Raw genomic sequence first — 47,500 nt, forward strand, 5'->3', positions numbered from 1 at the left:
CGGAAAGCCGCAGTGAATAGGCCCAAGCGACTGTTTAGCAAAAACACAGGTCTCTGCGAAGCCGTAAGGCGAAGTATAGGGGCTGACACCTGCCCGGTGCTGGAAGGTTAAGGAGAGGGGTTAGCGTAAGCGAAGCTCTGAACTGAAGCCCCAGTAAACGGCGGCCGTAACTATAACGGTCCTAAGGTAGCGAAATTCCTTGTCGGGTAAGTTCCGACCCGCACGAAAGGTGTAACGATTTGGGCACTGTCTCAACCAGAGACTCGGTGAAATTATAGTACCTGTGAAGATGCAGGTTACCCGCGACAGGACGGAAAGACCCCGTGGAGCTTTACTGTAGCCTGATATTGAATTTTGGTACAGTTTGTACAGGATAGGCGGGAGCCATTGAAACCGGAGCGCTAGCTTCGGTGGAGGCGCTGGTGGGATACCGCCCTGACTGTATTGAAATTCTAACCTACGGGTCTTATCGACCCGGGAGACAGTGTCAGGTGGGCAGTTTGACTGGGGCGGTCGCCTCCTAAAGTGTAACGGAGGCGCCCAAAGGTTCCCTCAGAATGGTTGGAAATCATTCGTAGAGTGCAAAGGCATAAGGGAGCTTGACTGCGAGACCTACAAGTCGAGCAGGGACGAAAGTCGGGCTTAGTGATCCGGTGGTTCCGCATGGAAGGGCCATCGCTCAACGGATAAAAGCTACCCCGGGGATAACAGGCTTATCTCCCCCAAGAGTCCACATCGACGGGGAGGTTTGGCACCTCGATGTCGGCTCATCGCATCCTGGGGCTGTAGTCGGTCCCAAGGGTTGGGCTGTTCGCCCATTAAAGCGGTACGCGAGCTGGGTTCAGAACGTCGTGAGACAGTTCGGTCCCTATCCGTCGTGGGCGTAGGAAATTTGAGAGGAGCTGTCCTTAGTACGAGAGGACCGGGATGGACGCACCGCTGGTGTACCAGTTGTTCTGCCAAGGGCATAGCTGGGTAGCTATGTGCGGAAGGGATAAGTGCTGAAAGCATCTAAGCATGAAGCCCCCCTCAAGATGAGATTTCCCATAGCGTAAGCTAGTAAGATCCCTGAAAGATGATCAGGTTGATAGGTTCGAGGTGGAAGCATGGTGACATGTGGAGCTGACGAATACTAATAGATCGAGGACTTAACCATATAATATGTAGCAATGTTATCTAGTTTTGAAGGAATATGCCTTCATAGTTTGGTGATGATGGCAGAGAGGTCACACCCGTTCCCATACCGAACACGGAAGTTAAGCTCTCTAGCGCCGATGGTAGTTGGGACCTTGTCCCTGTGAGAGTAGGACGTCGCCAAGCAACTAAAAACACAAGTCTTTTGACTTGTGTTTTTTTGTATTGTTAAACGGTATGTAAAAGAAGTAATGATAATACAAACACGTTGCCCAAGAGTTAATCATATTATATAAGAGATTGATGTATATTTTTCTGTAAATTGTTAAGGAATAGAAGTATAAAATATGTCCATTTAAATAGGGAGGGAAGGTTATGAAATCACAAAGCGAAGTTTGCATTGTTTGTGAGACAGAAAGAAAAGAAGGTATATATGTTTATAATAATTTAATTTGTTATGAATGTGAAAAAGATATGGTGAATACGGAGACAAATGATCCGAAGTATATATATTATTTAAAACAACTTCGAAAATTAGAAGTATCATATTTTTAAATAGGCATATGCCTATTATTTTTTTTGTTCTGTATAATAGATATAGAATGAATAATAAGGAAGAGATATAGATGAATCAAAATCGTATGCCTTTGTATGAGGCGTTAATGGAATTTAAAGAAAGACGACCACTATCTTTTCATGTTCCAGGTCATAAGAATGGTTTAAACTTCCCTCAGGAAGCTACAGGAGGGTTTAAGGACATATTATCGATAGATGTAACAGAGTTAACAGGATTAGATGATTTACATAGTCCGTTTGAATGTATAGATGAAGCACAGCGATTATTAGCTGAAGTATATGGTGTGCAAAAAAGTTATTTTTTAATTAATGGTTCAACAGTTGGAAATTTAGCGATGATTTTGTCTTGCTGCGGCGAACATGATATTGTCCTCGTGCAAAGAAATTGTCATAAATCAATCATTAATGCTTTGAAATTAGCAGGGGCTAACCCAGTCTTTTTAAATCCATGGATTGATGAAGTACATAACGTACCAGTAGGTGTTCATGATGAAGCTATCAAGGAGGCAATTACAAAGTATCCGAATGCTAAAGCACTTATTTTAACACATCCTAATTACTATGGTATGGGGATTGATTTAGAGGCAAGTATTGCTTACGCACATGAACATAAAATTCCTGTTCTAGTAGATGAAGCACATGGGGCACATTTTTGTATAGGAGATCCATTTCCAAAGTCAGCATTAGCTTATGGCGCGGATATTGTGGTTCATTCCGCACATAAAACATTACCTGCAATGACAATGGGATCTTATTTACATATAAATAGCCGTTTGGTGAGTAAAGAAAAAGTGTCCTCCTATTTAAGTATGCTACAATCTAGTAGCCCATCGTATCCAATTATGGCATCCCTTGATATAGCCCGTTTTGCAATAGCGGTTATAAAGGAAAAAGGTCATGATGATATTGTTGAGTTTTTACGCCGATTTAAAGAAGAATTGCGATCAATCCCGCAAATAGCTATTTTACAATATCCGTTGCAAGATGAATTAAAGGTTACGGTGCAAACTCGCTGTCAGTTATCGGGGTATGAATTACAGTCTGTATTTGAAAAGGTCGGTATATATACGGAAATGGCAGATCCATATAACGTCCTATTTATATTACCGTTACAAGTAAATGGGGAGTATATAAAAGCTATAGAGATAATTCGAGTAGCTTTGCAGCAATATAAGGTAAAAGACAAGACAGCATCAATTCGTTATACTTATAAAGGGGAGATTTCCCCTTTACCGTATACGTATAAACAATTAGAGAGATACGAAACGAAGTTAGTATCTATAGAAGAAGCCGTTGGTATGATAGCTGCAGAAATGGTGATTCCGTATCCACCTGGAATTCCATTGATCATGTATGGAGAGAGAATTACTCAGGAACATACAAAGCAAATTACTCATTTAGAGAAAACAGGGGCTCGTTTTCAAGGTAGTACGAAATATATGAACGTGTATGATATAGAAAGTAGGTTTTAGGATGAAGGGATTATTTGTAACAATTGAAGGGCCAGAAGGTTCGGGTAAAACAACATTAATTAAAAGTTTATTACCATATTTTGAGCAAAAGGAACAAAAGGTAATGGCGACCAGGGAACCGGGTGGTATTGCAATTTCTGAAGATATTAGAACAATTTTACATAAACAAGAATATACGATGATGGAAGCACGTACAGAGGCGCTTCTGTATGCTGCTGCACGTAGACAACATTTAGTGGAAAAAGTTATGCCAGCACTTGAGGAAAACTATCTTGTACTATGTGATCGTTTTATAGATAGCTCTTTAGCGTATCAAGGATATGCAAGGGGCTTAGGTATGGATAAAGTATTTGAAATTAATCGTTTTGCAACGGAAGATTGTATGCCTAGTTTAACAATTTATTTAGACATTGAGCCAGAGGTTGGGTTAGCACGAATTGAAAAAGATGCAGGACGCGAAGTAAATCGACTAGATATGGAAGACATCGCTTTCCATAAACGCGTGCGTGAAGGGTATTTACAAGTTGCAGAGCGCTTCTCTGATCGTATTGTAGTAGTAGATGCTGATCAACCAATGGAAAAACTTATAGAAGAAGTTATTCAGATTGTAGAAGATAAATTGTTATAATAGAAGGAAAGAATGAAATAAGTGAGGTATGCATTATGATAAAGACGTGGGAGCAGCTTTCTGCTATACAGCCCATCGGTGTCAAAATGTTGATGAATAGCATTGCAAAAGAGCGTATATCCCACGCTTACTTGTTAGAGGGAGGGAAAGGGACCGGGAAGTTCGCAACAGCAATTCAAATGGCAAAAAGTTTTCTCTGCTTACAAAGAAATGGTGTAGAGCCTTGTCATGTATGTACGAATTGTCGCCGAATTGATTCAGGTAACCACCCAAACTTACATATTGTAAAACCCGATGGATTATCTATTAAAAAACAGCAAATCCAAGATTTACAAGAAGAGTTTTCAAAAACAGGATTAGAAGCAAATAAAAAAGTATATATTATTGAGCATGCAGATCGTATGACAGCAAATGCAGCGAATACACTCTTAAAGTTTTTAGAAGAACCAAGTAGTGATACAACAGCCATTTTACTTACTGAACAAAGTCATAAGATTTTAAATACAATCTTATCTCGTTGTCAAGTTGTTACATTTAGGCCGTTACCTACAGAATCCTTAATTAAGAGATTAGAGGAAGAAGGTATTACAGTTTCTTTATCTACACTGGCTGCACAGCTTACAAATAGTTTTGAAGAAGCTTTATTAATGTGTAATGATGAATGGTTTGCACAAGCGAGAGCTTTAGTGATAAAATTATGTGAAGCGCTCGAAAAAGATAAGGCCTCTATTTTTTTTGTACAAGAAAAATGGGGGAAGCACTTTGGAGAGAAAGAACAATTACAGCAAGGCTTAGATATGTTACTCCTTATTTATAAGGATTTATTATATGTTCAACTTGGAGAAGAAGATCGTCTTGTTTTTCATGAGCAGAAAGAGATGTTTGAATCCTTTTCTTATGCTCAGAAGCGCATTGTATCAGCTCTCTTTCATATATTAGAGGCAAAAAATAGAATCAACGCTAATGTAAATGCGCAGCTTGTGTTCGAACAGTTAGTGTTGCGGTTGCAGGAGGGATGACCGTTTTGTATGATGTAGTAGGTGTTCGCTTTAAGAAGGCCGGGAAGGTATATTACTTTGATCCAAATCAGTTCGATATCTCAGAAAATGAGTTCGTAATTGTAGAAACGGTAAGGGGTATTGAATACGGAAAAGTAGTTATTACCAAAAAGCAAGTTGATGAAAACGACGTTGTATTACCGCTTAAAAAGGTTATTCGTATTGCAAATGAAAATGATCGTACCATTGTTGAAGAGAATAGGCATGCTGCGAAAGAAGCATATCAAGTTTGTCAACAAAAGGTAGGAGAACATAATCTTGATATGAAGCTTGTAGATGTAGAGTATACGTTCGATCGTAATAAGATTATTTTTTACTTTACTGCGGATGGTCGGATTGATTTCCGGGAACTAGTGAAAGACTTAGCGGCAATTTTTAGGACAAGAATTGAGCTGAGACAGATCGGCGTTCGTGACGAAGCAAAAATGCTTGGTGGTATTGGTCCATGCGGTCGTATGCTTTGTTGTTCTACTTTTTTAGGAGATTTTGAACCTGTATCCATTAAAATGGCAAAGGATCAAAATTTATCATTAAATCCTGCAAAAATCTCTGGTTTATGTGGTCGCTTAATGTGTTGCTTAAAATATGAGAATGATGAATATGAGGCAGCAAAGGAACAACTTCCTGATTTAGATCAACGTATACAAACCCCGCATGGTACTGGCCGTGTTATCGGATTAAATATTTTAGAAAGATTAATTCAAGTGGAACTAGTAGACAAGGAACGGATAGTAGAATATACGTTAGATGAATTAATTAATAAAGGGGTCGTTTCGAGTCAAACCACAGATTAATGAGGTGGGTGCTTGTGGAGAAAAAGGATATTTTTGCATCAGTTTCTAGTATGGAAGAGCAAATTGGACATTTATACAAACAGTTGGGAGAATTAAAACAACATCTTGCAGAATTATTGGAAGAAAACCAACATATAAAAATGGAAAATGAAAATTTGCGACATCGTTTTGAAGAAGTGCAGAATAAGGAAAAACAAAAAACTCAAAAACGCAAAGAAATGAAGCCAAAAACAGATATCGGTGAGGGCTACGATAACTTAGCGAGACTGTATCAGGAAGGTTTTCATATTTGCAATCTACATTATGGAAGTGTACGTAAAGAGGGAGATTGTTTATTCTGTCTGTCATTTTTAAATAAAAAGTGAGATTACCTTTCCAATATAATTGGAAAGGTAATTTTTTATACATGAGAGTAGAATGAAATTTATTTTTACATTAATAGAGGATGAAATAGGGTAGGTTAAATGTAAGAAAGGGAGCAATATATGAATTTATATGAAGATGAACGTTTAGATTACTTATTAGCACAAGATATGAAGATTATACAAAGTCCATCAGTATTTAATTTCTCTTTAGATGCTGTATTACTTGCAGACTTTGCTTGGGTACCAATTCAAAAAGGTAATTTACTTGATTTGTGTACGGGGAATGCGGTTGTACCTCTTTTATTGAGTACAAGGACAAAAGGGACAATTACAGGTGTAGAGATTCAAGAGCGCCTATATGATATGGGAATAAGAAGCGTTCAATACAATAATTTAGAAGAAAGAATTCATTTAATCCATGGAGATTTGAAAGATATGCCGGAGAAACTCGGACGCCATCAATATGATGTTGTAACGTGTAATCCTCCTTATTTTCAAACACCGCAAACTTCTGAGAAAAACATGAATGAACATTTAGCGATAGCTCGTCACGAAATTATGTGTACATTAGAAGATGTTGTATATGCAAGTAGCCAGTTGGTAAAACAGGGTGGGAAAGTTGCATTTGTACATCGGCCCGGTCGTTTTCTCGATATCGTTACATTGATGCGTAAATACAAAATTGAACCGAAACGTGTGCGATTTGTTTATCCTAAGGCTGGTAAAGAAGCGAATACATTGTTAATTGAAGGAATTAAGGATGGAAATGCAGATTTGAAAATCTTGCCACCTCTTTTTGTATATGAAGAGAATAACGAATATACAGAGGAGATTCGTTCAATTTTATATGGAGACGAATAAGCATTGTTTTTATGTGGTGGAGTGTTCTGATGGAAGTTATTATGCTGGATATACAAATCATATAGAAAAGCGGATTCAGACTCATAATAATGGAAAAGGTGCTAGATATACACGTGCTAGACTTCCGGTTGTTTTAAAATATGTAGAGGATCATGAGGATAAACGAACGGCTATGCAAGCTGAATATCATTTTAAGCAGTTAACGAGGAAACAAAAAGAAGAATACATGCAAAAAGGAGAACGCTATGTGGCAGCAAAAAAGCTTTCAGCAAAATGAAAAGGGAGTTTTATATTTAGTACCAACTCCAATCGGAAATTTAGAGGATATGACATTTCGTGCAATCCGAATTTTAAAAGAGGCAGATATTATTGCTGCTGAAGATACAAGACAAACGAAGAAGCTTTGTAATTATTTTGAAATTGAAACACCAGTTATGAGTTATCACGAGCATAACAAAGAAGTAAGTGGACGAAAAATTTTAGATAAGTTAGAAGATGGTAAGACTGTAGCCATTGTGAGCGATGCCGGTATGCCGTGTATTTCTGATCCTGGTTACGATATTGTTGTAGAAGCTGTAGCAGAACAATATCATGTTATCCCGCTTCCAGGAGCAAATGCGGCTCTTACAGCATTAATTGCATCAGGACTTGAAACAAAGCAGTTTTATTTCTATGGATTTTTGCAAAGAAATAAAAAGGAAAGAAGAATGGAATTAGAGAAGCTTCGTTACGTACAAACTACAATGATGTTTTATGAAGCACCTCATCGTCTAGATGATACTTTAATCTCAATGCAAGAAGTTTTAGGAAATAGGGAAATCGCATTATGTCGCGAGCTAACGAAAAAATTTGAAGAATTTATTCGTGGAACAATTGAGGAAGCGATTGAGTGGACGAAGCAAAATGAAGTACGTGGTGAGTTTTGTATTTTAGTAGCTGGTTCAACGGAAGAACCTGCTCCAGAAGAACAATGGTGGGAATCTGTTTCAGTACATGATCATATTGAACATTATATAAATGAAAAAGGCATGAATTCAAAAGAAGCGATTAAAACAGTCGCTAAAGATCGAGATTTGCCGAAAAGGGATGTATATCAAATCTATCATGTCGATAAAAAATAAGCTTCTCATAATTGAGAAGCTTATTTTGCTGTTTCGATATAATCTTGAAGTTCGTTTAAGACTTGCTCAGCGCCTTCTTTGCTTAAGATAATTTTGCCTTCAGCTAAAGATAGGTTACCATCAGATACTTCACCAGTTACTTGGCAAGTCATGTTTGGTTTATATTTTTTTAAGATGATTTTCTCGTCATCAACGTAGATTTCAAGAGCATCCTTTTCTGCAATACCTAAAGTACGGCGTAATTCGATTGGAATTACCACACGACCTAATTCATCAACTTTACGAACGATACCAGTAGATTTCATAATTCTTTTCCTCCTAAATAAATAGTTTATAAGTTACGAGTCTATTTTTTTGATTCGTCATTTTTCGACAAAATACCCTATGGACATATGATACCAATCATTTACATTTCCGTCAATTCTTAAATTCTATATTTTTTAAAAAGATTTATAGATTTCTTACTTTTTATATATAATAGAATGTGGGTAATTACTATAATTATTTCGTTTTATTTTCTGAAAAATATATATATTCCAGAGAAGGGCTGTATAATTTTTAAAAATATGAGTAATAGATGATAAAGATATCGAGCATTAACTCGTTTTTATATGTGAGTTTTTGATATACTGTTTATAAATACATATGAGGTCATCCGGGAGGTCCAAAACAATGACAGAGGAAAATAAGTCCTTTTATATTACTACCCCAATTTATTATCCAAGTGGAAAGTTACACATTGGACATGCTTATACGACAGTAGCAGGAGATGCGATGGCACGATATAAGCGTATGCAAGGATACAATGTTCATTATTTAACAGGAACTGATGAGCATGGACAGAAGATCCAAAAGAAAGCAGAAGAACTAAATGTTACACCACAAGCATATGTGGACAACATTGTATCAGGGATTAAAGAACTTTGGGAGAAGATGGATATCTCTTATGACGATTTTATTCGTACAACTGAAGATCGTCATAAAGACGTCGTTGAGAAAATCTTCAAGCAGCTAGTAGATCAAGGTGATATTTATCTTGATGAATATGAAGGTTGGTATTCTGTACAAGATGAAACATTCTATACAGCGCATCAATTAGTAGATCCAATTATGGAGGGCGACAAAGTAGTTGGTGGAAAAAGCCCAGATAGTGGTCATAATGTAGAGCTTGTTCGCGAAGAGTCTTATTTCTTTAGAATGGGTAAATATGTAGACCGACTATTAAAGTTCTATGAAGAGAACCCTCATTTCATTCAACCAGAGTCTCGTAAAAATGAAATGATTAATAATTTTATTAAGCCAGGATTAGAAGATTTGGCTGTTTCTCGTACTTCATTTGATTGGGGAGTTCGTGTTCCAGGGAACCCAAAACACGTTATTTATGTATGGGTAGATGCTTTGTCTAATTACATTACTGCATTAGGATATGGAACAGAAAATGAAGAGAAATATAAAAAATTCTGGCCAGCAGATGTTCATTTAGTTGGAAAAGAAATCGTGCGTTTCCATACAATTTATTGGCCAATTATTTTAATGGCGTTAGATTTACCACTTCCGAAGAAAGTCTTTGCTCATGGCTGGATTTTAATGAAGGATGGAAAAATGAGTAAGTCAAAAGGAAACGTAGTAGATCCAGTTACACTAATTGATCGTTACGGATTAGATGCATTACGTTACTACTTACTTCGCGAAGTTCCATTTGGCTCTGATGGCGTATTCACACCAGAGGGATTTGTTGAACGAATTAACTTTGATTTAGCGAATGACTTAGGAAACTTATTAAATCGTACAGTAGCTATGATTGATAAATACTTTAACGGGGAAATCCCTGCATTTAAAGCGAATGTAACTGAGTTCGATGAAACGCTAGTTACATTTGCGAAGGATACATTGAAAAAAGTAGAAGAGGCAATGGAGAATATGGAGTTCTCTGTAGCACTAAGTTCTATTTGGCAGTTAGTTAGCCGTACGAATAAATATATTGATGAAACACAGCCGTGGGTATTGGCGAAGGATGAGAATGATCGCGAAAAACTTGCGTCTGTAATGTCGCACTTAGCAGAGATACTTCGTCAAACAGGTATTATGCTTATGCCATTCCTAACAGTAGCACCAAGTAAGATGTTTGCTCAACTTGGACTTACTGAAGAGGCACATAAATCTTGGGAAAGCCTATCTACAATTGGATGTATTCCAGCTGGCACAAAAGTAGAAAAAGGAAACCCAATTTTCCCTCGTTTGGAAATGGAAGTAGAGGTAGAGTATATTAAAGAACAAATGAAGGGCTCTGCGCCTAAAGTAGAAGAGAAAAAAGAAGAAGAACCGAAGGCAGAAGAAATTACAATTGATGATTTCTTTAAAGTAGAATTACGAGTAGCTGAAGTAATATCGGCTGAACCTGTGAAAAAAGCAGATAAGTTGTTAAAAATTCAGCTTGATTTAGGCACAGAAAAGCGTCAAGTTGTTTCGGGAATTGCAAAATTCTACTCACCAGAAGATCTAAAAGGTAAAAAGGTAATTTGTGTAACAAACTTAAAACCTGTAAAATTACGTGGTGAATTATCGCAAGGTATGATTTTAGCAGGTGAAGAAAATGGCGTATTGTCATTAGCAACAATCGACCAAAATTTACCGAATGGTACAAAGATCAAGTAATTGGGACAAGAAAAGAGATGTTTCACGTGTAACATGTGTGAAGCATCTTTTTTCTTTTTAAATTCCCCTTTTTTGCATTAAAATTGTAGTATTGTTATCGTTAAGTTAGAAAAGGCTTAATTTTTTCTGGGATAAAATTGATTTCAATATAAAAGGAGTTATTTATTATGTTGTTTGATACACATTCACATTTAAATGCAGAGCAGTTTGAAGAAGATTTACAAGAAGTTATTGCAAGGATGAAAGAAGCGGGAGTTACATATACAGTTGTTGTTGGATTCGATGAAGTAACAATAAAAAAAGCGATTGAATTAGCTGAAGCCTATGATTTTATTTATGCTGCAGTTGGGTGGCATCCCGTTGATGCTATCGACATGACAGAAGAACATTTAGTTTGGTTAGAAGAATTAGCTGTCCACCCTAAAGTAGTTGCTCTTGGAGAAATGGGACTAGATTATCACTGGGATAAGTCTCCAAAAGAAATACAGAAGGAAGTATTCCGTAAACAAATTACATTAGCTAAAAAGGTAAAATTACCGATTATTATACATAACCGCGATGCAACTCAAGATATTGTTGATATCCTAGAGGAAGAGAATGCAGCTGAGGTGGGAGGCATTATGCATTGCTTTAGCGGTAGTGTAGAAGTAGCACAGCGATGTGTTGATATGAACTTTTTAATTTCATTAGGTGGGCCTGTTACATTTAAAAATGCGAAGAAACCGAAAGAAGTTGCTATGGAGATTCCATTAGAAAAATTATTGATAGAGACAGATTGTCCATATTTAACACCACATCCATTTCGAGGGAAACGAAATGAACCTAGTTATGTAAAACTAGTGGCAGAAGAAATTGCGAATTTAAAAGGAATTTCTTATGACGAGGTAGCACAAATAACAACAAAGAATGCAAAAGCTTTATTTGGTGTCGAATAAAAAAGAGTGGGGGAGTCCCATTCTTTTTTTATTTTTTAGAAGAGAGACAGTAGAAATGCTAAGAGCCCATTATTTACCCATAACATAAGTGTAGAAATATTGCGGATAAATTAGGATGGAGATAGAAGTGTTACAATAAGAATAGTGAACAAAGATTTTTCTCTTCTACTTTTTAAAATGTACGATTGGGAAAATAATAATGGAAAAGTCGTCATTTTTTTGTTTTACTAAGTAGAGACGAAACGAGTGTGGAGGCAAGCATGAAAATTAAAGAGATTATCGTTGTAGAAGGTAAAGATGATACAGTTGCGATTAAACGTGCTGTTGATGCGGATACAATCGAAACGAACGGTTCAGCAATCGGTGATCATGTTATTGAGCAAGTTAAATTAGCGCAGCAAAAACGAGGCGTTATTATTTTCACAGATCCGGATTATCCTGGAGAGCGTATTCGAAAAATTATTTCTGACAAGGTTCCTGGATGTAAGCATGCTTTTTTACCGAAGGAAGAAGCACTTGCTAAAAGGAAAAAAGGTGTTGGTATCGAACATGCTTCTAATGAGTCGATTCGCCGTGCTTTAGAGAATATACATGAAGAAATGGAAGCTTACACAAGTGAAATTAGTTGGAGTGATCTAGTCGATGCGGGCTTAGTGGGCGGAGAAATGGCAAAGAGTCGCAGAGAAAGAATGGGTAAGCTATTAAAGATTGGTTATACAAACGCAAAACAGTTACATAAACGTTTACAAATGTTTCAAGTTTCAAAGGAATCATTTGCAGAAGCTTATAAACAAGTAATACAGGAGGAAAAGAAATGAAAGATATAGCAACACCAAATCGTACAAAAGACATTGTTGAAAAGTATGGATTTTCATTCAAAAAAAGTTTAGGACAAAATTTTTTAATTGATACAAATGTATTAAATCGTATCGTTGATCACGCAGAAATAGGTTCAGAAAGTGGTGCAATTGAAATTGGACCAGGTATCGGTGCATTAACAGAGCAATTGGCAAAGCGTGCTAAAAAAGTAGTGGCTTTTGAGATTGACCAGAGATTATTACCAATTTTAGACGAGACGTTAGCTCCATATAGCAACGTTACAGTTATAAATAAAGATGTACTAAAAGCAGATGTACATGAAGTGTTTAGTGAGCAATTCGAAGAAGGACAAGATGTAATGGTAGTAGCTAACTTGCCATACTATATTACAACGCCAATTTTATTTAAATTGCTTGAAGAAAAATTACCCGTTCGTGGATTTGTTGTTATGATGCAAAAAGAAGTTGGAGATCGTTTAGCTGCTAAACCTGGAACGAAAGAATATGGTTCTTTATCAATCGCCATTCAGTATTATACAGAGGTAGAAACAGTTATGACTGTACCGCGTACAGTGTTTGTACCACAACCAAATGTTGATTCTGCGATTATCCGTCTTCTAAAGCGTTCTAAACCAGTTGTAGAAGTGACAGATGAAACTTTCTTCTTTGAAGTAGTACGAGCGAGTTTCGCACAGCGTCGTAAAACGTTAATGAATAATTTATCAAATAATTTAAATGGTTTCCCGAAAGATAAAGAGTTGTTGGATCAAATTTTAACAGAAGTAGGAATTGATCCGAGGCGAAGAGGCGAAACGCTATCTATCGAAGAGTTTGCAACATTAAGTAATGCATTAGTTCTTCATAAATTGTCATAAGAATATGAAAGGGACAGTTCAACTTGAGCTGTCCCTTTTGTCACCTTTCCTTTCCTAAATTCATACTTTAAAAGCAGGTAAGATGGCCTAACGAGTTTGGAGGTAGGAGAATGGCTTTACATGTTGGAGAATTAGTGGAACGATATTCTCATAATAGGGATATTCTTTTTCGTATTATAGAAATAAAAGGCGAGATAGCGATATTGTTTGGGGAAGAAATTAGACTTGTGGCGGATGCGCCGCTTGAAGATTTAATTAGTATAGATCAACGAGAACATAAAAAAAGAGTGAAGCGTGAAAAAGAAACAATGGAGCGTACGTACCGTTTATTTCAACAAGATTATGTATTAATGAAACAAAGACATGAACACACTTCAACAGGTGGATATACAAGTGAAGTGAATTACTTTCAAATGCCAGGGCGTGTATTGCATATAGATGGAGATCCTTTATATTTGCGCAAGTGTTTAGATTTATATAATAAAATAGGCGTTCCTGTACAAGGTATTCATTGTAAGGAAACGGAGATGCATGAAAAGGTAGTAGACTTAATCGATCATTTTCGTCCAGATATTTTAGTCATTACAGGACATGATGCATATACAAAGTCAAAAGGAGTCATGGGAGATTTAACAGCATATAGACATTCTAGACATTTTGTACAGGCTGTTCGAGAAGTGCGAAAAAAATATCCATCATTAGATCAACTCGTTATTTTTGCTGGAGCTTGTCAATCACACTTTGAGGCGCTGATTCGAGCAGGTGCTAATTTTGCTAGTTCGCCATCCAGAATTAATATTCATGCTCTAGATCCTGTATATGTAGTTGGTAAAATTAGCTTTACTTCATTTATGGAAAGAGTCAATGTATGGGACGTTGTGCGTAATACGATTACTGGTGAAAAAGGGCTAGGCGGAATTGAAACGAGAGGGATTTTGCGCACAGGATTACCCTTTCAACATTATGAAGAATGAGCAAGGTACATATGTATCTTGCTTTTTTATGCTGGAATGATTTGAATGAATTTGGATAAAAAACTGCAAGAACGTGCAGACTATACAATGATACTTTTACAATATAGTATTTCTTCTATCTATTCGAACGCATGATGCTTTTATAATGATATTGTCTGTAAATTGCGGTTAATAATTGGGATAGATATATCGTGTTTTAAGTGTTCAATCTAAATTACAGCGAGGTGTAGCAAGGGATATGTCAAAACGTTTAGATGATATTAAAAACGAATTAGATCACCATCTTGGACAGCGACTTATGTTAAAGGCGAATAGTGGAAGAAGAAAAACTGTAGAGCAATCGGGGGTACTTGCAGAAACGTATCGTTCGGTCTTTGTTGTACAATTAGATCAGCAAGAAGACGCATTGCAACGTGTATCGTATAGTTATGCAGATGTTTTAACAGAGACAGTAGAGTTAACATTTTACGATGAACCCCATAATGAAGCATTTTATAATTAATGTGTTATTTGTTACATATATTCCCACAAATGAAAAGCTATATTATTTTGCATACTAATTATACCGTAGCAAAATAAGGAGGGACTCTGCATTGAGTAGACGAAGAGGAGTCATGTCAAATCAATTTAAAGAAGAGCTGGCAAAAGAGCTTGGCTTTTATGATGTTGTTCAGAAAGAAGGATGGGGCGGAATTCGTGCGAAAGATGCTGGTAATATGGTGAAACGTGCTATAGAAATTGCGGAACAGCAATTAATGAAACGAAACCAGTAGTTGTAAGATACTTTCTATGCTACGGTAGCCGAGGAGAGATTCCTCGGCTTTTTGCACGCTAAAAGGTGCCATCATTTGATATAAGTAGTTTCATTCTGAATGCTTTTCGTTATAATTAGGGAAGTGTCATCGTCTTACTATAAATTTATGGTAAAATAAACGATAAAAGATTGAGTACATAGAGTGGGTGAATAGATTGAAGCTACTAGTGAAAGCGCCAGCAAAGATTAATCTGTCGTTAGATGTACTGGGAAAAAGACAAGACGGATATCATGAAGTGAAAATGATTATGACAACAATTGATTTAGCAGATCGTTTAGAGCTAATGGAATTAGCAGAAGACCGTATTGAAATTTTGTCCCATAATCGGTATGTCCCAGACGACCAACGCAACTTAGCTTATCAAGCAGCGAAATTATTAAAAGAGAAGTTTAATGTAAAAAAAGGTGTATCTATTACTATTGAAAAAACGATTCCAGTAGCCGCTGGATTAGCAGGTGGAAGTAGTGATGCAGCAGCGACATTACGTGGCCTTAATAAGTTATGGAATTTAGGAATTACAATCGATGAGTTAGCAAAGCTTGGCGCAGAAATTGGGTCAGATGTGTCGTTTTGTGTATACGGCGGAACTGCGATCGCCACTGGAAGAGGAGAAAAAATTGAACACATAAAGACTCCACCTTCTTGTTGGGTTATTTTAGCAAAGCCACACATTGGTGTATCGACTGCTGACGTATATGGAAATTTAAAATTGAATTGTGTTACACATCCAAATGTAGATAAAATGGTTGAAGTCATTAATGGCGGGGACTATAAAGGAATTTGTGATACTGTTGGTAACGTTTTAGAAGATGTGACATTTGCGATGCATCCTGAAGTTGCGCGTATTAAGGCGCAGATGAAACGATTCGGTGCGGATGCCGTATTAATGAGTGGAAGTGGTCCAACTGTATTTGGTCTTGTACACCATGATTCGCGAATGCATCGTATATATAACGGATTAAAAGGATTTTGCGAACAAGTATATGCAGTACGTTTATTAGGAGAGCGAGAAACGCTTGAATAAAGACGTATAATACGTTATGATTTGTTTAGAATATTCGTGATTTGAGGTGAGAGTATGAAAATTAGACGAAGTACAAGATTGGTCGATATGACTTATTATTTGCTACAAAATCCTCGTCAGCTAGTTTCTCTCACTTTTTTTGCTGAAAGGTATCAATCGGCTAAATCATCCATTAGTGAAGATTTAGTTATTATTAAGCAAACGTTTGAACAACAAGGGGTCGGCACATTGCAAACGATACCAGGAGCAGCAGGAGGAGTGAAATATATTCCCTATATAAGTGAAGAAGAGGCAAATCTAATTATTAATGAGCTTTGTAGCTTATTTGAAAATCCAGATCGCATTTTGCCTGGCGGTTACTTATATATGACGGATCTTTTAAGTAATCCTCGCCAGATTAATGGTGCGGGTCGTTTATTTGCTTCCGTTTTTGCTAGACAACCAATTGATGCGGTTATGACCGTAGCGACAAAAGGAATTCCACTTGCTTATGCAGTGGCGAATTACTTAGATGTACCGGTGGTAATTGCGAGAAAAGATAATAAGGTAACAGAAGGACCCACTGTTAGTATTAACTATGTATCAGGTTCCTCTAAGCGAATCCAAACGATGACTTTAGCAAAGCGTAGCCTTCCAGAAGGATCTAACGTTTTAATTATTGATGATTTTATGAAAGCTGGCGGAACCATTCAAGGTATGATGAGCATGCTAGAAGAATTTAAAGCTAACGTTGTTGGAATTGGTGTATTAGTAGAATCTACGGATATCGAAGAAAGGCTTATTAATAACTTTGTATCATTAATTCGTCTGTCGGAAGTTGATGTAAAAGAAAAGGCGATTCAAGTGGAGAAGGGGAATTATTCGCTTGCGCCATTTAATGAAGGAATTGTAGGGGCTGAGTAAAAAGGGTAAAGCAGATAGCTTTATCTTTTTTTATTCTATTTATAAATTATAAAATAGGTGGACAAACTGCTTTTCGTGCACTATTTTTAAAGAGTAAAAATAAATAATAAAAGGGTGAAAAGTATGAAAGTTGTTCAAACAAGCAAAGCACCACAAGCAATCGGACCATATTCACAAGGGATTATTGTAAATAATATGTTCTATAGTTCGGGACAAATCCCGTTAACGGCAAGTGGAGAACTTGTAACGGGGGATGTAACAGTACAAACAGAGCAAGTATTTGAAAATTTACAAGCAGTATTAGCAGAAGCTGGTGCTTCATTTGATACAGTGGTAAAAACAACAGTATTCTTAAAGGATATGGATGATTTTAATGCGGTTAATGAAGTATACGGTTCTTATTTCTCTACTCATAAGCCAGCGCGTTCTTGTGTACAAGTAGCAAAATTACCGAAAGATGTTTCTGTTGAAATCGAAGTAATCGCCCTAGTTAAGTAACCCTTTGTAAGCGATAACCTCTACTAATCTCTATATTCAATTACTTTAAAAATTTTTATCTTAAAAATTTTTAAAAAATTAAAGGGAAAATAGAAATTTTGTGGAATTTATACAAATATATCGCTTATTTAGAAAAGGGTGGTGAACACAAGATGGAAGTGACTGACGTAAGATTACGCCGCGTAAACACAGAAGGCCGCATGAGAGCAATTGCCTCTATTACTCTAGACCATGAATTTGTTGTTCATGATATTCGTGTAATTGATGGTAATAATGGATTATTTGTAGCAATGCCAAGCAAACGTACTCCAGATGGAGAATTCCGTGACATTGCACATCCAATTAATTCTAATACACGCTCTAAAATTCAAGATGCGGTTTTAACAGAGTATCATCGTTTAGGCGAGTTAGAAGAGGTTGAGTTTGAAGAAGCGGGCGCTTCGTAAAATTCGAATGAAAAGGCTTTCGAAAGAAAGTCTTATAATTTTGTAGCAAACTCCTGTAAGCATTTACAGGAGTTTGTTTTTTTTTGGAATAATATCTGTTTTTAATTATAAAAATTCATATTTAGAAAAATAAGGGTAGAAAACTTCTAATTTTTTCAAAATCATTTAAAATAGTATAGCTTATTTCTTAAAAAAGATACTAAAGAGTAAAACATCGTATAAGAATTATGGTAAAATTTAATAGTTATAATGTGTTTCTTGAAATATATGATGATTTAGGATAATATCGTTAATGGATAAATAGGTTGCGATGGAGGGTCTATATGTCAAACAGATTTGCAGTGATTCTAGCTGCAGGTAAAGGCACACGTATGAAGTCCAAGCTATACAAAGTGCTACATCCTGTATGTGGAAAACCAATGGTACAACATGTAGTCGATCAAGTATCTCAATTAGGGATGCAGAAACTTGTAACAGTCGTTGGACATGGTGCTGAAATGGTACAAGAACAGCTAGGAAACGTAAGTGAGTTTGCATTACAAGCAGAACAACTTGGTACAGCACATGCTGTCGATCAAGCTGCAAATGTACTTGCAAATGAAGAAGGAACAACTTTAGTTATTTGTGGTGATACACCTCTAATAACTGCTGAAACGATGGAAGCATTGCTTCAGCAACACGAAGAAGCGGGAGCAATGGCAACGGTACTAACAGCGTACATAGAAGAGCCTGCTGGATATGGCCGTATCGTTCGTAATGAGAATGGTCATGTTGAAAAGATTGTTGAGCATAAGGATGCAAATGAAAAAGAATTAGCTATTAAAGAAATCAATACAGGTACGTATTGTTTTGATAATAAAGCTCTATTTGCTTCACTTTCTAAAGTTTCAAATGATAATGTACAGGGTGAATATTACCTTCCGGATGTTATTGAAATTTTAAAAAATGAAGGTCATATTGTATCAGCTTATCAAACAGAGCACTTCGATGAAACGTTAGGTGTTAACGACAGAGTCGCTCTATCGCAAGCGGAAATTATTATGAAAAACCGTATTAACCGAAAAAACATGGTAAATGGTGTTACAATTATTGATCCAAGTAACACATACATTTCTGCTGATGCAATTATTGGCAGTGATACAGTTCTTCACCCAGGAACAATTATTGAGGGGAACACTGTAATTGGTTCTGATTGTGAAATTGGACCACATACAGTAATTCGCGACAGTGAAATTGGAGAGCGTACGGTAATTCGTCAATCTACTGTACATGACAGCAAACTTGGTACAGAAGTATCAGTGGGTCCATTTGCACATATTCGCCCAGATTCAGTTATTGGAGATGAAGTGCGCGTTGGAAACTTCGTAGAAATCAAAAAAACTGTTTTTGGTAATAGAAGTAAAGCTTCACACTTAAGTTATATCGGGGATGCACAAGTTGGAGAAGACGTGAATCTTGGTTGTGGTTCAATTACGGTGAACTACGACGGAAAGAATAAATTTAAAACTGTGATTGGTAACGGGGTATTTATTGGATGTAATTCAAATCTTGTTGCTCCTGTAACAGTTGAAGATGGTGCTTATGTGGCAGCAGGCTCTACAATTACAGAGAATGTTCCATCAAAAGCATTATCAGTAGCACGTGCACGTCAAGTTAACAAAGAAGACTATGTTGATCAATTGCTGAATAAGAAAAAATCATAATGTGGAGGGTTAATCTAGATGTCGACTCAATATCTAAATTCTAATTTGAAAGTATTCTCTTTAAACTCTAATAAGGAACTTGCTGAGCAAATCGCAAAGCATATTGGAGTAGGACTAGGAAAATGTTCTGTTGATCGTTTTAGTGATGGAGAAGTTCAAATTAACATTGAAGAAAGTATTCGTGGTTGCGATGTATTCATTATTCAATCTACAAGCTTCCCAGTAAACGAACATATCATGGAATTACTTATTATGATTGATGCATTAAAACGTGCATCTGCAAAAACAATTAATATTGTTATTCCTTACTATGGTTATGCGCGTCAAGACCGTAAAGCGCGTTCTCGTGAACCAATTACATCGAAACTTGTAGCAAACTTGCTTGAAACAGCAGGTGCAACTCGTGTAATCACTCTAGATTTACATGCTCCACAAATTCAAGGATTCTTTGATATCCCAATCGACCACTTAATGGGTGTACCGATTCTTTCAGATTACTTTGAAACAAAAGGTCTTAAAGATATCGTAATCGTATCTCCTGATCACGGTGGTGTAACTCGTGCTAGAAAAATGGCAGACCGCCTAAAAGCGCCAATCGCTATTATTGATAAGCGTCGTCCTCGTCCGAATGTATCGGAAGTAATGAACATTATCGGTAACATCGAAGGCAAAACAGCAATTTTAATTGATGACATCATTGATACAGCTGGTACAATTACATTAGCGGCAAACGCTCTTGTTGAGAACGGTGCTTCTGAAGTATATGCTTGCTGTACACACCCAGTATTATCTGGCCCAGCAATTGAGCGTATTCAAAATTCGAATATTAAAGAGTTAGTTGTAACGAACTCTATCGTATTACCAGAAGAAAAGAAAATTGATAAAGTACATGAACTTTCAGTTGCTCCATTAATCGGAGAAGCAATCATTCGTGTATACGAAGAAGAATCAGTAAGTGTATTATTCAATTAATTGGATAGAATGAGACGTAACCAAGATTGGTTACGTCTTTTCGTATCGAAAAAAGAAAGTAGTGGTACAAAGAATGAAATTAATAGTAGGACTTGGGAACCCAGGTAGAGAATATGAATTAACAAGGCATAATATTGGGTTTATGGCGATTGATGAACTTGCCAAGCGTTGGAATATTTCTTTGAATGAACAAAAATTCAAAGGGCTATTTGGTGCAGGCTTTGTTAATGGGGAAAAGGTAATCTTATTAAAGCCACTTACATATATGAATTTATCTGGGGAAAGTATCCGTCCGCTCATGGATTATTATAAAATTGATGTCGAGGACTTCATCGTCATGTATGATGATTTAGATATTCCTGTAGGTAAATTACGCCTTCGCATGAAAGGAAGTGCAGGTGGACATAATGGTGTGAAATCAACAATTTCACATTTAGGAACACAAGAATTTCAACGTATCCGCATGGGAATCGATCGCCCGAAAAGTGGGATGAAAGTAGTGGATTATGTATTAGGGCGTTTTACATCTGAAGAACTTCCTGGTGTCAATGGGTCCATTGAAAAGACAGCAGATGCATGTGAAGAGTGGTTAAATAAACCATTTCTCCAAATTATGAATACTTTTAATAGTTAAGAGTATAATCTAGAATATTTTATTTTGCTTTAACCCATACTAGTAGTAACTGGATATTTAGGAGGCTAGTATGGAAGGGTATTATTACTGTAGACATTGCGAGAGTAATGTAGGTTCCGTTACCGTAGAAAAAGTATATAGCGACGTTTTGCTTCAACTAACAGAGCAAGAAGTAGTGGATATGATTCATTTTCATGAGAATGGAAATATATATATAAAAACGATTTGTGAATCGTGTCAAGAAACGCTCGCATCTTATCCTGAGTATTATGAATATGAAAAATTTCTGCAATAAAATGTTGTCGCTTTGGCATGTCCAAAGCATTTTTCTGTTTTCTTTTTCCGAAATATTTGCATAAAATATAGTAACTTGCTCTTTATGTTGAGAGGAGTTTTGATAATGATAGGTTTATTAGAGCAGTTTTATAAAAATGAAGAGATACAATCGGTTATTAATGGGCTAGAAGATGGGTTGAAAGAGCAACTTATATCGGGTATGGCAACATCTTCTCGTTCATTATTAATGGCAGCTTTATATAAAAAAACAAAAAAATCGCAACTAATTGTGACGCACAATTTATACCAAGCACAAAAAGTACATGAAGATTTAGTGGCTTTACTTGGTGAAAAAGATGTGTGGTTATATCCCGTAAATGAATTGATAGCATCGGAAATTGGTGTTGCAAGTCCAGAATTGAAGGCGCAGCGTATTGAAGTGTTAAATCGCTTAGCGGCGGGAGAGAATGGGATTATTGTAGCGCCAGTTGCAGGACTACGTAGATTTTTACCAATAAAAGAATTATGGAAGCAAAGGCAAATTGAAATCAATCTAGGGCAAGAGATTGATCTAGATGCACTTTTGTATACTTTACATCATATTGGCTACGAGCGTAAGTCAATGGTAGAAGCTCCAGGAGAGTTCAGTTTACGCGGGGGAATATTAGATATTTATCCATTAACGGAAGAATTACCATTTCGTATTGAATTCTTCGATACAGAAGTCGATTCTATTCGATTGTTTGATGTGGATGAACAGCGCTCTCAAGATAAAAAGGAAAGTGTTAAGTTCGGTCCAGCAACAGAGTTTTTATTTTCACAGGAAGAATTGAAATCGGGAATTAAGCATCTTGAAGAAGGTTTGACTAAGACGATGCAAAAGCTTTCCGATGATAAATTAAAGACTACAGTACTTGAGACGGTAAGTCATGAAATTGAGATGTTGAAAAACGGGCAAAGTATAGAACAAATGTTTAAATATTTATCTATTTTCTATAAAGAACCTGCTAGTCTGATAGATTATTTACCAGAAGATGGTGTTGTGATTTTAGATGAAATTTCCCGTATTCAAGAAACGGCATCACATCTCGAAACAGAAGAAGCGGAATGGTATATATCACTTCTTGGTGAAGGAACAATTATTCAGGACTTATCTTTCTCCCACTCATTTGAGGAGTTTCTTCATCATAAAAAAAGAAGTTTTGTATATTTAACGTTATTCTTGCGCCATATAGCACATACACATCCACAAAATATTGTGAATGTGACATGTAAAACGATGCAGGATTTCCACGGACAGATGCAGTTGTTAAAAACTGAAATTGATAGGTGGAATGAAGGGCATTTTACGACCGTTGTGCTCGGAACAGATGATGAACGTGTAAAAAAACTGCAACATATTTTAAGTGATTATGATATTGATGCAGACATTGTAGAGGCAACAGATATTTTATTGCCTGGAAGGTTACAAATTGCTGTGGGTGATTTACATGCAGGGTTTGAAATGCCGATGCAAAAGCTTGTTGTTATTACTGAAAAGGAGCTTTTTCATAAGAAGGTTAAAAAATCACAACGTAAGCAAAAGTTATCTAACGCTGAACGTATTAAAAGTTATTCGGAATTAAAAGTTGGAGACTATGTAGTTCATGTAAATCATGGTATAGGTAAATTTTTAGGTATTGAGACATTAGAGATTAATGGTGTTCATAAAGATTATTTAAATATTAAATATCAAGGTAATGATAAGTTATATGTTCCGATTGAACAAATTGATCAAGTGCAAAAATATGTAGGATCTGAAGGTAAGGATCCGAAAGTTTATAAATTAGGTGGTAATGATTGGAAAAAGGTTAAAACGAAAGTTGAAAAATCTGTACAAGACATTGCAGATGACCTAATTAAATTGTATGCCGAGCGCGAAGCTTCAAAAGGTTATGCATATACACCAGATACGGCAGAACAACAAGAATTTGAATCTTCATTCCCATATCAAGAGACAGAGGATCAATTACGTTCTATTGACGAAATTAAGAAAGATATGGAACGTGGACGTCCGATGGATAGGCTTCTTTGTGGTGACGTAGGGTATGGAAAGACTGAAGTAGCCATTCGTGCGGCATTTAAAGCAATTATGGATGAAAAACAAGTTGCGATTTTAGTACCGACAACCATTCTTGCACAACAACACTATGAAACAATTCGAGAGCGTTTTCAAGATTACCCGATTAATATAGGGTTACTAAGTAGATTCCGTACGCGAAAACAACAAAATGAAACGATTAAGGGTTTAAAAGATGGAACGGTAGATATTGTAATCGGAACACATCGTATTTTATCTAAAGATGTTACTTATAAAGATTTAGGACTTCTTATTATTGATGAGGAACAAAGATTCGGTGTTACGCATAAAGAAAAAATTAAACAATTGAAAGCGAATGTGGACGTTTTAACGTTAACGGCAACTCCGATTCCACGTACACTTCATATGTCTATGCTTGGTGTGCGTGATTTATCTGTAATTGAGACACCGCCAGAGAACAGGTTCCCAGTACAAACATATGTAGTGGAGTATAATCCAGCATTAATGCGAGAAGCGATAGAGCGAGAGCTTGCAAGAGGAGGTCAAATTTACTTCTTATATAACCGTGTGGAGGATATTGAAAGAAAAGCAGATGAAATTTCGATGTTAGTTCCAGACGCTCGTGTAACATACGCACACGGGAAAATGAATGAAAGTGAATTAGAGTCTGTTATGCTATCGTTTTTAGAGGGGCAGCATGATGTTCTTGTAAGTACAACAATTATTGAGACGGGTGTAGATATTCCGAATGTAAATACATTAATTGTATTTGATGCAGATCGTATGGGATTATCACAGTTGTATCAGCTTCGTGGTCGTGTTGGACGTTCTAATCGCGTCGCGTATGCATACTTTGCATACAAACGCGATAAAGTGTTATCGGAAGTTGCAGAGAGGCGTCTGCAGGCAATTAAAGAGTTTACAGAGCTTGGATCTGGTTTCAAAATTGCGATGAGAGACTTATCAATTCGTGGTGCGGGTAATTTGTTAGGGGCAGAACAACATGGATTTATTGATTCTGTCGGATTTGATCTGTATTCTCAAATGTTAAAAGATGCAATTGAGCAACGTAGAGGAACAGATGGAGTTGAAAATACCGTTAATGTTGAAATTGATTTAGAAGTAGATGCATATTTACCGGATGCGTATATTTCAGATAGTAAACAAAAAATTATGATGTATAAACAATTTAGAGGTGTTTCTGCAATTGAAGATATTGAAGAGCTGCAGGAAGAGATGATAGATAGATTTGGTGATTACCCACAAGAAGTTGGTTATTTATTACAAATCGCAAATATTAAAGTGTTAGCAATGAAAGAACAAATTGAGTTAGTTAAGCAAAATAAATTTGAAGTAACGTTCCTGTTTTCTGAACAAGCAAGCCAAAATATCGATGGTGGGAAATTATTTATGCTAGGGAATAGTTTTGGTCGTATGATTGGTCTTGGTATGGAAGGATCACAATTGAAAATTGTGATGAAAACGAATGGATTAGAGACATCGAAATGGTTAACAATTGCTGAAAATTTATTAAAAGGCTTACCAGATGTAAAAAAAGAAGTAATAAATGCCTAATTTAAGATAAAAAATACAATTCGACGTGCATAGAAGAACTAATGTGTAAAATACTATGTTTAACAGTTGGTGATTTTTACATGAACAGGTAAATTCACCACTTTTGATCATCAGTAGAAAGTGAGGCAGCATTAGAATGAAAGCAACTGGAATCGTACGTCGAATTGATGATTTAGGCAGGGTAGTAATCCCGAAGGAAATTCGTAGAACTTTACGTATTCGAGAAGGAGACCCACTAGAAATATTTGTTGATCGCGATGGAGAAGTGATTTTGAAAAAATATTCTCCAATTAGTGAACTAGGTAATTTTGCAAAGGAATATACGGAAGCTTTATACGATAGCTTAGGACATAATGTGCTTGTATGCGATCGTGATTCTATTATCGCAGTAGCAGGCGTATCTAAAAAAGAATACTTAAATAAAAGTGTTGGCGATTTAATCGAGAAGACAATGGAAGAGCGTAAGTCTGTAATTATGACAGATGAAAGCGAAATTTCAATTATTGATGGAGTAACAGAAAAAGTGAGCTCCTATACAATTGGCCCGATTGTTGCGAATGGGGATCCAATTGGAGCTGTTGTTATCTTCTCTAAAGAGGCTATTATAAGTGAAGTAGAGCATAAGTCAGTAAATACAGCTGCAAGCTTTTTAGCGAAACAAATGGAGCAGTAGTGAAGTGTAATTTCTATAAGTAGCAATCTTTCCTAATTATGATATTTCTATTTGAGAAATTAACTATTTGGAGATATAAGTATATTGAACGAAGGTAGCGCTTTGCTACCTTTTTTCGTTGAACATTTTCTAGTGTTGCACGAACGTATTATTACTTGTGGAGGCAAGGGAGCTTGTTCTTTTCTTTATGATATAATACGAGGGGTGAGAATAGAAAAAGGAGTTTTCTTGTATGGAAGCGAAGAAGTATCAAGCCTTTTGGCGTGGGGCTATTATATTAACAATCGCAAGTTTTGTTACGAAAGTATTAAGCGCTTTTTACCGTATTCCATATCAAAATATAGCGGGTGATATTGGTTTTTATATTTACCAACAAATTTATCCGTTTTATGGATTTTGTTTAATTTTAGCTACTTATGGGTTTCCTATTATTATTTCAAAAATGGTCGCAGAAAGATTAGAACAAGGAAAACAAAAAGAAGCAGAAGAAATTATTTGTGTATCTTTTTGGTTTTTATTAGGAATTGGCTTTATAGGGTTTTTCACATTGTTCTTTGGTGCCGAAACGATTGCATCGGCTATGGGTGATGTACACTTATATAAGTTATTACGTGTTATTTCATTTTCATTCATATTAATGCCATTCTTATCCGTAGCGAGAGGGTATTTTCAGGGATTCAATAATATGATGCCGACGGCTGTTTCACAAGTAATTGAACAAACGATTCGTGTATCTATTATTGTCTTTTTATCACTATTCCTTATTGCTCACGGATTTGATCTATATACAGTCGGTGCAGGTGCTATGTTAGGTTCGATTGCAGGTGGGCTTATTGGGATTATCGTACTTTTACTTTATATGCGTCATGATTTTCGGTCTATTTTCTTTAAAAGTTGGAAGAGAGTTGGAGATAAAAAAAGGATTATTAGAATCCTTTTTTGGCAGGGATTAGCGATTTGTGTTAGTAATTTAGTCCTTATTTTTATACAAATGGCGGATTCTATTTCCTTTTATACCTTGCTTATTCGCGCGGGGGAGCAAGTTGAAAATGCAAAGGTACTAAAAGGTGTTTATGACAGAAGTATCCCCCTTATGCAATTAGGTACTGTCGTGACAACTTCTTTCTCATTGTCACTGATTCCGATTATTACAGCGGCAAAGGAAAGAGGAGATCTTGCTTTTATTCAAGAAAAGGTAAAGTTAGCGATGAAAATAACATTTGTTATTGGATTTGCAGCAGCCATCGGATTAACTTGTATTATTCAGCCTGCAAATATTATGTTATTTGAGAATAGTGATGGGTCAGATGTGTTATCGATTTTATCTTTATCTATTTTATTTAGTTCATTGTCAATTACAACTGCTTCTATTTTGCAAGGGTTAGGACAAACATTAAAGCCAGCAATATTCGTTGTATTTGGAGGTTGTTTGAAGCTAGCTTTAAACTATATATTAATGTCGTATTTTGGTGTAAAGGGAGCTGCAATTGCAACTTTAGTTGCGCTTATTGTAATTGCCTTGCTAAATAGTGTATTACTTATGCGAGCTGTATCAGAGCCGCTTGTTGATAAGCGGAATATGTTAGGTGTAGTTATTAGTGGTATTGGTATGGGGTTTGTATTAATAATCTTTATGCGTGTGTTGCGAATGTCTGGATTAGTAATTGATACAGGACATAGAGGAATTGCGACGCTTGAAGCGTTGTTAGGTGTAGCTATCGGCGGATTAGCATATATGTTTTTAATTTTAAAATTACGTGTATTTACAAAAGAAGAATTAGGAACCGTTATGAAACAAGAGAAAAAAGAAGGTTCATTGAAGAAGAGTGGATAGAGGTGACTGGTTGTGAGTGGAATTATTACTATTTTAGGATTAGGTGCTGGTGAGTTAGATCAGTTAACGATGGGTGTATATCGAAAGATAAAAGAAGCGGACCATATGTTTGTTAGAACGAAGGAACACCCAGTTATAGAAGAATTGGAGAAAGAAGGCATAAAATATACAGCTTTTGACGATGTATACGAAGCGCATGATACATTTGAAATCGTATATGAAACAATCGCGAATACGTTATTAGAACAAGCTAAAGGTACAGAAATTATTTATGCCGTTCCTGGTCATCCGCTTGTAGCAGAAAGAACAGTTCAGCTACTTTTGGAAAAAGGAGAGGTAGCAAATATTGAAGTGCGACTTGAAGGTGGACAAAGTTTCCTTGATCCGATGTTTGCGAGTCTAAAAATTGATCCGATTGAAGGATTTCAATTAATTGATGCTACATCATTTGAAAGAGGGCAATTAGAATTACGTCAACATTTAATCTTTTGCCAAGTGTATGATGCGTTTGTTGCTTCAGATGTGAAACTGCCGTTAATGGAGATGTTGCCAGATGATTACGAAGTGTATATCGTAACAGCTGCAGGAACTTCATTTGAGCAAGTGAAAAAAGTGCCATTATACATGTTAGATCATGAAACGGAATTAAATAATTTAACGAGTGTATATGTACCGCCAGTTAAGGAACGTGCATCCTTATATCAGCAGTTTGATGTGCTTAGAGCAATTATTGCTGATCTTCGTGGACCGAATGGTTGCCCGTGGGATAAAAAGCAAACTCATCAATCTTTAAAGAAATACTTAATTGAAGAAGCATATGAAGTGCTAGAAGCCATTGATGAAGAGGATGATGATCATTTAGTAGAAGAACTGGGTGATATATTATTACAAGTTATGCTTCATGCTCAAATTGGAGAGGATGAAGGTTGGTTCTCTATAGATGATATTATTCGAACTTTATCTGAGAAAATGGTTCGTCGTCACCCGCATGTGTTTGGGAATACGGATGTAAATAATGCTGATGAAGTAATTGCGAATTGGGAAGAGATTAAAAAACAAGAAAAGGGATTCGTGAAAGAATCTGTTTTAACCGGTATTCCAAAAAGCTTACCGCAGCTAATGCGTGCTTATGAAATTCAGAAGAAAGCTGGAAAGGTTGGATTTGATTGGGTTGATGTGCAGCCGATGATAGAGAAAGCCTTAGAAGAATGGCAAGAATTCCAGCAAGAAGTTGTAAACATGGATGAGGAAAAGATGCTAGGTGAATTTGGTGATTTACTATTTGCATTTGTTAATATAGCTCGTCATTATAAAATAGATCCAGAAGAAGCGTTGCGTTCAACTAATGAGAAATTTACCGGTCGTTTTTTATACATGGAAGCAAAAGTAGCAGAAATGAATAAAGAAATGCAAGATTTGTCATTAGAACAGTTAGATGTTTTATGGGAAGAGGCCAAACAAACAGAGCGTTAATAGGGGGACTTGATATGCGTTTAGATAAGTTTTTGAAAGTGTCACGTTTAATTAAAAGAAGAACATTAGCAAAAGAAGTATCTGATCAAGGAAGAATATCCATTAATGGTCAAGTGGCAAAAGCGAGTTCAGATGTAAAGATAGATGATGAATTAACAATTCGTTTTGGTCAAAAAATAGTAACTGTGAAAGTAAATGAATTGAAAGAAACGACTAAAAAAGAAGATGCAGCAAACATGTATAGTATAGTTCGCGAAGAAAAAGTAAAAGCAGAAGAAGGCTTGTTCTAAAATGGGTCACCCCTTCATACATTACTATTAGCTAGTATAAAGCTATGGGGGGATTTTCGTGAATAATGGTTACTCACCTATGTCTTCTAATCAACAAAATGTTTCTGTAGAGCATGATATTATCATGCGTGGCAGGCGTGTAATCGATATTACTGGTGTAAAGCAAGTGGAGAGTTTTGATAGCGAAGAGTTTTTACTTGAGACTGTAATGGGTTTTTTAACAATTCGTGGTCAAAATTTACAGATGAAGAATTTAGATGTAGAAAAGGGTGTTGTATCGATTAAAGGGAAAATTCATGAGATGCTGTATATCGATGAGAATCAAGGGGAGAAAACTAAAGGTTTCTTTAGTAAGTTGTTTAAATGAGCCTAACGATTCAGTTGTATACAATGCTTTCAATGATTGGAATGGGTGCTTGGATTGGTGCATCTTTAGATACGTATCAACGATTCTTAAAACGCCAAGAGCGTAAACGTTGGCTTGTATTTATACATGATATACTATTTTGGATTGTCCAAGCCTTATTTGTTTTTTATGTATTACTGCTCGTGAATGAAGCTGAATTACGTATATATGTATTTTTGGCATTACTATGCGGTTTTGCGGCATATCAAAGTTTATTGAAAGCAGTATACATGAAGATGTTAAATTTTCTCATCTATATTTTTGTGCAAACAATACAATTTTTTGTTCGAATTATACAGCTACTCATGATAAAACCTGTTATTATTATAGCGCAGCTATTTATTGCATTTATATTATTCTTATTTCGTGTACTGCTTTCAATTGGACATGTGTTATGGAAAATGGCGATTTGGATATTACTTTTCATATGGAAAGTTTTTTTCTGGCCTGTTCGATTTATTGCTTCACTCATATGGAAACTTCTCCCTAATCGTGTTAAACTTTTTATAACGAAGCATGTAGGGTTCCTGCAATATATAGCAAAGTTGAAGGGACATATCTCCCAATTATGGGAGCGTATAAAAAAGAAGTTAGGGGGACCTCGGAAATGAGGGAACTGAGACAAAGAACAATCGAAAAACAGAGTCCAAATCCTGTCAAAGAACATATAATACAAACGGATGAGAACAGGAAGCGACTTTATCGCCGTTTAGCGGTTTTTCTTGTCTTTGCTTTTACAATTATTGCGAGTATTAGTGTAACGTTTTATCAACAAAACAGTTCCATTAAAGCAAAAGAGGCAAAAGTTAAGGACATGAAAAAAGAACTGGATTCATTAACGAAAAAAGAAAAAAGTCTAAAAGACGAAGTTCAAAAGTTAAATGATGAAGAGTACGTTTTAAAGATTGCTAGAAGGGATTATTTCTTCTCCGGAAAAGGGGAGATAATTTTTCCTGTTTCTAAGTAGAGTATGTCTTATTGACACTATATTTTAGGATTATATATAATAAAGTAAAATTTGACTTTTTAACCACTAAGGAGGAGCATTTTTTTTATGTCAATCGAGGTAGGCAGCAAGTTACAGGGTAAAGTAACAGGTATTACAAATTTTGGCGCTTTTGTGGAGCTGCCAGAAGGCTTAACGGGTCTTGTTCATATTAGTGAAGTTGCTGATAATTATGTGAAAGATATTAACGATCACTTAAAAGTGGGCGACCAAGTAGAAGTAAAAGTTATTAATGTTGAAAAAGATGGAAAAATTGGTCTATCTATTAAAAAAGCGAAAGAACGCGAAAAAACAGAAGGAGATCGTCCACGTGGTGAATACCAACAACGCGGTGGTGATCAACAACGTTCTGGACGTCCACAACGTAATAATCGTTCTTTCAACAGAGATAACCGCGGTGGCGGTAACGACCGAGCTCCAAAAGAAACATTTGAGCAAAAGATGGCACGCTTTTTAAAAGATAGTGAAGATCGTTTAACTTCTTTAAAGCGTAACACAGAATCTAAACGTGGTGGCCGTGGCGCACGTCGCGGATAATAAGTCCGTTTAATTCTTAGCATATAGAGAGGTACCCAGAGTAATTACTCGGGTACTTTTTTATGTGAGAGAATATATTTTTAAAAAAGTTTTTTAGATGTATTGACTTTAAAACATATCTGATGTAAGATACTAATTGTCCGTTAAATACGACGACATGGCGGTGTAGCTCAGCTGGCTAGAGCGTACGGTTCATACCCGTGAGGTCGGGGGTTCGATCCCCTCCGCCGCTATATTTAATTTAACGGCCCGTTGGTCAAGTGGTTAAGACACCGCCCTTTCACGGCGGTAACACGGGTTCGAATCCCGTACGGGTCATCTAAAAAAGATCATGCAAATTGCATGATCTTTTTTTGTTAAGTAAATTAAGACATACAACACTTCTACAAAATCACCCTATATTTTCTGAATATTCCATCGACTATAAATAGATAAATTAAATACTGTGTATATATGTAGACTTATTTCGAATAAAACGTCGAACGATTATAAAAGTGAAAACTGTTGTTTTGACAAAAATCCCAATAATCATCTTTTATAATGACAGTAATTAAACTATGCAGGTGGTGTTAAAAATATGCCTAAAGCAGGAAGGACTACTATGAATACAAGTACATTGGCGATGAATGAAAGTCAGCTTGGAACAATGAAGTGGACAAGTAAGTTGCGAATGAAATTTGAACAAGTTTTCTTTAGATGGGGATTCATAATTGTTGTTATTGGTTTTCTTTTGGGACGAGCATATATATTAACGAACATCTTACCTTTTGCATTGCCGTTTTTTGCTGCTGTTTATGTTATGAAGCGAGATAAAATGCCGCTCGCATTTTTAGCTCTAATGGGAGGAGCACTTTCAGTTTCGATAGATAATTTATTTTTTACTTTTGCATCTATTTTTACTTTCTTCATTTATAATATCTTCTTTAGTCGATTTACACGTAAAACTGTTGGACTTGTACCATTCCAAGTATTTATCTCCGCATTAACCGCACATTTAGTTGTTGTATATTTTGCGCAACAAACCGTCACCATGTATGACTTGCTCGTTAGTACGATCGAAGCAGGGCTTAGTTTCGTATTAACGATGATATTTCTGCAAAGTGTTCCACTCTTGGTGGAAAGGAAAGGGAAACAACAAGCGTTAGAAACAGAAGAAATTGTTTGTTTAATTATATTACTAGCATCTGTTTTAACGGGTACAACAGATTGGTTCGTTTATGATGCTTCTATTCAACATATTTTCACTAGATACTTAGTATTAGTATTTGCATTTATTGCTGGTGCGGCTACAGGGTCCACGGTGGGAGTCGTCACTGGATTGATATTAAGTTTAGCGAATGTGTCTAGTTTGTCTCAACTTAGCCTCCTTGCCTTTTCAGGGTTGCTTGGGGGATTGTTGAAAGAAGGAAAGCGTATAGGAGTTAGTTTAGGGTTATTAATTGGTACAAGTTTAATTACGTTATATGTAGACAAGCAAACAAGTATTGTAACAACCTTAATTGAATCTGGTGTGGCAATTGTTTTCTTTTTATTAACACCGAAACTTGTTATGGATCGTATTGCTAAATTTATGCCAGGTACACAAGAACACTCACAAGATCAACAACAATATTTACGAAGAATGCGCGATGTTACAGCGAACAAAATCAATCAATTTGCTAATGTATTTGCCGCTTTGTCTAATAGTTTTTCTGTATATGGGTACGTGGAAGAGGAAGATAAAGAAACAGAAGCGGATTTATTTTTAAGTACAATTACTGCAAAAACATGTCAAACGTGCTTTAAGAAGGATCAATGTTGGGTAGTTAATTTTGATAAAACGTACGATTATATGAAACAAATAATGAACGAGACAGAAGAAGGAACGTTGCAGCATAATCGGAAGTTAGTTCGTGAATGGGACAAGCATTGTGTGAGAGGGAAGAAAGTAACGGATTTAGTAGCAGGTGAATTAGATCACTTCTATGAGGGACAGAAATTAAGAAAACAAATGAAGGAAAATCGTAGAATTGTAGCCGAGCAATTACTAGGTGTATCAAAAGTAATGGAAGACTTCGCTAAGGAGATACAACGAGAAAGAGAGAATCATCAAGCGCAGGAGGAGCAGATTTTACAAGCGTTTCGTGATTTTGGTGTCGAAGTGGAGCATGTTGATATTTATTGTTTAGACAGAGGAAGTATCGATATTGAAATGTTGATTCCAGCTGTATCTAATGAGCATGGAGAATGTGAGAAGTTGGTTGCGCCGATGCTCTCGGATATTTTAAAAGAAAATATCGTTGTTAAGCATGAAGAGAAATCCTCTTATCCAAATGGTCACAGTTTAATATCATTTGGTTCAGCGAAGACCTATTCTCTTGATACAGGATTGGCTACGGCTGCAAAAGGTGGTGGGTTTGTTTCAGGCGATTCCTACGCGATGATGGATTTAAGTGTTGGAAAATATGCACTTGCAATTAGTGATGGTATGGGAAATGGGCAAAGGGCTCATATGGAGAGTAGGGAAACGGTAAAATTATTACAAAAGATCCTTCAATCAGGTATTGATGAGGAAATAGCGATTAAGTCCATCAATTCAATTCTTTCTTTAAGAACGACAGAGGAGATGTATACCACGCTTGACTTGGCTATGATAGATTTACGGGATGCGAGTGCGAAGTTTTTAAAGGTTGGATCGACGCCGAGTTTTGTTAAACGCGGCAATAATATTTTGAAAATTGAGGCAAGTAATTTACCGATAGGAATTATTGAAGATGTTGAAGTTGATGTGGTTGGTGAGCAATTAAAAACGGGTGATATTCTTATTATGATGAGTGATGGCATTTTTGAGGGAGCGCAACATGTGGAGAATCACGAGTTATGGATAAAACGTAAAATTAAAGAACTACAAACAGAGGATCCACAAGAAATAGCTGATATTATTATGGAAGAAGTAATTAGGTCTGGTGATGGTTATATAAATGATGATATGACTATTGTTGTGGCGAAAGTAAAGAAAAATATGCCGAAGTGGGCTACGATTCCAATAGTGGGAATGCAGGCGCAATAAAATAATCAAAAAAACCTAGGTATTTACCTAGGTTTTTTTGATTAAAAAGGTAATGTAATTACTTTGTTGAATCTACAGGAGGAATGTAAGATAAAAATGTGAGTTTTGTACATCTTTTTTTTGCACAATGTTTGTAAAAGTTGTACCATTATATACAGGGTAACTAATGTTGCAGTTCTTGTTTAATGAAAGGTGATTGCGAAGTTGAAAGATGCATTTGTTGGAAAAGTAGATGACTTTGTAAAGCAGCATGATGTATTAAAGAAACATTCAACAATTGTTGTAGGGGTTTCTGGCGGTCCGGACTCTTTAGCTCTTCTATATTATTTGTTAGAAAAAAGGGCAGAAAAGCAACTCGAAATTGTAGTAGCACATGTGGATCATATGTTTAGAGGTAATGAATCTTATGAGGACCTACAGTTTGTACAGGGTCTTTGCAAAGAGCTGGGAGTTATTTGTGAGACGATAAGGATTAATGTGTCGCAATATCAACAGCAATATGGAATGAATGCACAAGTTGCTGCTAGAGAATGCAGATATGCATTTTTGGAAACAATAATGAAGAAATATGATGCGAGATATGTAGCTCTTGGTCACCATGGAGATGATCAAGTAGAGACGATTTTGATGCGCCTTGTACGAGGGAGTACTCCGAAAGGATACGCAGGAATTGCAGTGAAGCGTCCTTTTCATAATGGATATTTAATTAGGCCGTTACTTGGGGTAACTAAGGAAGAGATTGTTGATTACTGTAATAAGTTAAAAGTTATTCCGCGTATAGATCCGAGTAATAAAAAGGAAGTATATACAAGGAATCGATTACGTAAATATGTCCTTCCTTATTTGAAAGAGGAAAATCCACAAATGCATGAGAAATTCCAAAAATTTAGCGTGCAGATGCAAGAGGATGAGGCTTATTTGCAGGAATTAGCTTTTGAGAAAATGAATAAAGTAATTACAAAAAAAAGCGATAAACAAATTAGCTTATCAATTCCTGCCTTTGAATCCATGTCTATGCCTTTACAAAGGAGAGGGATTCAACTAATATTAAACTATCTTTATGAATATAAGATTCCATCTTCGCTTTCTTCTATACATATTGACAAGGTGATTGAATTTTTTAAGCGGATACAACCTTCAGGTTCATTGGATTTTCCAGGTGGCTTGAAAATTATTCGTACATACGAAGAATGTAGCTTTGGATTTAAACAAGAAATTGTTTCTCCTTTTTTGCAAGATTTATCAGTACCCGGGACAATTACATTACCGAACGGAGATAAACTTGTAACAGAGGTGAGCGAGGATATACCAAGTAACATGAATGAAACAGTGTTTGTTGCTAAGTATAATGATATATCGTATCCACTTCGTATTCGTTCTAGGCAAAATGGAGATCGCATGTCAATACAAGGTATGGATGGTACAAAAAAGATAAAAGCTATTTTTATCGAATCGAAAGTACCGAAAGAAAAAAGAGAAGAATGGCCGATCGTTTGTGATGCAAGTGAAAATATTATTTGGGTACCCTTGTTGAAACGATCTGCATTTGCTATTTCGAAAGAGGTAGCAAAGAAGGGTAAATATATTATTATTCACTACAAAAGCAAGGAGTCTTCCGGGAGGATAATGAAATGATGAATCAAGATATCGAAAAAGTATTAATTTCTGAAGAACAAATACAGGAAAAGGTGCTCGAATTAGGTGCAGTTATTGCAGAGGATTACAAAAATACAGTACCGCTTGCAATTGGTGTACTAAAGGGTGCAATGCCATTTATGGCAGATTTATTAAAGAGAACAGATACATATCTTGAAATGGATTTTATGGCTGTATCTAGCTACGGTCACTCTACTGTTTCAACAGGCGAAGTAAAAATCTTAAAAGATCTTGATACTTCTGTAGAAGGTCGCGATATTTTAATCGTTGAAGATATTATTGATAGCGGTCTTACACTAAGCTATTTAGTAGACCTGTTTAAATATCGTAAAGCGAAATCTGTAAAAATTGTTACATTATTAGATAAACCAACAGGTCGTAAGGTTGATCTGAAAGCGGATTATGTTGGATTTACTGTCCCTCATGAATTCGTTGTAGGGTATGGATTAGATTATAAAGAGCAATACCGTAATCTTCCGTATGTGGGAGTATTAAAACCAAGTGTTTACTCAAATTAATTAAATACAGGCGTTACAATTGTATAGGAAAGTTTTTCTATGTTACGATTTACTATAGTGTTTATGCCGTGAGAGGAGGTTAGGAATGAATCGTATCTTCCGTAATACCATCTTTTATTTACTGATATTCTTAGTAGTAATTGGGATCGTAAGCTATTTTAATGGTTCGACGCAAAAAACGACATCAGTTAGCTACGATAAATTCATTACTAAACTTGAAAAAGGTGAAGTGCGCAATGTGCAGCTTCAACCGAAGAATGGTGTATTTGAAGTAAAAGGACAATTCAATACTTCTAACCAAGGAGAACAATTTGTTACTTATGCACCAAATACTGAGGAATTACAAAAGAAAATTAATGATAAAGCGCAAGGGGCCGAGGTTAAGTATCAACCAGCAGAAGAAACAAGTGCTTGGGTAACATTCTTTACTTCTATCATTCCGTTTGTCATTATCTTCATTTTATTCTTCTTCTTATTAAATCAAGCTCAGGGCGGCGGTAGCCGTGTTATGAACTTCGGGAAAAGTAAGGCGAAGCTATACAATGATGAAAAGAAAAAAATTCGTTTCAGAGATGTTGCTGGAGCGGATGAAGAGAAACAAGAACTTGTTGAGGTAGTTGAATTCTTGAAAGACCCTCGTAAGTTCGCTGAAGTTGGTGCCCGTATTCCGAAGGGTGTTCTATTAGTGGGACCTCCAGGTACAGGTAAAACTTTACTAGCACGTGCTGTTGCAGGTGAAGCAGGCGTTCCGTTCTTCTCTATTAGTGGTTCTGACTTCGTAGAGATGTTCGTCGGTGTCGGTGCATCCCGTGTACGTGATTTATTTGAAAATGCAAAGAAAAATGCTCCTTGTATCATTTTCATTGATGAAATTGATGCAGTAGGACGTCAACGTGGCGCAGGTCTTGGCGGTGGTCATGATGAGCGTGAACAAACGTTGAACCAATTACTTGTTGAAATGGATGGATTCGGTGCAAACGAAGGTATTATTATCATCGCTGCGACAAACCGTCCTGATATTCTTGATCCAGCGTTATTACGTCCAGGTCGTTTTGACCGTCAAATTACAGTAGATCGTCCAGATGTAAATGGTCGTGAAGCTGTACTTAAAGTACACGCTCGTAATAAACCGCTTGATGAGAATGTCAACTTAAGAGCAATAGCAACTCGTACACCAGGATTCTCTGGTGCCGATCTTGAAAACTTATTAAACGAAGCTGCTCTAGTAGCTGCGCGTCAAGATAAGAAGAAAATTGATATGAGCGACATCGATGAAGCAACGGATCGTGTTATTGCAGGTCCTGCTAAGAAAAGTCGTGTTATCTCTGAAAAAGAACGTAATATCGTTGCATTCCATGAAGCTGGCCATACTGTAATTGGTGTTGTCCTTGATGAAGCGGATATCGTTCATAAAGTAACAATTGTCCCTCGTGGTCAAGCTGGTGGATATGCAGTAATGCTTCCGAAAGAAGATCGTTACTTCATGACAAAACCAGAGTTACTTGATAAAATCACTGGTTTACTTGGTGGTCGAGTAGCTGAGGAGATTGTATTTGGTGAAGTAAGTACAGGTGCTCACAACGACTTCCAACGTGCGACTGGCATTGCAAGACGTATGGTTACGGAATTCGGTATGAGTGATAAGCTTGGCCCGATGCAATTCGGTAGCTCACAAGGTGGTCAGGTATTCTTAGGAAGAGACTTCCACTCAGAGCAAAACTACAGTGATGCAATTGCACATGAAATTGATGTGGAAATGCAAACTATTATGAAAGACTGTTATGCTCGTGCGAAACAAATTCTTACTGAAAAACGTGATAAGCTAGATATTATTGCGAAAACGTTACTTGAAGTAGAAACATTAGATGCAGAGCAAATTAATCACTTATATGATTATGGCAGATTACCAGAGCGTCCAACATCTTCAGATGATGTGAAAGTAAACATCAATATGAAGAAAGATGATGAAGACGCAGAAGATAAGTAAGAGATGAAGGAGTGACGATAGTCACTCCTTTTTTATTTGTGGAATGAATGTAAGTGGCAAAAGAATTTAAATAAAACTATTATTAAAAATTGAAATAGAGAGTAATCTTTTTGTACAATGATGAGTATAGAAAAACTGATTATATAAGTATGTGTGATATGATGTTTTTATAAGTTTTATACATACTGCACAAATATAGATTAAATAAGATAAGTGGTGAGAATATGATTTTTGTATTGGATGTAGGGAACACAAATGCGGTACTAGGTGTGTTTGAAGAGGGGAAACTTCGTCAGCATTGGCGCATGGAAACGGATCGTCATAAAACAGAAGATGAGTATGGGATGCTTGTAAAGCAGTTACTTGAGCATGAAGGTCTTTCCTTTGAAGATGTGAAAGGTATTATCGTATCTTCAGTCGTACCGCCAATTATGTTCGCTTTAGAACGTATGTGTGAAAAGTATTTTAAAATTAAACCGCTTGTAGTGGGGCCTGGGATAAAAACAGGTTTGAATATTAAATATGAAAATCCACGTGAAGTAGGCGCGGACCGAATTGTAAATGCAGTAGCAGGTATTCATTTGTATGGAAGTCCTCTTATCATTGTTGATTTTGGTACGGCTACTACATATTGTTATATTAACGAAGAGAAACATTATATGGGTGGCGTTATTACGCCAGGAATTATGATTTCGGCAGAGGCGTTATATAGTAGAGCAGCAAAGCTTCCTCGTATTGAAATTACAAAACCGAGTAGTGTTATCGGGAAGAATACAGTAAGTGCGATGCAATCAGGTATTCTTTATGGATACGTTGGACAAGTGGAAGGTATTGTTAAGCGTATGAAAGAAGAAGCTAAACAAGAACCGAAAGTTATTGCAACAGGTGGATTAGCGAAATTAATTTCAGAAGAATCAAATGTAATTGATATTGTAGATCCATTTTTAACGTTAAAAGGTTTGTATATGTTATATGAACGTAATGCAAATTTACAGTATGAGAAAGGTGAATAAATAAGTATGAAAGATTATTTAGTAAAAGCGTTAGCGTTTGATGGAGAAGTGCGTGCGTATAGTGTGCGTACAACAAACACAGTAAGTGAGGCGCAAAGACGTCATGATACATGGAGAACGGCTTCGGCAGCACTTGGCCGTTCTTTAACTGCGGGTACAATGATGGGTGCTATGCTAAAAGGTGAGCAAAAGTTAACGATTAAAGTAGAGGGTAACGGTCCGATTGGTCCTATCTTAGTAGATGCTCATGCAAATGGAGATGTACGTGGTTATGTAACGAATCCGCATGTTGATTTTGAAGGGACAGAACAAGGGAAATTACGTGTATATCAAGCGGTAGGTACAGAAGGATTTGTAACGGTAATTAAAGATATCGGTATGCGTGAACCGTTTATCGGTCAATCTCCAATCGTTTCAGGAGAATTAGGTGAAGATTTCACATATTATTTCGCGGTTTCTGAGCAGACACCTTCTTCTGTTGGTGTCGGTGTTCTCGTAAATGGAGATGACAGCGTATTGGCGGCGGGTGGATTTATCCTTCAAATTATGCCAGGCGCACAGGAAGAAACAATTTCGTTCATTGAAGATCGTTTACAAAAAATCCCTCCTGTATCAACATTGATCGAACAAGGTCTTTCTCCAGAAGAGCTACTATATGCAGTCCTTGGAGAAGATAAAGTAAAAGTATTAGAAACTATGGATGTTCAATTTAATTGCACGTGCTCGCGCGAACGTATTGAGAGTGTGTTAATTAGTTTAGGTAAAACAGAGTTAGAGCAAATTCGTGAAGAAGAAGAAGAGACGGAAGTTCACTGTCACTTCTGTAATGAACGATATAAATTCGCTAAAGAAGATATTACAAGCCTAATTGAGAGTCTGTAATAAAGAAGTTTATGCGGAGAATCAGCCGCCCAAATGGATTGACAAACAGGGAATTTTCTGACAAAATCTAAATATAGATAAAACCAATAAAAATACTCGGTGTTAGGAGTGACAGGAATGCGAGTGGCACAATCAGTTTCAGAATTAATCGGGAAAACGCCGATCGTTAAGTTGAACCGCATCGTAGAATCAGACAGCGCAGATGTATACTTAAAATTAGAATTTATGAATCCGGGAAGCAGTGTTAAAGATCGTATCGCGTTAGCTATGATTGAAGATGCTGAAAATAAAGGATTATTAAAAGAGGGCGATACAATCATTGAGCCGACAAGTGGTAACACAGGTATTGGCTTAGCGATGGTAGCAGCAGCTAAAGGATATAAGGCAATTTTAGTAATGCCAGAAACAATGAGTATTGAGCGTCGTAATTTATTACGCGCTTACGGTGCTGAATTAGTATTGACTCCAGGGCCTGAAGGAATGGGTGGAGCAATTCGTAAGGCAACTGAATTAGCAAAAGAACATGGGTACTTTATACCACAACAGTTCCAAAATCAAGCGAACCCAGAAATCCACCGTTTGACAACAGGTCCAGAAATTGTTGAACAGATGGGTGATCAATTAGATGCGTTTATCGCGGGTATTGGTACAGGTGGAACAATTACAGGTGCTGGTGAAGTGCTGAAGGAAGCGTATAAAGATATTAAAATTTATGCGGTAGAACCTGCGGATTCGCCAGTATTATCTGGTGGGAAACCAGGACCACATAAAATCCAAGGAATTGGAGCGGGATTTGTTCCAGAGACATTGGATGTAGCGGTATATGATGAAATTATTCAAGTGAAAACAGAGCAAGCATTCGAATATGCAAGAAGAGTTGCTCGAGAAGAAGGTATTTTAGTAGGTATCTCTTCAGGAGCGGTCATCTATGCAGCGACAGAAGTTGCGAAGAAATTGGGTAAAGGGAAAAAGGTACTTGTTATTATTCCGAGTAACGGTGAACGTTATTTAAGTACACCACTTTATCAATTTGAATCATAATTGAATGCGATTGAAAAAGCATCCTTGAAAGAGGATGCTTTTTCTTTTTGGATTGGAAAAAGGAAAAGAGTGAATGACTAGAAAACTTCATGTAAAATAAGAGGTAGTATAATTAATTTATTTTCACTAGCCCTTGAGTATAATCACTCTCTGTATACATAACTTATGTAGTTGGAGCTGGTTAGTCTAAGAGGGTGGGATAAAAGAAAACGGGGTGTTGATATGCAACGAAGAAAATCTTTAGCACTTTCTATTCCATATCAGTTAGATTTCTTTAAGCAGTATAAATTTCTTTCTAAGGATAAACCGCAACATATTTTGTTAGAGAGTGGACGTGGTGGTCGTTATAACATTGTGGGGCTGGACCCAGTAGCGGTAATTCAAGGGAAGAATGAGACGTTACATATAAGAGAAAGTGGTAAGGAAACAATAAAGCAAGGGAATCCATTAGATTTAATGCAAGAATATATGGAGAAATGGAAAACGGACTATAATCCGGAGTACCCGCCTTTTCAAGGTGGTGCAATTGGTTACTTTAGTTATGATTGTATCCGTTATATCGAAAAACTGCCTTCTCTTGCAGAGGATGATCTGAATATACCTGATATATTCTTTTTATTATTTGATGACGTGTTTGTGTACGATCAAAAAGAACAAGTGTTATGGATTATTACGCATTATGTAGATAAACATGAAAAGGCAGAAGAACGATTAAATGCATGGAAGGATCTTTGGGTGAAAGAAGCACCTAAATTGACTATGCCGTTTGAATGTCCTGAAAAGAAAAATGAAGCAGTTGCTTTTACGGAAGAGGGCTTTATAAAGGCCGTTGAACGTATTCAAGAATATATTGGAGCGGGTGATGTGTTTCAAGTAAACTTGTCGACAAGGCAAGAAAGAACTTTACAAACACATCCGCTAGAAATTTATACAAGTCTTCGTGAAATTAATCCATCTCCATATATGGGCTACTTGGAGCTTGGGGATTTTCAAATTGTTAGTGCTTCGCCTGAATTGCTAATTAAAAAACAAGGGCCAGAAGTAAGTACAAGACCAATTGCTGGTACAAGATCCCGCGGTGCGAATGAACAAGAGGATGAAGAATTAGCAAGGGAATTAATTGAGAACGAAAAGGAAAGAGCAGAGCATGTAATGCTTGTGGATTTAGAACGAAACGATTTAGGCCGGATTTGTAAATATGGAACGGTTGAAGTAGATGAATTTATGGTAATTGAAAAGTACTCGCACGTTATGCATATTGTTTCTAATGTGCGCGGTGAAGTGGAAGAAGATAAGGATGCGTTCGATTTAGTAAAGGCTGTATTTCCTGGCGGGACAATTACTGGTGCTCCGAAAATACGTACGATGGAAATTATTGAAGAACTAGAACCTGTTCGCCGAGGGATTTATACGGGGTCAATTGGTTGGATCGGTTATTCCGGAGATACGGAATTGAATATTGTAATCCGAACACTGCTTGCTAAAGATGGGCAAGCGCATGTACAAGCTGGAGCGGGAATTGTAATTGATTCGAATCCAAAAAATGAATATAAAGAGTCGTTAAAAAAGGCAATCGCTTTATGGCGTGCGAAAGAAAGTAGCGAAGAAACGGTTAGGTGAGAGAAATGATATTGATGATTGATAATTATGATTCTTTTACATTTAATTTAGTGCAGTTTCTTGGAGAACTTGGACAAGAGCTTGTTGTTAAGCGTAATGATGAGGTGACTATTTCGGATATTGAGAATATGAAACCAGACTTTTTAATGATTTCGCCAGGTCCATGTAGTCCTAATGAAGCGGGTATTAGTATGGAAGTTATTCAATACTTCGCTGGAAAGATTCCGATTTTTGGAGTTTGCCTTGGGCACCAATCAATTGCGCAAGTGTTTGGTGGAGAGGTTGTTCGTGCAGAACGATTAATGCATGGGAAAACGTCGCCTATGCATCATGACGGAAAGACGATTTTCTCGGATATTCCTAATCCGTTTACTGCAACGCGTTATCATTCGCTTATTGTTAAAAAAGAGACGTTACCAGAATGTTTAGAGATCACATCTTGGACGGAAGAGGGAGAGATTATGGCGCTTCGTCATAAAACGTTGCCGATTGAAGGTGTACAATTCCATCCAGAATCTATTATGACTTCTCATGGGAAAGAGTTGTTACATAATTTTATTCGCAAATATAGTCCAAGTGTGACGTTATGTTAATTTACGTAAATGGCGCGTATGTAGAAGTGAGTGAAGCGAAAATTTCTCCTTATGATCATGGTTATTTATATGGGCTTGGAGTTTTTGAGACGTTTCGTATTTATAATGGTCATCCTTTCTTGTTGGGTGATCATTATGAACGTTTAATGGATGCGCTGGATACATTGCAAATCAAATGGACAATGACGAAAGATGACGTAATACGTATTTTGGAGAATCTACTCGTTAAGAACGAATTGAAGCATGCGTATGTACGCTTTAATGTATCGGCGGGTATAGATGAAATAGGGTTGCAAACGAATGTGTATGAAGAACCATCTGTTATTGTTTTTATAAAACCTTTAGCAATTCCAGGAGAAGTAGTGGAGAAAGAAGGGGTTATTTTAAAACAAGTACGAAATACACCAGAGGGTGCGTTTCGCTTGAAGTCCCATCATTATTTAAATAATATTTTAGGGAAACGCGAAATTGGAAATGGTGTGAATAAGGAAGGGATTTTCCTTACTGAAGCAGGTTATGTTGCAGAGGGGATTGTTTCGAATCTCTTTTTTGTTAAAGGAGGTACTTTGTATACTCCTTCGTTAGAAACAGGGATTTTAAACGGTATCACTCGTGCATTTATTATAAAGGTTGCTGAAGAGCTGGGTATAGAAGTAAAGGAAGGTTTCTTTACAAAAGATGAATTGCTTTCAGCCGATGAAGTGTTCGTGACGAACTCTATTCAAGAAATTGTTCCTCTTTATCGTATAGAGGGGGAAGATTTCCCGGGCAAAGTGGGAATAGTTACAAAAAGATTTATGGATCTTTATGAAGTGCAGAGAGAGAAGTTGTGGAGCAGAAATGAATTGCGAAGAGGAGATGTGTAATTTGAAGTGGGATTATGATTTACGCTGCGGCGAATATACATTGAACTTAAATGAAAAGACATTAATTATGGGGATTTTAAATGTAACACCAGATTCGTTTTCTGATGGTGGGAGTTACGACGAGGTAGATGCTGCAGTGCGTCACGCGAAAGAAATGAAAAATGAAGGTGCTCATATTATTGATATCGGTGGTGAATCTACCCGCCCAGGTTTTGCTAAAGTTTCGGTAGAAGAAGAAATAAAGCGAGTCGTTCCGATGATTCAGGCAGTTTCGAAAGAAGTGAAATTACCTATTTCTATTGATACGTATAAAGCTGAAGTTGCAAAACAAGCGATTGAAGCTGGTGCTCATATTATTAATGATATTTGGGGAGCGAAGGCGGAACCGAAGATTGCTGAAGTTGCAGCCTATTATGATGTACCCATTATCTTAATGCATAACCGAGATAATATGAACTATCGCAACTTAATGGCTGATATGATTGCTGATTTGTATGAAAGTATTAAAATTGCTAAAGATGCTGGTGTGCCAGATGAGAATATTATTTTAGACCCAGGTATCGGTTTTGCGAAAACGCCTGAACAAAATTTAGAAGCGATGCGTAATTTAGAACAGTTAAATGTACTGGGTTATCCAGTCCTCTTAGGTACTTCAAGAAAGTCCTTTATTGGTCATGTATTAGATTTACCTGTGGAGGAACGTCTTGAAGGAACGGGCGCTACCGTTTGTCTTGGTATTGAAAAGGGCTGTGAGTTTATCCGTGTTCATGATGTGAAAGAAATGGCGCGTATGGCTAAGATGATGGACGCGATGATTGGTAAGGGGGGCAAAATAATTGGATAAAATTTATATCCATGATATGGAGTTTTACGGTTATCATGGTGTATTCCCAGAAGAGAATAAATTAGGTCAGAGATTTAAAGTGGATTTAACGGTGGAGTTAGATTTAAAACACGCAGGAGAAAGCGACGACTTGAAGCATTCTGTCAATTACGGGGAGCTTTTCGAACTATGTAGAAAAGTTGTTGAAGATAGAACGTATAAGCTTGTGGAGAGTATCGCTGAAAATATAGCTACAGATATATTGAAAGAATATGAGAGTATTTCACGGTGTACAATTAAGGTAATTAAACCGGATCCACCAATACCGGGGCATTATCGTGCTGTAGCTGTGGAAATTACGAGAGAGCGTCCATGAATAATATAGCGTACATTGCATTAGGTTCAAATATTGGAGAGCGTTATACGTATTTAACTGAAGCGATTCAGTTTTTAAATAAAAACCCTTATATCCAAGTTGATGATGTTTCGTCTGTATATGAAACAGAACCAGTTGGTTATACTGACCAAAGTTGCTTTTTAAATTTAGTTATAAAAATTTCTACCAATTTATCGCCACAAGAATTATTGAAAATAACGCAAAAGGTAGAGAATGATTTAGGAAGAAAGAGGGAAATTAGGTGGGGCCCGAGGACCATCGACCTTGACATTTTACTATATAATCAAGAAAATATTGAAGCAGAGAATCTTATTGTTCCGCATCCGCGGATGTTCGAAAGAGCTTTTGTTATCGTTCCGTTGTTAGAAATTAATCAAGATATAAAACAAGACATTTCATGTTCACAAGTAGAAGAAATGAAAAGGCGAGAGGGAGTAACGGTATGGAAGCAGAAAAATGGGGAAGACGCATTCGTGCTTTTCGAAAGCTAAAAGGCTATACACAAGAAGGTTTTGCTAAAGAATTAGGGGTATCTGTATCTGTTTTAGGTGAAGTTGAGAGAGGGAATCGATCGCCTTCCCAAGATTTTGTAGTAGAAGTTGCTAAAGCATTAAAGGTCTCGATAGATGAACTAATGCCGAAGTGACTATGAAGGAAGGAGCAAATCGAGTGTTAAAGATTGCAAATATTGAGATGAAAAATCCGGTTGTATTAGCACCGATGGCGGGAGTGTGTAACTCTGCATTCCGTTTGACAGTAAAAGAATTTGGTGCAGGTTTAGTTTGTGCCGAAATGGTAAGTGATAAGGCAATATTACTTAATAACAAAAGAACATTAGATATGCTATATATCGATGAGAGAGAAAAGCCATTAAGTTTACAAATTTTTGGTGGAGAGAAAGAGACTCTTGTCGATGCTGCGAAATACGTAGATAAATATACGACAGCAGACATTATTGATATTAATATGGGGTGCCCAGTACCGAAAATCACTAAGTGTGATGCAGGAGCAAAGTGGCTTTTAGACCCAAATAAAATATATGAGATGGTAGCGGCGGTTGTAGATGCTGTTGAAAAGCCGGTTACAGTTAAAATGCGTATTGGTTGGGATGAAGATCATATTTTCGCAATAGAAAATGCTAGAGCTGTTGAGCGTGCTGGTGGACAAGCGGTAGCGGTTCATGGTCGTACACGAGTGCAAATGTATGAAGGTAAAGCGGATTGGAATATTATTAAAGAAGTAAAGCAGGCTGTAAATATTCCGGTTATCGGAAATGGTGATGTCGAAACACCACAAGATGCAAAGCGTATGCTTGATGAAATTGGTGTAGATGGTGTTATGATTGGTCGCGCTGCTCTTGGAGATCCGTGGATGATTTATCGTACGGTAAAGTATTTAGAGACAGGTGAGTTAATGCCGGAACCAACAGTGCGTGAGAAAATTGATGTATGTATGTTGCATCTAGATCGTCTTATCGATTTAAAGAATGAAAATGTTGCCGTAAGAGAGATGAGAAAGCATGCAGCTTGGTATTTAAAAGGTGTTCGTGGTAATGCGAGTGTGCGTAACGGTATCAATACTTGCGACACACGTGAAGACCTTGCGAATGTATTAGGTGCATTTGTAGAAGAAGTAGAAGCGAAA

Annotated in this window: 49 protein-coding genes, 2 tRNA genes and 2 rRNA genes (2 of these 53 cut by a window edge); 52 read left to right on the plus strand and 1 reads right to left on the minus strand. The window is 36.7% G+C overall.

Going from position 1 to position 47,500, the window contains the following annotated elements:
- From LUS72_RS00165 to rsmI, 11 genes are all read left to right on the plus strand, one after another.
- Positions 1–1,156 (plus strand): 23S ribosomal RNA (locus tag LUS72_RS00165) (it extends 1,766 nt beyond the left edge of the window).
- A 48-nt stretch (positions 1,157–1,204) separates the two neighbouring features.
- Positions 1,205–1,320, plus strand: a 5S ribosomal RNA gene (gene rrf / locus LUS72_RS00170).
- A 189-nt stretch (positions 1,321–1,509) separates the two neighbouring features.
- Positions 1,510–1,689: a sigma factor G inhibitor Gin gene (locus tag LUS72_RS00175; protein WP_000842053.1), complete on the plus strand. Its 180-nt coding sequence runs from the start codon at positions 1,510–1,512 to the stop codon at positions 1,687–1,689.
- A gap of 71 nt (positions 1,690–1,760) precedes the next feature.
- Positions 1,761–3,182 carry an aminotransferase class I/II-fold pyridoxal phosphate-dependent enzyme gene (locus LUS72_RS00180; RefSeq protein WP_097832999.1) on the plus strand — a complete coding sequence of 474 codons (1,422 nt, stop codon included), beginning with the start codon at positions 1,761–1,763 and terminating at the stop codon, positions 3,180–3,182.
- A gap of 1 nt (position 3,183) precedes the next feature.
- Positions 3,184–3,810, plus strand: a complete 627-nt coding sequence (tmk, locus tag LUS72_RS00185; protein WP_097832998.1) for a dTMP kinase — start codon at positions 3,184–3,186, stop codon at positions 3,808–3,810.
- Between the two features lie 35 nt (positions 3,811–3,845).
- A complete protein-coding gene (gene holB, locus LUS72_RS00190; protein ID WP_264448497.1) occupies positions 3,846–4,829 on the plus strand; it encodes a DNA polymerase III subunit delta' in 984 nt (327 codons plus the stop codon).
- A 5-nt stretch (positions 4,830–4,834) separates the two neighbouring features.
- Positions 4,835–5,662 (plus strand): PSP1 domain-containing protein, encoded by an 828-nt coding sequence (locus LUS72_RS00195; protein WP_002107285.1) that lies wholly within the window; start codon positions 4,835–4,837, stop codon positions 5,660–5,662.
- A 14-nt stretch (positions 5,663–5,676) separates the two neighbouring features.
- Positions 5,677–6,027, plus strand: a complete 351-nt coding sequence (gene yabA, locus LUS72_RS00200; RefSeq protein ID WP_000412059.1) for a DNA replication initiation control protein YabA — start codon at positions 5,677–5,679, stop codon at positions 6,025–6,027.
- Positions 6,028–6,147: 120 nt separating this feature from the next.
- Positions 6,148–6,888 carry a tRNA1(Val) (adenine(37)-N6)-methyltransferase gene (locus tag LUS72_RS00205; protein ID WP_097832997.1) on the plus strand — a complete coding sequence of 247 codons (741 nt, stop codon included), beginning with the start codon at positions 6,148–6,150 and terminating at the stop codon, positions 6,886–6,888.
- Entirely contained in the window at positions 6,875–7,165 is a 291-nt protein-coding gene (locus LUS72_RS00210; RefSeq protein ID WP_016131051.1) for a GIY-YIG nuclease family protein, read from the plus strand. The genes LUS72_RS00205 and LUS72_RS00210 overlap by 14 nt, the downstream gene beginning before the upstream one ends.
- On the plus strand, positions 7,134–8,009 hold the full coding sequence (gene rsmI / locus LUS72_RS00215; protein ID WP_264448498.1) for a 16S rRNA (cytidine(1402)-2'-O)-methyltransferase: 876 nt from the start codon (positions 7,134–7,136) through the stop codon (positions 8,007–8,009). The genes LUS72_RS00210 and rsmI overlap by 32 nt, the downstream gene beginning before the upstream one ends.
- Before the next feature lie 20 nt (positions 8,010–8,029).
- Here rsmI and LUS72_RS00220 read toward each other — a convergent pair whose 3' ends face one another.
- Positions 8,030–8,314 carry a transition state genes transcriptional regulator AbrB gene (locus tag LUS72_RS00220; protein ID WP_000843037.1) on the minus strand — a complete coding sequence of 95 codons (285 nt, stop codon included), beginning with the start codon at positions 8,312–8,314 and terminating at the stop codon, positions 8,030–8,032.
- A gap of 367 nt (positions 8,315–8,681) precedes the next feature.
- On the opposite strand from LUS72_RS00220, the gene metG reads away from it, so the two are divergent.
- From metG to dusB, 41 genes are all read left to right on the plus strand, one after another.
- Complete coding sequence (metG, locus tag LUS72_RS00225) at positions 8,682–10,664, plus strand: methionine--tRNA ligase (protein WP_097832995.1); 1,983 nt, start codon at positions 8,682–8,684, stop codon at positions 10,662–10,664.
- Between the two features lie 167 nt (positions 10,665–10,831).
- Positions 10,832–11,599, plus strand: a complete 768-nt coding sequence (locus LUS72_RS00230; RefSeq protein WP_097832994.1) for a TatD family hydrolase — start codon at positions 10,832–10,834, stop codon at positions 11,597–11,599.
- 260 nt (positions 11,600–11,859) lie between these two features.
- Positions 11,860–12,417, plus strand: coding sequence for a ribonuclease M5 (gene rnmV / locus LUS72_RS00235; protein WP_000692835.1), 558 nt, complete (start codon positions 11,860–11,862; stop codon positions 12,415–12,417).
- Positions 12,414–13,292, plus strand: a complete 879-nt coding sequence (rsmA, locus tag LUS72_RS00240) for a 16S rRNA (adenine(1518)-N(6)/adenine(1519)-N(6))-dimethyltransferase RsmA (RefSeq protein WP_097832993.1) — start codon at positions 12,414–12,416, stop codon at positions 13,290–13,292. The genes rnmV and rsmA overlap by 4 nt, the downstream gene beginning before the upstream one ends.
- 110 nt (positions 13,293–13,402) lie before the next feature.
- Positions 13,403–14,266, plus strand: a complete 864-nt coding sequence (gene yabG / locus LUS72_RS00245; protein ID WP_097832992.1) for a sporulation peptidase YabG — start codon at positions 13,403–13,405, stop codon at positions 14,264–14,266.
- A gap of 238 nt (positions 14,267–14,504) precedes the next feature.
- Positions 14,505–14,768, plus strand: a complete 264-nt coding sequence (gene veg, locus LUS72_RS00250; RefSeq protein WP_000044339.1) for a biofilm formation stimulator Veg — start codon at positions 14,505–14,507, stop codon at positions 14,766–14,768.
- A gap of 91 nt (positions 14,769–14,859) precedes the next feature.
- Entirely contained in the window at positions 14,860–15,039 is a 180-nt protein-coding gene (sspF, locus tag LUS72_RS00255; protein WP_002094215.1) for an acid-soluble spore protein SspF, read from the plus strand.
- Positions 15,040–15,235: 196 nt separating this feature from the next.
- Positions 15,236–16,105, plus strand: a complete 870-nt coding sequence (gene ispE / locus LUS72_RS00260; protein WP_141533416.1) for a 4-(cytidine 5'-diphospho)-2-C-methyl-D-erythritol kinase — start codon at positions 15,236–15,238, stop codon at positions 16,103–16,105.
- Between the two features lie 54 nt (positions 16,106–16,159).
- Positions 16,160–17,008, plus strand: a complete 849-nt coding sequence (gene purR / locus LUS72_RS00265; protein ID WP_098361756.1) for a pur operon repressor — start codon at positions 16,160–16,162, stop codon at positions 17,006–17,008.
- A 123-nt stretch (positions 17,009–17,131) separates the two neighbouring features.
- Positions 17,132–17,506 carry a RidA family protein gene (locus LUS72_RS00270; RefSeq protein ID WP_000869819.1) on the plus strand — a complete coding sequence of 125 codons (375 nt, stop codon included), beginning with the start codon at positions 17,132–17,134 and terminating at the stop codon, positions 17,504–17,506.
- 152 nt (positions 17,507–17,658) lie between these two features.
- On the plus strand, positions 17,659–17,952 hold the full coding sequence (spoVG, locus tag LUS72_RS00275; RefSeq protein WP_000454042.1) for a septation regulator SpoVG: 294 nt from the start codon (positions 17,659–17,661) through the stop codon (positions 17,950–17,952).
- A gap of 323 nt (positions 17,953–18,275) precedes the next feature.
- Complete coding sequence (glmU, locus tag LUS72_RS00280; protein WP_097832989.1) at positions 18,276–19,655, plus strand: bifunctional UDP-N-acetylglucosamine diphosphorylase/glucosamine-1-phosphate N-acetyltransferase GlmU; 1,380 nt, start codon at positions 18,276–18,278, stop codon at positions 19,653–19,655.
- Between the two features lie 18 nt (positions 19,656–19,673).
- Positions 19,674–20,627 carry a ribose-phosphate diphosphokinase gene (locus LUS72_RS00285; RefSeq protein WP_000107420.1) on the plus strand — a complete coding sequence of 318 codons (954 nt, stop codon included), beginning with the start codon at positions 19,674–19,676 and terminating at the stop codon, positions 20,625–20,627.
- A gap of 73 nt (positions 20,628–20,700) precedes the next feature.
- Positions 20,701–21,261 carry an aminoacyl-tRNA hydrolase gene (gene pth / locus LUS72_RS00290; protein ID WP_264448499.1) on the plus strand — a complete coding sequence of 187 codons (561 nt, stop codon included), beginning with the start codon at positions 20,701–20,703 and terminating at the stop codon, positions 21,259–21,261.
- Between the two features lie 70 nt (positions 21,262–21,331).
- Complete coding sequence (locus tag LUS72_RS00295) at positions 21,332–21,556, plus strand: anti-sigma-F factor Fin (protein WP_000399437.1); 225 nt, start codon at positions 21,332–21,334, stop codon at positions 21,554–21,556.
- A 105-nt stretch (positions 21,557–21,661) separates the two neighbouring features.
- Positions 21,662–25,192 carry a transcription-repair coupling factor gene (gene mfd / locus LUS72_RS00300; RefSeq protein WP_097832987.1) on the plus strand — a complete coding sequence of 1,177 codons (3,531 nt, stop codon included), beginning with the start codon at positions 21,662–21,664 and terminating at the stop codon, positions 25,190–25,192.
- 136 nt (positions 25,193–25,328) lie between these two features.
- Positions 25,329–25,865: a stage V sporulation protein T gene (spoVT, locus tag LUS72_RS00305; RefSeq protein WP_000648312.1), complete on the plus strand. Its 537-nt coding sequence runs from the start codon at positions 25,329–25,331 to the stop codon at positions 25,863–25,865.
- A 232-nt stretch (positions 25,866–26,097) separates the two neighbouring features.
- Positions 26,098–27,699, plus strand: coding sequence for a putative polysaccharide biosynthesis protein (locus LUS72_RS00310; protein ID WP_097832986.1), 1,602 nt, complete (start codon positions 26,098–26,100; stop codon positions 27,697–27,699).
- 12 nt (positions 27,700–27,711) lie between these two features.
- Positions 27,712–29,172 carry a bifunctional methyltransferase/pyrophosphohydrolase YabN gene (gene mazG / locus LUS72_RS00315; protein WP_097832985.1) on the plus strand — a complete coding sequence of 487 codons (1,461 nt, stop codon included), beginning with the start codon at positions 27,712–27,714 and terminating at the stop codon, positions 29,170–29,172.
- A 14-nt stretch (positions 29,173–29,186) separates the two neighbouring features.
- Entirely contained in the window at positions 29,187–29,462 is a 276-nt protein-coding gene (locus LUS72_RS00320) for an RNA-binding S4 domain-containing protein (RefSeq protein ID WP_097832984.1), read from the plus strand.
- Positions 29,463–29,520: 58 nt separating this feature from the next.
- Entirely contained in the window at positions 29,521–29,829 is a 309-nt protein-coding gene (gene yabP / locus LUS72_RS00325) for a sporulation protein YabP (protein ID WP_001059100.1), read from the plus strand.
- Positions 29,826–30,479 carry a spore cortex biosynthesis protein YabQ gene (gene yabQ / locus LUS72_RS00330; protein ID WP_097832983.1) on the plus strand — a complete coding sequence of 218 codons (654 nt, stop codon included), beginning with the start codon at positions 29,826–29,828 and terminating at the stop codon, positions 30,477–30,479. Before yabP ends, yabQ begins: the two co-directional genes overlap by 4 nt.
- A complete protein-coding gene (gene divIC / locus LUS72_RS00335; protein WP_001208735.1) occupies positions 30,476–30,835 on the plus strand; it encodes a cell division protein DivIC in 360 nt (119 codons plus the stop codon). The genes yabQ and divIC overlap by 4 nt, the downstream gene beginning before the upstream one ends.
- Positions 30,836–30,922: 87 nt before the next feature.
- Entirely contained in the window at positions 30,923–31,411 is a 489-nt protein-coding gene (locus tag LUS72_RS00340) for a S1 domain-containing RNA-binding protein (RefSeq protein ID WP_000021449.1), read from the plus strand.
- A gap of 159 nt (positions 31,412–31,570) precedes the next feature.
- A tRNA-Met gene (locus tag LUS72_RS00345) sits at positions 31,571–31,644 on the plus strand.
- 13 nt (positions 31,645–31,657) lie between these two features.
- A tRNA-Glu gene (locus LUS72_RS00350) sits at positions 31,658–31,729 on the plus strand.
- Positions 31,730–31,988: 259 nt separating this feature from the next.
- Positions 31,989–34,460 carry a stage II sporulation protein E gene (gene spoIIE, locus LUS72_RS00355; RefSeq protein WP_141533415.1) on the plus strand — a complete coding sequence of 824 codons (2,472 nt, stop codon included), beginning with the start codon at positions 31,989–31,991 and terminating at the stop codon, positions 34,458–34,460.
- Between the two features lie 204 nt (positions 34,461–34,664).
- Positions 34,665–36,095 carry a tRNA lysidine(34) synthetase TilS gene (gene tilS / locus LUS72_RS00360; protein ID WP_097832982.1) on the plus strand — a complete coding sequence of 477 codons (1,431 nt, stop codon included), beginning with the start codon at positions 34,665–34,667 and terminating at the stop codon, positions 36,093–36,095.
- The gene (gene hpt, locus LUS72_RS00365) at positions 36,092–36,634 is read left to right on the plus strand and encodes a hypoxanthine phosphoribosyltransferase (protein WP_000981839.1); all 543 of its coding nucleotides are present in this window, start codon (positions 36,092–36,094) and stop codon (positions 36,632–36,634) included. The genes tilS and hpt overlap by 4 nt, the downstream gene beginning before the upstream one ends.
- Before the next feature lie 85 nt (positions 36,635–36,719).
- A complete protein-coding gene (gene ftsH, locus LUS72_RS00370; protein ID WP_097832981.1) occupies positions 36,720–38,621 on the plus strand; it encodes an ATP-dependent zinc metalloprotease FtsH in 1,902 nt (633 codons plus the stop codon).
- A 224-nt stretch (positions 38,622–38,845) separates the two neighbouring features.
- Positions 38,846–39,634 carry a type III pantothenate kinase gene (locus LUS72_RS00375; RefSeq protein ID WP_000578370.1) on the plus strand — a complete coding sequence of 263 codons (789 nt, stop codon included), beginning with the start codon at positions 38,846–38,848 and terminating at the stop codon, positions 39,632–39,634.
- 6 nt (positions 39,635–39,640) lie between these two features.
- On the plus strand, positions 39,641–40,516 hold the full coding sequence (gene hslO / locus LUS72_RS00380; protein WP_098361754.1) for a redox-regulated molecular chaperone HslO: 876 nt from the start codon (positions 39,641–39,643) through the stop codon (positions 40,514–40,516).
- Positions 40,517–40,633: 117 nt separating this feature from the next.
- Positions 40,634–41,557 carry a cysteine synthase A gene (gene cysK, locus LUS72_RS00385; protein WP_071745166.1) on the plus strand — a complete coding sequence of 308 codons (924 nt, stop codon included), beginning with the start codon at positions 40,634–40,636 and terminating at the stop codon, positions 41,555–41,557.
- Positions 41,558–41,779: 222 nt separating this feature from the next.
- On the plus strand, positions 41,780–43,177 hold the full coding sequence (pabB, locus tag LUS72_RS00390; RefSeq protein WP_097832979.1) for an aminodeoxychorismate synthase component I: 1,398 nt from the start codon (positions 41,780–41,782) through the stop codon (positions 43,175–43,177).
- A gap of 5 nt (positions 43,178–43,182) precedes the next feature.
- Positions 43,183–43,770: an aminodeoxychorismate/anthranilate synthase component II gene (gene pabA, locus LUS72_RS00395; RefSeq protein ID WP_000602299.1), complete on the plus strand. Its 588-nt coding sequence runs from the start codon at positions 43,183–43,185 to the stop codon at positions 43,768–43,770.
- On the plus strand, positions 43,764–44,636 hold the full coding sequence (pabC, locus tag LUS72_RS00400; RefSeq protein ID WP_264448500.1) for an aminodeoxychorismate lyase: 873 nt from the start codon (positions 43,764–43,766) through the stop codon (positions 44,634–44,636). The genes pabA and pabC overlap by 7 nt, the downstream gene beginning before the upstream one ends.
- Positions 44,611–45,480, plus strand: a complete 870-nt coding sequence (folP, locus tag LUS72_RS00405; RefSeq protein WP_264448501.1) for a dihydropteroate synthase — start codon at positions 44,611–44,613, stop codon at positions 45,478–45,480. Before pabC ends, folP begins: the two co-directional genes overlap by 26 nt.
- Positions 45,473–45,835, plus strand: a complete 363-nt coding sequence (folB, locus tag LUS72_RS00410; RefSeq protein WP_097832975.1) for a dihydroneopterin aldolase — start codon at positions 45,473–45,475, stop codon at positions 45,833–45,835. The genes folP and folB overlap by 8 nt, the downstream gene beginning before the upstream one ends.
- Positions 45,832–46,347, plus strand: coding sequence for a 2-amino-4-hydroxy-6-hydroxymethyldihydropteridine diphosphokinase (folK, locus tag LUS72_RS00415; RefSeq protein WP_097832974.1), 516 nt, complete (start codon positions 45,832–45,834; stop codon positions 46,345–46,347). The genes folB and folK overlap by 4 nt, the downstream gene beginning before the upstream one ends.
- Entirely contained in the window at positions 46,299–46,502 is a 204-nt protein-coding gene (locus LUS72_RS00420) for a helix-turn-helix domain-containing protein (RefSeq protein ID WP_000387027.1), read from the plus strand. The genes folK and LUS72_RS00420 overlap by 49 nt, the downstream gene beginning before the upstream one ends.
- Before the next feature lie 23 nt (positions 46,503–46,525).
- Positions 46,526–47,500, plus strand: partial view of a tRNA dihydrouridine synthase DusB gene (gene dusB / locus LUS72_RS00425; protein ID WP_141533413.1) — the 5' portion only. The gene runs 24 nt beyond the window's last position; the window shows 975 of its 999 coding nt (coding positions 1–975); its start codon is at positions 46,526–46,528; its stop codon lies beyond the right edge, outside the window.

This window comes from Bacillus cereus, assembly GCF_025917685.1.
GTDB classification, from domain to species: domain Bacteria; phylum Bacillota; class Bacilli; order Bacillales; family Bacillaceae_G; genus Bacillus_A; species Bacillus_A cereus_AT.

Excerpts from the sequence above, each read along its gene's own strand:
- LUS72_RS00175 (WP_000842053.1), top strand. The coding sequence starts at position 1,510 with ATGAAATCACAAAGCGAAGTTTGCATTGTTTGTGAGACAGAAAGAAAA.
- LUS72_RS00180 (WP_097832999.1), top strand. The coding sequence starts at position 1,761 with ATGAATCAAAATCGTATGCCTTTGTATGAGGCGTTAATGGAATTTAAA.
- tmk (WP_097832998.1), top strand. The coding sequence starts at position 3,184 with ATGAAGGGATTATTTGTAACAATTGAAGGGCCAGAAGGTTCGGGTAAA.
- holB (WP_264448497.1), top strand. The coding sequence starts at position 3,846 with ATGATAAAGACGTGGGAGCAGCTTTCTGCTATACAGCCCATCGGTGTC.
- LUS72_RS00205 (WP_097832997.1), top strand. The coding sequence starts at position 6,148 with ATGAATTTATATGAAGATGAACGTTTAGATTACTTATTAGCACAAGAT.
- LUS72_RS00210 (WP_016131051.1), top strand. The coding sequence starts at position 6,875 with ATGGAGACGAATAAGCATTGTTTTTATGTGGTGGAGTGTTCTGATGGA.
- rsmI (WP_264448498.1), top strand. The coding sequence starts at position 7,134 with ATGTGGCAGCAAAAAAGCTTTCAGCAAAATGAAAAGGGAGTTTTATAT.
- LUS72_RS00220 (WP_000843037.1), bottom strand. The coding sequence starts at position 8,314 with ATGAAATCTACTGGTATCGTTCGTAAAGTTGATGAATTAGGTCGTGTG.
- metG (WP_097832995.1), top strand. The coding sequence starts at position 8,682 with ATGACAGAGGAAAATAAGTCCTTTTATATTACTACCCCAATTTATTAT.
- LUS72_RS00230 (WP_097832994.1), top strand. The coding sequence starts at position 10,832 with ATGTTGTTTGATACACATTCACATTTAAATGCAGAGCAGTTTGAAGAA.
- rnmV (WP_000692835.1), top strand. The coding sequence starts at position 11,860 with ATGAAAATTAAAGAGATTATCGTTGTAGAAGGTAAAGATGATACAGTT.
- rsmA (WP_097832993.1), top strand. The coding sequence starts at position 12,414 with ATGAAAGATATAGCAACACCAAATCGTACAAAAGACATTGTTGAAAAG.
- yabG (WP_097832992.1), top strand. The coding sequence starts at position 13,403 with ATGGCTTTACATGTTGGAGAATTAGTGGAACGATATTCTCATAATAGG.
- veg (WP_000044339.1), top strand. The coding sequence starts at position 14,505 with ATGTCAAAACGTTTAGATGATATTAAAAACGAATTAGATCACCATCTT.
- purR (WP_098361756.1), top strand. The coding sequence starts at position 16,160 with ATGAAAATTAGACGAAGTACAAGATTGGTCGATATGACTTATTATTTG.
- LUS72_RS00270 (WP_000869819.1), top strand. The coding sequence starts at position 17,132 with ATGAAAGTTGTTCAAACAAGCAAAGCACCACAAGCAATCGGACCATAT.
- spoVG (WP_000454042.1), top strand. The coding sequence starts at position 17,659 with ATGGAAGTGACTGACGTAAGATTACGCCGCGTAAACACAGAAGGCCGC.
- glmU (WP_097832989.1), top strand. The coding sequence starts at position 18,276 with ATGTCAAACAGATTTGCAGTGATTCTAGCTGCAGGTAAAGGCACACGT.
- LUS72_RS00285 (WP_000107420.1), top strand. The coding sequence starts at position 19,674 with ATGTCGACTCAATATCTAAATTCTAATTTGAAAGTATTCTCTTTAAAC.
- pth (WP_264448499.1), top strand. The coding sequence starts at position 20,701 with ATGAAATTAATAGTAGGACTTGGGAACCCAGGTAGAGAATATGAATTA.
- LUS72_RS00295 (WP_000399437.1), top strand. The coding sequence starts at position 21,332 with ATGGAAGGGTATTATTACTGTAGACATTGCGAGAGTAATGTAGGTTCC.
- mfd (WP_097832987.1), top strand. The coding sequence starts at position 21,662 with ATGATAGGTTTATTAGAGCAGTTTTATAAAAATGAAGAGATACAATCG.
- spoVT (WP_000648312.1), top strand. The coding sequence starts at position 25,329 with ATGAAAGCAACTGGAATCGTACGTCGAATTGATGATTTAGGCAGGGTA.
- LUS72_RS00310 (WP_097832986.1), top strand. The coding sequence starts at position 26,098 with ATGGAAGCGAAGAAGTATCAAGCCTTTTGGCGTGGGGCTATTATATTA.
- LUS72_RS00320 (WP_097832984.1), top strand. The coding sequence starts at position 29,187 with ATGCGTTTAGATAAGTTTTTGAAAGTGTCACGTTTAATTAAAAGAAGA.
- yabQ (WP_097832983.1), top strand. The coding sequence starts at position 29,826 with ATGAGCCTAACGATTCAGTTGTATACAATGCTTTCAATGATTGGAATG.
- divIC (WP_001208735.1), top strand. The coding sequence starts at position 30,476 with ATGAGGGAACTGAGACAAAGAACAATCGAAAAACAGAGTCCAAATCCT.
- LUS72_RS00340 (WP_000021449.1), top strand. The coding sequence starts at position 30,923 with ATGTCAATCGAGGTAGGCAGCAAGTTACAGGGTAAAGTAACAGGTATT.
- spoIIE (WP_141533415.1), top strand. The coding sequence starts at position 31,989 with ATGCCTAAAGCAGGAAGGACTACTATGAATACAAGTACATTGGCGATG.
- hpt (WP_000981839.1), top strand. The coding sequence starts at position 36,092 with ATGATGAATCAAGATATCGAAAAAGTATTAATTTCTGAAGAACAAATA.
- ftsH (WP_097832981.1), top strand. The coding sequence starts at position 36,720 with ATGAATCGTATCTTCCGTAATACCATCTTTTATTTACTGATATTCTTA.
- LUS72_RS00375 (WP_000578370.1), top strand. The coding sequence starts at position 38,846 with ATGATTTTTGTATTGGATGTAGGGAACACAAATGCGGTACTAGGTGTG.
- hslO (WP_098361754.1), top strand. The coding sequence starts at position 39,641 with ATGAAAGATTATTTAGTAAAAGCGTTAGCGTTTGATGGAGAAGTGCGT.
- cysK (WP_071745166.1), top strand. The coding sequence starts at position 40,634 with ATGCGAGTGGCACAATCAGTTTCAGAATTAATCGGGAAAACGCCGATC.
- pabB (WP_097832979.1), top strand. The coding sequence starts at position 41,780 with ATGCAACGAAGAAAATCTTTAGCACTTTCTATTCCATATCAGTTAGAT.
- pabA (WP_000602299.1), top strand. The coding sequence starts at position 43,183 with ATGATATTGATGATTGATAATTATGATTCTTTTACATTTAATTTAGTG.
- pabC (WP_264448500.1), top strand. The coding sequence starts at position 43,764 with ATGTTAATTTACGTAAATGGCGCGTATGTAGAAGTGAGTGAAGCGAAA.
- folP (WP_264448501.1), top strand. The coding sequence starts at position 44,611 with ATGAATTGCGAAGAGGAGATGTGTAATTTGAAGTGGGATTATGATTTA.
- folK (WP_097832974.1), top strand. The coding sequence starts at position 45,832 with ATGAATAATATAGCGTACATTGCATTAGGTTCAAATATTGGAGAGCGT.
- LUS72_RS00420 (WP_000387027.1), top strand. The coding sequence starts at position 46,299 with ATGGAAGCAGAAAAATGGGGAAGACGCATTCGTGCTTTTCGAAAGCTA.